At 74.7% G+C, this 57,671-nt stretch carries 48 protein-coding genes and 1 tRNA gene (2 of these 49 cut by a window edge); 22 read left to right on the top strand and 27 right to left on the bottom strand.

Annotated elements, in window-relative coordinates; genetic code table 11:
* Positions 1-197, top strand: partial view of a GDSL-type esterase/lipase family protein gene (locus IFT45_RS02075; RefSeq protein ID WP_192126429.1) — the end only. The gene continues 1,024 nt to the left of window position 1, outside the view; only the last 197 of its 1,221 coding nucleotides appear in the window; the start codon falls outside the window, past its left edge; its stop codon occupies positions 195-197.
* Here the strand turns inward: IFT45_RS02075 and tatA are convergent.
* On the bottom strand, positions 194-430 hold the full coding sequence (gene tatA, locus IFT45_RS02080; protein ID WP_192046216.1) for a twin-arginine translocase TatA/TatE family subunit: 237 nt from the start codon (positions 428-430) through the stop codon (positions 194-196). The genes IFT45_RS02075 and tatA overlap by 4 nt on opposite strands.
* 243 nt (positions 431-673) lie before the next feature.
* On the opposite strand from tatA, the gene IFT45_RS02085 reads away from it, so the two are divergent.
* On the top strand, positions 674-3,283 hold the full coding sequence (locus tag IFT45_RS02085) for a LuxR family transcriptional regulator (protein WP_192126431.1): 2,610 nt from the start codon (positions 674-676) through the stop codon (positions 3,281-3,283).
* On the opposite strand, the gene IFT45_RS02090 is transcribed toward IFT45_RS02085, so the two are convergent.
* Complete coding sequence (locus IFT45_RS02090; protein ID WP_192126433.1) at positions 3,280-3,672, bottom strand: PqqD family protein; 393 nt, start codon at positions 3,670-3,672, stop codon at positions 3,280-3,282. The two genes, IFT45_RS02085 and IFT45_RS02090, sit on opposite strands and share 4 nt — an antisense overlap.
* 129 nt (positions 3,673-3,801) lie before the next feature.
* Between IFT45_RS02090 and IFT45_RS02095 the strand changes: the two genes are divergently transcribed.
* From IFT45_RS02095 to IFT45_RS02125, 7 genes are all read left to right on the top strand, one after another.
* Positions 3,802-4,494 carry a hypothetical protein gene (locus tag IFT45_RS02095; RefSeq protein ID WP_192126435.1) on the top strand — a complete coding sequence of 231 codons (693 nt, stop codon included), beginning with the start codon at positions 3,802-3,804 and terminating at the stop codon, positions 4,492-4,494.
* On the top strand, positions 4,491-5,708 hold the full coding sequence (locus IFT45_RS17670; RefSeq protein WP_192126437.1) for an LCP family protein: 1,218 nt from the start codon (positions 4,491-4,493) through the stop codon (positions 5,706-5,708). Before IFT45_RS02095 ends, IFT45_RS17670 begins: the two co-directional genes overlap by 4 nt.
* A complete protein-coding gene (locus tag IFT45_RS02105; protein ID WP_192126439.1) occupies positions 5,705-7,288 on the top strand; it encodes a sugar transferase in 1,584 nt (527 codons plus the stop codon). The genes IFT45_RS17670 and IFT45_RS02105 overlap by 4 nt, the downstream gene beginning before the upstream one ends.
* Entirely contained in the window at positions 7,288-8,082 is a 795-nt protein-coding gene (locus IFT45_RS02110) for a WecB/TagA/CpsF family glycosyltransferase (protein ID WP_192126441.1), read from the top strand. The genes IFT45_RS02105 and IFT45_RS02110 overlap by 1 nt, the downstream gene beginning before the upstream one ends.
* Positions 8,079-9,152: a glycosyltransferase family A protein gene (locus IFT45_RS02115; RefSeq protein ID WP_185233594.1), complete on the top strand. Its 1,074-nt coding sequence runs from the start codon at positions 8,079-8,081 to the stop codon at positions 9,150-9,152. Before IFT45_RS02110 ends, IFT45_RS02115 begins: the two co-directional genes overlap by 4 nt.
* Before the next feature lie 196 nt (positions 9,153-9,348).
* The gene (locus IFT45_RS17675; RefSeq protein ID WP_192126443.1) at positions 9,349-11,109 is read left to right on the top strand and encodes a polysaccharide biosynthesis tyrosine autokinase; all 1,761 of its coding nucleotides are present in this window, start codon (positions 9,349-9,351) and stop codon (positions 11,107-11,109) included.
* The gene (locus tag IFT45_RS02125) at positions 11,106-11,996 is read left to right on the top strand and encodes a nucleotidyltransferase family protein (protein WP_192126445.1); all 891 of its coding nucleotides are present in this window, start codon (positions 11,106-11,108) and stop codon (positions 11,994-11,996) included. Before IFT45_RS17675 ends, IFT45_RS02125 begins: the two co-directional genes overlap by 4 nt.
* Before the next feature lie 85 nt (positions 11,997-12,081).
* On the opposite strand, the gene IFT45_RS02130 is transcribed toward IFT45_RS02125, so the two are convergent.
* Positions 12,082-13,410, bottom strand: a complete 1,329-nt coding sequence (locus IFT45_RS02130; RefSeq protein WP_192126447.1) for an O-antigen ligase — start codon at positions 13,408-13,410, stop codon at positions 12,082-12,084.
* A 230-nt stretch (positions 13,411-13,640) separates the two neighbouring features.
* Between IFT45_RS02130 and IFT45_RS17680 the strand changes: the two genes are divergently transcribed.
* Genes IFT45_RS17680 through IFT45_RS02150 form a run of 4 tightly spaced genes read left to right on the top strand, consistent with a single transcriptional unit; the run spans position 13,641 to position 20,489 of the window.
* A complete protein-coding gene (locus tag IFT45_RS17680; RefSeq protein ID WP_192126449.1) occupies positions 13,641-15,812 on the top strand; it encodes an acyltransferase family protein in 2,172 nt (723 codons plus the stop codon).
* The gene (locus IFT45_RS02140) at positions 15,809-18,097 is read left to right on the top strand and encodes an acyltransferase family protein (protein WP_192126451.1); all 2,289 of its coding nucleotides are present in this window, start codon (positions 15,809-15,811) and stop codon (positions 18,095-18,097) included. The genes IFT45_RS17680 and IFT45_RS02140 overlap by 4 nt, the downstream gene beginning before the upstream one ends.
* Positions 18,094-19,254 (top strand): glycosyltransferase, encoded by a 1,161-nt coding sequence (locus IFT45_RS16700; protein WP_197982108.1) that lies wholly within the window; start codon positions 18,094-18,096, stop codon positions 19,252-19,254. Before IFT45_RS02140 ends, IFT45_RS16700 begins: the two co-directional genes overlap by 4 nt.
* A complete protein-coding gene (locus IFT45_RS02150) occupies positions 19,251-20,489 on the top strand; it encodes a hypothetical protein (protein WP_192126453.1) in 1,239 nt (412 codons plus the stop codon). Before IFT45_RS16700 ends, IFT45_RS02150 begins: the two co-directional genes overlap by 4 nt.
* A 91-nt stretch (positions 20,490-20,580) precedes the next feature.
* Here IFT45_RS02150 and IFT45_RS02155 read toward each other — a convergent pair whose 3' ends face one another.
* From IFT45_RS02155 to IFT45_RS02165, 3 genes are all read right to left on the bottom strand, one after another.
* A complete protein-coding gene (locus IFT45_RS02155) occupies positions 20,581-23,040 on the bottom strand; it encodes a polysaccharide biosynthesis C-terminal domain-containing protein (protein ID WP_192126455.1) in 2,460 nt (819 codons plus the stop codon).
* 230 nt (positions 23,041-23,270) lie between these two features.
* Positions 23,271-24,932: a hypothetical protein gene (locus IFT45_RS02160; protein WP_192126457.1), complete on the bottom strand. Its 1,662-nt coding sequence runs from the start codon at positions 24,930-24,932 to the stop codon at positions 23,271-23,273.
* A gap of 204 nt (positions 24,933-25,136) precedes the next feature.
* A complete protein-coding gene (locus IFT45_RS02165) occupies positions 25,137-26,186 on the bottom strand; it encodes a LacI family DNA-binding transcriptional regulator (protein WP_185233606.1) in 1,050 nt (349 codons plus the stop codon).
* A gap of 76 nt (positions 26,187-26,262) precedes the next feature.
* Between IFT45_RS02165 and IFT45_RS02170 the strand changes: the two genes are divergently transcribed.
* The 7 genes from IFT45_RS02170 (at position 26,263) to IFT45_RS16890 (ending at position 34,346) form a co-directional block, all read left to right on the top strand.
* A complete protein-coding gene (locus IFT45_RS02170) occupies positions 26,263-27,210 on the top strand; it encodes a carbohydrate ABC transporter permease (RefSeq protein ID WP_192126459.1) in 948 nt (315 codons plus the stop codon).
* Positions 27,211-27,212: 2 nt separating this feature from the next.
* On the top strand, positions 27,213-28,160 hold the full coding sequence (locus IFT45_RS02175) for a carbohydrate ABC transporter permease (RefSeq protein WP_056056922.1): 948 nt from the start codon (positions 27,213-27,215) through the stop codon (positions 28,158-28,160).
* A gap of 109 nt (positions 28,161-28,269) precedes the next feature.
* A complete protein-coding gene (locus IFT45_RS02180; RefSeq protein ID WP_192126461.1) occupies positions 28,270-29,625 on the top strand; it encodes an ABC transporter substrate-binding protein in 1,356 nt (451 codons plus the stop codon).
* 110 nt (positions 29,626-29,735) lie between these two features.
* The gene (locus IFT45_RS02185; RefSeq protein ID WP_192126463.1) at positions 29,736-31,646 is read left to right on the top strand and encodes a beta-galactosidase family protein; all 1,911 of its coding nucleotides are present in this window, start codon (positions 29,736-29,738) and stop codon (positions 31,644-31,646) included.
* A gap of 86 nt (positions 31,647-31,732) precedes the next feature.
* On the top strand, positions 31,733-32,611 hold the full coding sequence (locus IFT45_RS02190; RefSeq protein ID WP_192126465.1) for a helix-turn-helix transcriptional regulator: 879 nt from the start codon (positions 31,733-31,735) through the stop codon (positions 32,609-32,611).
* On the top strand, positions 32,608-33,837 hold the full coding sequence (locus IFT45_RS02195) for an MFS transporter (protein WP_371810851.1): 1,230 nt from the start codon (positions 32,608-32,610) through the stop codon (positions 33,835-33,837). The genes IFT45_RS02190 and IFT45_RS02195 overlap by 4 nt, the downstream gene beginning before the upstream one ends.
* A complete protein-coding gene (locus IFT45_RS16890) occupies positions 33,834-34,346 on the top strand; it encodes a GNAT family N-acetyltransferase (protein ID WP_197982109.1) in 513 nt (170 codons plus the stop codon). The genes IFT45_RS02195 and IFT45_RS16890 overlap by 4 nt, the downstream gene beginning before the upstream one ends.
* 90 nt (positions 34,347-34,436) lie before the next feature.
* Here IFT45_RS16890 and IFT45_RS02205 read toward each other — a convergent pair whose 3' ends face one another.
* The 4 genes from IFT45_RS02205 to IFT45_RS02220 form a co-directional block, all read right to left on the bottom strand.
* Positions 34,437-34,940, bottom strand: coding sequence for a pyridoxamine 5'-phosphate oxidase family protein (locus IFT45_RS02205; protein ID WP_192126467.1), 504 nt, complete (start codon positions 34,938-34,940; stop codon positions 34,437-34,439).
* Positions 34,941-35,032: 92 nt separating this feature from the next.
* Complete coding sequence (locus IFT45_RS02210; RefSeq protein WP_192126469.1) at positions 35,033-35,974, bottom strand: MetQ/NlpA family ABC transporter substrate-binding protein; 942 nt, start codon at positions 35,972-35,974, stop codon at positions 35,033-35,035.
* Between the two features lie 166 nt (positions 35,975-36,140).
* Positions 36,141-36,923 (bottom strand): methionine ABC transporter permease, encoded by a 783-nt coding sequence (locus IFT45_RS02215; RefSeq protein ID WP_192126471.1) that lies wholly within the window; start codon positions 36,921-36,923, stop codon positions 36,141-36,143.
* Entirely contained in the window at positions 36,920-37,975 is a 1,056-nt protein-coding gene (locus tag IFT45_RS02220) for a methionine ABC transporter ATP-binding protein (protein WP_192126473.1), read from the bottom strand. The genes IFT45_RS02215 and IFT45_RS02220 overlap by 4 nt, the downstream gene beginning before the upstream one ends.
* A gap of 255 nt (positions 37,976-38,230) precedes the next feature.
* Between IFT45_RS02220 and IFT45_RS02225 the strand changes: the two genes are divergently transcribed.
* A complete protein-coding gene (locus tag IFT45_RS02225; RefSeq protein ID WP_192046236.1) occupies positions 38,231-39,049 on the top strand; it encodes a GntR family transcriptional regulator in 819 nt (272 codons plus the stop codon).
* A gap of 39 nt (positions 39,050-39,088) precedes the next feature.
* On the opposite strand, the gene IFT45_RS02230 is transcribed toward IFT45_RS02225, so the two are convergent.
* The 17 genes from IFT45_RS02230 to IFT45_RS02310 all read right to left on the bottom strand — a co-directional run bounded on the left by IFT45_RS02230 (position 39,089) and on the right by IFT45_RS02310 (position 56,787).
* Entirely contained in the window at positions 39,089-39,715 is a 627-nt protein-coding gene (locus IFT45_RS02230) for a hypothetical protein (protein WP_192126475.1), read from the bottom strand.
* A gap of 417 nt (positions 39,716-40,132) precedes the next feature.
* On the bottom strand, positions 40,133-40,972 hold the full coding sequence (locus IFT45_RS02235) for an alpha/beta fold hydrolase (RefSeq protein WP_192126477.1): 840 nt from the start codon (positions 40,970-40,972) through the stop codon (positions 40,133-40,135).
* A 42-nt stretch (positions 40,973-41,014) separates the two neighbouring features.
* Positions 41,015-41,434: a tautomerase family protein gene (locus IFT45_RS02240; protein ID WP_192126480.1), complete on the bottom strand. Its 420-nt coding sequence runs from the start codon at positions 41,432-41,434 to the stop codon at positions 41,015-41,017.
* Between the two features lie 126 nt (positions 41,435-41,560).
* A complete protein-coding gene (locus IFT45_RS02245; RefSeq protein WP_192126482.1) occupies positions 41,561-42,709 on the bottom strand; it encodes a transaldolase family protein in 1,149 nt (382 codons plus the stop codon).
* A gap of 59 nt (positions 42,710-42,768) precedes the next feature.
* Positions 42,769-43,638, bottom strand: coding sequence for a TIM barrel protein (locus IFT45_RS02250; RefSeq protein WP_192126762.1), 870 nt, complete (start codon positions 43,636-43,638; stop codon positions 42,769-42,771).
* A 6-nt stretch (positions 43,639-43,644) separates the two neighbouring features.
* On the bottom strand, positions 43,645-44,706 hold the full coding sequence (locus IFT45_RS02255) for a Gfo/Idh/MocA family protein (protein ID WP_192126484.1): 1,062 nt from the start codon (positions 44,704-44,706) through the stop codon (positions 43,645-43,647).
* A gap of 33 nt (positions 44,707-44,739) precedes the next feature.
* Positions 44,740-45,708 (bottom strand): sugar phosphate isomerase/epimerase, encoded by a 969-nt coding sequence (locus tag IFT45_RS02260; protein WP_185233629.1) that lies wholly within the window; start codon positions 45,706-45,708, stop codon positions 44,740-44,742.
* A gap of 47 nt (positions 45,709-45,755) precedes the next feature.
* A complete protein-coding gene (gene iolD / locus IFT45_RS02265) occupies positions 45,756-47,654 on the bottom strand; it encodes a 3D-(3,5/4)-trihydroxycyclohexane-1,2-dione acylhydrolase (decyclizing) (protein ID WP_192126486.1) in 1,899 nt (632 codons plus the stop codon).
* Positions 47,651-48,577, bottom strand: coding sequence for a 5-deoxy-glucuronate isomerase (iolB, locus tag IFT45_RS02270; protein ID WP_192046373.1), 927 nt, complete (start codon positions 48,575-48,577; stop codon positions 47,651-47,653). The genes iolD and iolB overlap by 4 nt, the downstream gene beginning before the upstream one ends.
* A 12-nt stretch (positions 48,578-48,589) precedes the next feature.
* A complete protein-coding gene (locus IFT45_RS02275) occupies positions 48,590-50,131 on the bottom strand; it encodes a CoA-acylating methylmalonate-semialdehyde dehydrogenase (protein WP_192126487.1) in 1,542 nt (513 codons plus the stop codon).
* 35 nt (positions 50,132-50,166) lie between these two features.
* Positions 50,167-51,096: a deoxyribose-phosphate aldolase gene (locus IFT45_RS02280; protein ID WP_192126489.1), complete on the bottom strand. Its 930-nt coding sequence runs from the start codon at positions 51,094-51,096 to the stop codon at positions 50,167-50,169.
* The gene (iolC, locus tag IFT45_RS02285) at positions 51,089-52,057 is read right to left on the bottom strand and encodes a 5-dehydro-2-deoxygluconokinase (protein WP_371810853.1); all 969 of its coding nucleotides are present in this window, start codon (positions 52,055-52,057) and stop codon (positions 51,089-51,091) included. Before iolC ends, IFT45_RS02280 begins: the two co-directional genes overlap by 8 nt.
* Entirely contained in the window at positions 52,054-53,499 is a 1,446-nt protein-coding gene (locus IFT45_RS02290) for a sugar porter family MFS transporter (RefSeq protein ID WP_192126491.1), read from the bottom strand. The genes iolC and IFT45_RS02290 overlap by 4 nt, the downstream gene beginning before the upstream one ends.
* A gap of 457 nt (positions 53,500-53,956) precedes the next feature.
* Positions 53,957-54,031, bottom strand: a tRNA-Arg gene (locus tag IFT45_RS02295).
* Positions 54,032-54,065: 34 nt separating this feature from the next.
* On the bottom strand, positions 54,066-54,560 hold the full coding sequence (locus IFT45_RS02300) for an HNH endonuclease (protein ID WP_056056958.1): 495 nt from the start codon (positions 54,558-54,560) through the stop codon (positions 54,066-54,068).
* Between the two features lie 320 nt (positions 54,561-54,880).
* Positions 54,881-55,837 carry a C40 family peptidase gene (locus tag IFT45_RS02305; RefSeq protein ID WP_192126493.1) on the bottom strand — a complete coding sequence of 319 codons (957 nt, stop codon included), beginning with the start codon at positions 55,835-55,837 and terminating at the stop codon, positions 54,881-54,883.
* A 257-nt stretch (positions 55,838-56,094) separates the two neighbouring features.
* Positions 56,095-56,787: a metal-dependent transcriptional regulator gene (locus tag IFT45_RS02310; RefSeq protein WP_056056961.1), complete on the bottom strand. Its 693-nt coding sequence runs from the start codon at positions 56,785-56,787 to the stop codon at positions 56,095-56,097.
* 86 nt (positions 56,788-56,873) lie between these two features.
* Between IFT45_RS02310 and serC the strand changes: the two genes are divergently transcribed.
* Positions 56,874-57,671: the 5' portion of a phosphoserine transaminase gene (serC, locus tag IFT45_RS02315; RefSeq protein ID WP_056056963.1), read on the top strand. 315 nt of this gene lie beyond the right edge of the window; 798 of the gene's 1,113 nt are visible here — the first part of the coding sequence; the start codon lies at positions 56,874-56,876; its stop codon lies off the right edge, out of view.

Genomic DNA, 57,671 nt, shown 5'->3' on the forward strand with positions numbered 1-57,671 from the left:
GGCAGACGACCCTGACGGTGCCCCGCAACGACATCCGGTTCTACGCCGGCTACCCGGTGCACACCGCGGAGGGCATCCGCATCGGGGCGCTCTGCGTCTTCGACCCGGAGCCCCGCGACGTGCGGGGCCTGCCGCTCGACGCCCTCCGCGAGCTGGCCCTCGACATCGAGCGGGAGCTCTGGCGCCGAGCCGCCTAGCGCGCCGGGTCGGCCGGGGCCGGCGCCGTGGTCGCGGGGGCGGCGGTCGCGGCCACCGTCGGGGCGGCCGCCGACGCCGCGTCGGCCTCGGCGCCCTTCTCGGTCTCCTTCTTGAAGATGCTGATCGACTGGCCGAGGCCCTTCGCGAGGGCGGGGAGCTTCGTCGAGCCGAAGAGCAGCAGGACGATGCCGAGGATGATCAGCAGGTGCATTCCGCCGAGGTTGGCGAGCATGGGGACTCCTTGGGTCGTGGGGCGCCCCGGAGGTCCCGGGTCGTGCCGCACCGTAGGCCGTGCCGGACGGTCGCCCGACGAGCCGGCCCCGTCGCCCTCGCCGAGGCGCCGCGCGATGCCACCCCCGCCTCCACCCCGCCGGTCACCCGGTCTCACGTCGGTGAGGAGGAGATCTCACCTCCGGCGTGATGAGTGTGATATTTTGTGTTCCTGCACTGGATATCTTCTACAGGAGAGGCCCCCATGTCACCCACGTCCACGCTCGCCGAGCACCGCTCCCCCGACCAGGGCCTCCGCGGTCGCCCCCGCACCCGCCGCCACGTGCTGCGCCGCGACGGCGTCTCGGAGGCCCTCAGCCGTGCGGCGGAGGCCTCGGTCGTCGTGGTGCGGGGGCCCGCCGGCGTCGGCAAGACGACCGCGGTCGCGGCCTGGCTCGACGAGGCGCCGGTCAGGGGCGCCTGGTGGACGGTCCGGGGCGACCAGGCCGTCGCCGACGTCTGGGCCGGCGTGGCCCGCCTGCTCGACCCGGCCGCCGGCGACCTGGGCGGCGCCCCCCTGGCCGCGCTCGACGAGGCGCTCGGCGGCACCGCCGGGCCGGTGACGGTCGTGCTCGACGACGTCGACCGCCTCGACGACCCGCGGCTCGCGGCCGACGTCGAGCGCCTCGTGCTGCGCCACGACCACCTCCACGTCGTGCTGGTCGGCCGGGTGCGGACGACCTTCGAGCGCGCCGCCGGCGCCGACCTCGACGTCGAGCTCGTCGCCCCCGACGTCTTCGAGCTCGACCGGGGCGAGGTCGCGGCGATGCTCACCGCCCGCGGGGTCTGCTTCGACGACGCCGCGCTCTCGCTCGTCGACGACGCGCTCGGCGGCTGGGCCGTCGCCGTGCAGCGCCTGGCCCACGAGCTGGCCCTGCAGCCGCGGCGCCTCTGGCGACGTCGGGACCTCGCCCCGCTGGTGGCCCGGCTCGAGGGCGAGCTGACCCGCGACGTGTCGACGGAGGCGGAGTCGCTGGTCGGGGCCGACGCGCTCCGCGCCGCCGCCGAGCTCCCCTTCCTCTCGCCCGAGCTGCTCGAGGCCGTCACCGGCGACCACGACGCCGCGGCCGAGCTGCTCGACGTCGTCGAGCGGTCGGGCGTCGGCGGGTGGACGGTCGTCGGCAGCACGCGGCACCTCGTGCTGGTGCCGGTCGTCCGTCGGGTCCTGCTCGAGCGCCGGGTCGACGAGGCCCAGCGGCAGGAGGCCCGGCGCGTGCAGGTGGCCGGCGCCCGCCAGCTGCTCGACGACGGCGACGCCCGGGAGGCCCTGGGGCTCGCGGCCGCGGCCCACGACTGGCCCCTGCTCGGCGAGGTGCTCGAGCGGCACCACGCCGAGCTGACCCGCGACCACGCCGACGAGGTCCTGGCCGTGCTCGAGACCGTGCCGGAGGCGTCGCTGCGCGCCGACCCGTGGCTGCTCTGTCTGCTCGGCAAGCTCTCGGCGTTCCGCGGTCGCAGCTGGCTGGCCGCCGCGGGCACCCTCGCCGCCGCCGACACGGCCGCGCGCGAGCTGCAGAAGGACGCGGGCCCCACCGGCGCCCTCCGGCTCGCCGCGGTGCGCATCGCGGCGCTGCGGCGGGCGGGCAGCGTCGGGAGGGCCGCGGCCCTCGCCCGACGCACCCGCGAGTCGATGGCCCAGCTCCGGGTGCCCCGCACCCCCGAGCTCGCGCGCCGACTGGCCGACGCCCACCTGCAGATCGGCCTCTCGCTCTTCCACGAGGGCGCGTACGACGAGGCGCTGCTCGAGTTCGGCGCGGTCGGCCGCCTCGACGAGGCGACCGACCCGGTGCGCCTGCGGGCCCTCGGCACCGCAGCCCTCGTCCACGCCCTCGACGGCCGGCTGGGCGAGGCGCGGGCGCTCGTCGTCGCGGCGGAGGGCGACGAGCGCTGGTCGGACTGGCGGCACACGGTCTGGGCGCTGCCCGCCCACCTCGCGGCCGGCGTCGCCGCGCTCGACGCGGGCGACGACCGGGAGGCCCGGCGCCGCATCCGCACGGCGGCGAGCATGCCGGCCTCGGTGGAGGAGTGGCCCGTCGTCGCCTGGCTGACGGCCCTGCGGCACCTGGCCCACGGCGACGGGGCCACGGGCTTCAGCGTCGTCCGCGACGCGGAGGCCGCGCACCCGCAGGGCGTCGCGAGCAACCACCTGCACGGGCTCCTGACCGCCCTGAAGTCCGACTTCCTCCTGCTCTCGAAGCAGGCGCGCTCGGCCCTCGGCGCCCTGCGGCCCTTCGTCGACGGCCGCGAGTCGGTCGCCGGGGCGCACGCCCGCGCGCTGCTCTTCGCGGGCGCGGCGGCCGACGCCCGGGTCGTGGCCGACCGCATGGTCTGGCGGGGCCGGCTCGCGCCCCGCCCGCAGCTCGAGCTGCAGCTCGTCCGGGCGGTCGCCAGCGGCCGGGTCGGCGACCTCGACGTCGCGCGGACGGCGCTCGAGCAGGCCGTCTCGGTGTCGGCCCGCCACGACCTCCGCCTGCCGTGGTGGCTCGTCCCCGCCGAGGAGCTCCGCTCCCTCGCCCGGCAGACGGGCGTCGACCTCGACCCCGTGCTCGCCGACGCTCCCCGCATCTACTCGAGCGGCCTCACCGTGCCGAAGCTCACGCGACGCGAGGCCGTCGTGCTCGCGCAGCTGCGCGGCGCCGGCTCCGTCGAGGACATCGCCCGCACCCTCGGGGTCTCCCACAACACCGTCAAGAGCCAGGTGCGGAGCCTCTACCGCAAGCTCGGCGTGAGCACCCGGCCGGCGGCCCTGCGCGTCGCCTACGAGTGGCGGCTCCTGGCCCCCGTGAGCCGCGAGCAGGCGGCCACCGCCTCCTAGGCCGGCTCCGCCCGCTCGACCAGCCCCTCGGCCAGCAGCTGGTCGACGAAGGCCGCGACCTGCTCACGCACCGCCGCGGGGTCGGCCCCGGGGTGGTCGGCGAGCGACGCGTCGACGAGGTCGTCGACCGCGGCGACGCCGTCGAGCCGCGCCCAGAGCTCCGCCGCCGTGCCCTCGAGCCGGCGGAGCGCGCTGCGGTCGAGCTGGGCCACGACGAGCGCGTCGCCGTCACGGGCGACCGCCACGCGCGGTGACACGCGGACGACGAGGCGGCCGTCGACCGTGGGGGCTCCGCGGCGGGCGCGGCCGCCGGGGGCTCCGGGGCCGCCGGCGGCCGGGGCGACGCGCCCCTCGCCGGGCCCTCGGCCGGTCCCCTCGCCGTCGGTCATCCGGCCATCCTCCCACGGCGGACCGGCCGCGGCACCCGGGGTGTCATGCGACATGTCACCCCGGTGAAGGGCGGGGTGACATCTCGGGGGCCGCGGCCCGTCGCGACGCCCGACCCGCGCCTCCCGGGGGTGACGGCGCTGCCTACGGTGCACGCCTCTGACACCGACCCCGAGGAGCTGATCACGGTGCCACGCCCCGAGACCCGACCCGCCGCCCACCGCCTGCCCTGGGCCACCGCGACCGAGCCCGCCGAGCCCGCCCGGGCGGACGGCCCCTTCGAGATCGTCGTCGTCTGCCGGGCCAACGAGGCCCGGTCGCCGTTGATCGAGAGACTGCTCGGCGCGGAGCTCGAGCGCCTCGCCCCCGGCGACTTCCGGGTCACGAGCTGCGGCACCCGGGCCCGGGTCGGCGCCGGCGCCGCGCACGGCACCCTCGAGCTGCTCCGGTCGCACGGCATCGACGCGGCCGACCACCGTGCCCGGCAGCTGACCCCGGCCGAGCTCGGCGACGTCGACCTCGTCGTCACGGCGGAGCGGAGCCACTCCGACCGCGTGCTCGACCTCGCGCCCGGACTGCTCAAGCGCACCTTCACCTTCCTCGAGCTGGCCGGCCTCGCCGTGCACGCCGAGACCGGGGCACTCGAGGGCCGGGCGTTCGTCGAGCGGGCCGCCGCCCTCCGCGCCGGCCTCGCCGACGTCGACGGCCACCGCGCCGACCTCGACGACCCGGTCTCCACGGTGCCGGGGGCCTTCGAGCTGCTCGACCTGCGCACGCAGGACGCGGTGTTCGTCATCGCCCGGGCCCTCGCGGGTGCGTCGTGACCGGCACCGTGCCGCCCCGCGACGAGGCCGCCCCGGTGACCGACGGCCTGGCGCTCGTCTTCCCGGAGAACGCCGGGGAGCCCGTGTCGCTGCCGTCCCGGCGGCGGCGCAGCCACCAGCCGCACGCGTCGTCCTCCCGCCCGGGGACCCGCGGCTCCGGAGGCTCCCGCAGCACCGCGGGCTCCCGGGCCGAGGCTCGGCCCGGCCGACGGTCTCCCCGGAGCCCACGTCGCCGACGCGCCCTCCGCCGCCTGTCCGCCGCGCTCGTCGTCCTCGTCGGGCTGCCGCTGCTGGCCGGCGCCCTCGTGCAGCTCGGCTGGCGGTCGGGCGTGACCACCTTCGAGGCCGACCCCTTCCCGTCCGGCAGCCGACCCGCGCCTCCGGCCGACGGGGCCCTCAACGTGCTGCTCATCGGCTCCGACAGCCGCGACGGCGACCTCGACCCGGTCGACGAGGCCGGGCCCACGGGCCAGCGCTCCGACACGATGATGCTCGTCAACGTCTCCGGCGACCGCCGCGAGGTGACCGTGGTCTCGATCATGCGCGACCTCTGGGTCGACGTGCCGGGCCACGGCGAGGCGAAGGTCAACGCGGCCTACGCCTGGGGCGGCGCGCCGCTGCTCGTGCAGACGGTCGAGCAGCTGCTCGACACCCGCGTGGCCCACGTGGCCCTGGTCGACTTCGAGGGCTTCGCGTCGATGTCGACGGCGCTCGGCGGCGTCGAGGTCGACTCCCCCGTCGCGTTCAGCAGCCGCAACGTGCCGGGCCACGACTTCGCCGCCGGTCCGAACGTCGTCGCCGGCGAGCGGGCCCTGGCCTTCGTCCGCGAGCGGTACGCGTTCGCCGACGCCGACCACCAGCGCGTGCGCAACCAGCAGGCGTTCCTCCGCGGCGTCGTCGACGGGCTGCTCCGCGACGGCCTCGCCGACCCCGGTCGCCTGGCCTCGTTCGTCAGCACGACGACCCGCTGGGTGACGGTCGACGCGGGGCTCGGCCCCGCCGAGACCACCCGCCTCGGCTACGAGCTGCGCGGCGTCCGGGCCGACGACGTCGCCTTCTTCACCCTCCCCACCGCCGGCGGCGGCGTGCGGGGCGGCGGCCAGTCCGTCGTCCTGCCCGACGAGGCGGCGACGACCGCCGTCTCCGCCGCCATCGCCGACGACGACCTGCGCCGCTGGAGCGACGCGGCAGACCTCACCCCGGAGCGACCATGACCAGCACCCTCCCGGGCCCGACCACCACGGGCCCCGCCACGACCGACCCGGCCGCCACGGGCCGGGCCCGACCCGCCGAGCGACCGGCCGTCCGCCCCGCCAGCCGGCCCGCCGAGCGCCCCGACGACCGCACCCCGCCCCGGGGGCCGGCACCGCGACTCCCCCGACGTGCGCTGCCCGTCGTCCCGATGGCCGTCACGGAGGCGGCCGCCCTGCTCGTCGCGACGTCCGCCGCGCAGCTCGCCTGGTTCGGGCGCGGCCCCCAGGGGCTCGCGATCGGCGACGGCGGCGTGGGCTACGGCACCGTCTCGGTCGCGCTCACGGCGGCCTGGACGCTGCTCCTCCTCGTCGCCCGGGCCGACGTCCGGCCCGACGACCTCTTCGCGAGCGGCGCCGCGGCGTTCCGCGACCTGCTGCGCGCGACGGTGGTCGTCGCGGTCGGCGTGAGCCTCTTCTCCGCCGCGACGCAGACGCAGATCTCCCGCGGGTGGCTGCTCGTCGCCGTGCCCGCCGGGCTGGCCGTGCTGCTGCTGAACCGGCTCGCGTGGCGGGCGCACGTCCGGTCGCTGCGGGCCGCTCGGCGCCTCGGCACGCGCACCGTGGTCGTCGGCACGGCCGCCGGCGTGGCCGGCCTCCGCCACGTGCTCGCCCGTGACTCGTCGTCGGGGCTGGACGTGGTCGCGGAGGTCGTCCTGGACGACCTCGACGACGCCCCGGTGGCCCACGTCGCCCGCACCGCCGAGCTCGTCTCGCTCGTCGAGCGACGGCTGGCCGCCAAGGGAGCCGAGGGCGTCGTCGTCGTCGGCAGCGGGCTCGTCGGCGACGAGTTCGTGCGCCGCGTCTCGTGGGCCCTCGAGGGCACCGACGTGCAGCTGATCGTGTCGCCGCAGGTCGGCCCGGTGTCGAGCCGGCGCCTGCAGCCCGTCGCCGTCGGCGGGCACCAGCTCATCCGCGTCGACCGGGTCCAGCTCGGCGGGCGCCAGTCGGTGCTCAAGCGCCTGATGGACGTCGCGCTCTCCGCCGTGGGCCTCGTGGCCCTCGCGCCGCTCCTCGCCGGGGTGGCCGCGGCGATCCGCCTGACCTCGCCCGGCTCCGCGGTGTTCCGCCAGACCCGCGTCGGCGTCGACGGCGCCGAGTTCACCCTCTACAAGTTCCGCAGCATGGTGACCGGGGCCGACGCCCTCGTCACGGCCCTCGTCTCCGACGACGACGACGCCCGCGGCCCGCTCTTCAAGATGCGCGACGACCCCCGGGTCACGCGGGTCGGCCGCGTCATCCGCCGGTTCTCGGTCGACGAGCTGCCGCAGCTGGTCAACGTGCTGCGGGGCGACATGAGCCTCGTGGGACCCCGCCCGCCGCTGCCGCGCGAGGTCGCGGCCTACGACCGCACGGCCCACCGTCGCCTGCTCACCCGCCCCGGCCTGACCGGAGCGTGGCAGGTCAGCGGCCGCGCCGACCTCGACTGGGAGGAGGGGCTCGTCATCGACCTCCTCTACGTCGAGAACTGGACCCTCTCGGGCGACCTCGCCATCCTCGGCCGCACCGTCGGCGCCGTCCTCCGAGCACGGGGGGCCTACTGATGTCGCTCCTCACCGCGCCCCTGCTGCGCGTCGGCGCCCGGGGCACGCACCTCGACGGGCAGCCGCTCTTCCGGGGCGGCCCCGACGAGCTCCTCGACGAGATGGAGGCGCTGGTCGCCTCGGGCGGCCGCCACCTGGTCATGACCCCGAACGTCGACCAGGTGCTGGCCCTCCGCACCGACCCGCGCACCGCCGCCGCGCACCGTGCCGCCTCCCTGCGGATCGCCGACGGCGCCCCCCTCGTCGGCCTCGCCCGTCTGCTCGGCGACCAGCGCATCCAGCGGCTCACGGGCGCCGACCTCCTCGGCGACGTCGTCGCCCGGGCGGCGCGGAACGGCTGGCGCGTCGCGATCGTCGGGGGCGCCGAGGGCGTCAGCGACGACGCATCGGCCAGGCTGAGGGCGTCGTCGCCGGGCGTCCGGCTCGTCACCGTGCCCTTCCCGTTCGTGCGCTCGGTCGACGACGCCGGGTGCCGAGCCGTCGCCGACGCGCTGCGCGTCGAGCGGCCCGACGTCGTCTTCGTCTGCCTCGGCTCGCCGAAGCAGGAGGCCTGGTTCCTCGAGTGGCGCGACCGCCTCCCCCCGGGCGTCTACGTCGGCGCCGGCGCCGCCGTGGAGTTCGCGGCGGGCACCCGGGCGCGTGCCCCGCGCCTCGTGCAGCGCCTCGGCGGCGAGTGGCTCTGGCGGCTCGCCCAGGAGCCGCGCCGCCTGGCGCACCGCTACCTCGTGCGCGGCCCGGCCTTCGTCGGCGTCGTGCTGGGCTCGCTCCTCGCGGCCCGCGGGCGGCGCTCGTGAGCGCGCCCCGGGTCACCGTCGTCTCGGCCGTGCACCGGCCGGGCGCCCACCTGCCCGCCTTCCTCGCCCGGCTCGACGGCTGCCTCGCCGAGGGCGCGCAGGTCGTCGTCGTCGACGACGCCTCCGGCGACGGCACCGGGGAGGCGCTGGTCACGTGGGCCGCGTCGCGCCCGTCCGCCGTCGTGGTCGTCGCCGACGAGAACGCGGGCGTCGCCCGCAGCCGGAACCGGGCGCTCCGTCACGCCGTCGGCGACTTCGTGTGGTTCGTCGACCACGACGACGAGTGGGAGGACGACGCGCTCGCCGTCCTCACCGCCGCCACGGGCGACGACGACGGCGACCCCGTCGACGTCGTCTGGTGCCGGGCCGACCACCGACGGGCGGCCGGGGTGCCCGGCAAGGTCGTCGACGGCCTCGTGGAGCGCCGGACGGTGACCGGCGACGTCGCCCTCGCGCTCCTCCTCGACCGACAGGTCGACGGGTTCCTCTGGTCGAAGCTGCTGCGGCGCCGGCTGCTCGGCGACGCGCCCTTCCCCGAGCTGACGTCGCAGAGCGACGTCGCGGGGGCGGCGGCGGTGCTGGCCCGCGCCTCCCGGGTGCGGTTCGTGCCCGAGGTGCTCTACCACTGGACCCACCGCCCGGGGTCGATCACGCGGGTCTCGACGCCGCGTCTCGCCAACCTCGAGCGGGCCCACGACCTCGTGCTCGCGGCGGCCGGGGCGCGGGGCGGCGCGGCCGCCGACGAGCGCGTGCGCCAGCGCTTCACCACGACCTTCCTCTGCCTGGCGCTCGTCGCCCTGCCCGTGCGCCTCGGCGCCCCCGCGGCGGTGCGGCGGGACGGGCTCCGACGGGCCCGGCGGGCCCTCGGCGGCGTCGACCTCGGCGCCGTGCGACGACGCGACCCCCTGGCCTGGGGCGTGCTCCGGGGCGCCCTCGTGGCACCCGCCGCGACGACCGCGGCGCTCCGCGTGCTGTACGCCGCGCACGACGCGAGGGGCCGGGCCCGGCTCCGCTCCGGGCTCCGGCGCGGGCCCGCCGCGCCGGCACGCCGCGCGGTCCACCCGGGGTGAGACCCGGGGTGAAAGCCCCGTCGGCCCCGGGGCCCGTCTGCCCCGTGCCCCCGGGGATCGGCGCGCGGCCAGCCCCCGGAGCCCCTCGCCACGCGCGGTAGGAACGACCCGGCGCCCGCCTCCGGACGCCCTCCGGCCGCCGGCCGGCACCCGCCCCGCGACACCAGCAGCACCGCCACCGCGACAGGAGAAGCCCGTGGACCGACCCGACACCGAGCCCCGCCCCAGGACCCTCGACCTGCAGGACTACCTGCGCATCGTGCGGTCGTACTGGCTGGGCGCCTTCCTCATCGTGCTGCTCGGCGTGACCGCCGGCGCCGGCTGGACCCTCACCCAGACCCGCGTGTACGAGTCGAGCGCGTCCGGCGTCGTGCAGGTCGCCGCCGGCGGCGACGCCAACCTCGCCTTCGCCGCCGACCAGCTGGCGAAGTCGCAGGCGCAGTCGTACGTCGAGCTCGGCGGCTCGCTCGCGGTGGCCGAGTCGGCCGCGGCGGCGCTCGGCGGAGCGGCGTCGCCGGCGTCGCTGCTCGGGCGCGTGACCACGTCGCTGCCCGAGGACACGGCGATCATCACCGTGACCTCTCGCGGCTCGTCCCCGGCCGACGCCGCGGCGCTGACCGACGCCTGGCTCGCCGCGATGGGCGAGCAGATCGCCGCGATGCAGGAGGAGAGCACCGACACGGGCGGCTCGGCCACGTCGTTCGTCGCGCTCTCGTCGGCGTCGGTGCCGACGTCGCCCGCGTCGCCGAACGTGGAGGTGGCCCTCCTGCTCGGCGGGCTCTCCGGCCTCCTGCTCGCCGGCGTCTACCTGCTCGTCCGCAACACGCTCGACCGCCGGATCCGCTCCGCGGCCGAGGTGGAGTCGCGGTTCGGCGTGGGCGTGATCGGCACCATCCCGCAGAACGACGCGCTGGCCGAGCACGGCGGCCTCGTCGCGGCGCTGCCGAACGCCACCGCCGACGACCGCCACGTGAACTTCGCCATGTCGGAGGCGCTGCGCGAGCTCCGCACCAACCTCGCCTACGTCAAGGTCGACGCGCAGCCGCGGGTGATCGTGATGACCAGCCCGCAGCCGGGCGACGGCAAGTCGACGCTGGCGGCCAACCTCGCGGAGTCGCTCGCCGTGTCGTCCGACCAGCGGGTCGTCGTCATCGACTGCGACCTGCGCCGGCCGACCCTCTCGAAGGTGCTCGGCGTCTCCGAGGGCGCGGGCCTCACCGACGTGCTCTCCGGCCGGGCGCAGCTGCACCAGGTCATGCAGCAGACGGAGGCCGCGTCGAACCTCTGGGTCGTCGGCGCGGGGCGCATCCCCCCGAACCCGAGCGAGCTGCTCGGGTCGCAGACCTTCCAGGACCTCGTCTCGACCCTCGCCGAGCACGCGACCGTCATCCTCGACGCTCCCCCGGTGCTCGCCGTCACCGACGCCGTCGTGCTGGCCGCCAAGGCCGACGGCGTGCTGATGACCGCCTCCGCCGCGCGCACCACCTTCGACCAGCTCGACCGGGCGCTCCAGCTCGTCACGCGGGGCGGCGGCGACGTGCTCGGCGTGGTGCTGAACCGCGTGCCCACCAAGGGCCGCGACGCCCGCGAGTACGGCTACTTCGGCGGCAGCTACTACTACTACGAGGGCGACGTCGGGACGGGCGGGGCCGTCGGGGCCGGCGCGGGCTCCGGCACGGCGCCCGCCTCCCGCGAGGCCGTGACGGCCCCCGCGCCCGTGGTCGCCCCGACGCCTCCTGCGGCCCCGGCCCCGGCCCCGGTCCCGGCCCCGGCTGGTGCCGCGGCGGCTGCTGCTGCCGCTGCTGCTCCTGGTGGGGAGCCGGCTCCTGCCCGGGTCCCCGCTTCACCCGCCTCGCCCGCGGCGCCCACGTCCCCGGCGGTGCCCGCCTCCCCCGTCGAGGCCCCGGGCGGGGCGCTCACCCGTCGCGAGATCCGCGAGCGCGAGCGCACGCGGTGACCGGGCCGGCCGTCGTCGTGGCCGCCGCCCCCGTCGTCGAGCTGGCCCACGCCCTCGTCGCCGACGTGGCCGGCGGCGTCGGCCTGCGGGCCCTCGTCGTCAAGGGCGACGGGGCCGCCCACCACGGCCTCCGGCCGCCCCGCGTCAGCGCTGACGTCGACGTCCTGCTCCGCGGCCGGGACGACGCCGCCCGGTTCGGGGCGGAGCTGGCACGACGGGGCTGGCGCACCCGCCCCGCCGACGCCGACCTCACGGCCTTCCCCCGCCACTCCGACACCTGGTTCCACCCGGGCTGGAGCTGCGACCTCGACGTGCACCACCGCTTCCCGGGGCTCGACGACGACCCCGGGGCGGCGTTCGACGCCCTCTGGGCCCGCCGCGTGGTGCTCGACCGGGCCGGCCGCGACGTCGCGGTGCCCGGCCGGGTCGACACCCTCCTCGTGCTGGCCCTGCACTGCCTCCGCAGCCCCTGGGTCGAGCGCCACGCCGACGAGCACGACCGCCTGGTCGAGCACGCGCGGGCGCTCCCCGTCGCGGAGCTCGTCGACGCCGCGCGTCGCCTGCGCGCCCTCGCGCCGCTGCGCCCCTTCGTCGAGGAGGCCGCGGGTCCGCTCGACCTCGCCTGGGGCGCCCCGTCCGCGGAGTGGCGGCTGCGCACCCGGTCGGCCTCGCCCCTGACGCGTCGGCTCGTGGCCTTCCGCGACGCCGGCGCCCGCGAGCGGCTGCACGCCGTGCGCCTCGCGCTGCTGCCGCCGCGGGCGACCCTCGTGAAGGACGGCCTCGGCGCCGACCTCCGGGGCGTCGACCTGCTGCGCGCCTACGTCGTGCGCTGGGCGCGGGGCCTGCGCGGGCTGCCCACGGCCTGGCGCGACGCGCGGCACGGCTGAGGCCCCGCCGCCGACCGGCGACCGCCTCGGACGCCGCGACCGCCGATCCCCTCAGGGGGCGCGACCGCGCCGAGCGGCGACCGCCTCAGGCGACGAGCGCCGGGCGGCGGTCCTCCCGGGCCGAGCCGCCGTCCGCGGCGGCCGCCGCCTCGAGGTCCCGGGCCGCCCGGCCCTGCTGCTCCGCCCGGTCCGACGCGGCCAGCGCCGCGGCGCCCGGCAGGGCGAAGAAAAGCGACATCAGCACGCCGACCCCGAGCCAGACGACGAGGTCGAAGGAGGCGCCCATGCCGAGGAAGAGCACGACCACGGCACGGGTCAGGCGGTCGCCGCGGGCGAAGGTCACCACGGCGACGAGCAGGAACACCGACAGCCCCAGCACCCCCGTGGTGCCGAGCAGGTACACGTAGAAGTTGTCGACGACCTCGAGCCCGAAGGTCAGTCGGATGTGCCCGTCACGGAACAGCCCGACCTCGCTGCCGAAGCCGGTGCCCCAGAGCGACTCCGCGAGCGGCCGGGCCAGCAGGGCGGGCACCGCCTGCACCGACTCGAGGCGGTGCACCCACGAGCCCGAGGCGAGCAGGTCGTCGACGATCTCGGAGAGGCCGAGGTCGAGCAGCAGCACCCCGCTGCCGACCACCGCCGCGATCGCGACGTTGCGCAGCCAGGCGGCGAGCCTCGACCGGAGGAGGAGGTGCACGCCGACGGCCACGACGAGGCAGGCCGCGATGCTCCTCGTGCCCGAGAGCAGCACGCCGCCCGCGCACACGGCGAGCAGGGCCCACCGGGCCCGGCGGGAGAGCTGCCACGGGTCGGCCCAGACGAGGAGGACGGCGAGCCCCTCGAGCAGGCCGAGGATGATCGGGTGGCCGAGGGTGCCCTGCACGCGGTCGACGGCGTCGCCGAGGAAGGGGTTGAGGCGCGTGCCGCCGCGGAGGCCCCACAGCAGCGGCTCGCCGACCGCCAGCTCGGCCAGGGCGATGCCGACCTGCACCACCGCGACCGCGACCACGGCGCCGAGCACGAGGTGCACCTCCCGACGGGTGAGCTGGCCGGCGACGAGCGCGACGACGACGGCGAGCCCGAAGTACGCGACGAGGCGGGGCACCGAGTACGTCCCCGCGACGAGCGCGCCCACGGCGAGCCAGGCCCAGAGACCGGAGACGAGCAGGAAGGGCACGCCGCCGACGCGCCGCTCGAGGCCGCCGCGCGCCAGGGCCACGAGGAGGAGCACGGCCGAGAAGACGAAGCCGGCCACCCACGCGGCGGGCGGTGCGCTGTTGTTGCCGACGGCCACGACGACGGCGACGGTCACGGCGAGGGCCGCCGCGCGGACGCACCAGGCGGGCACGACGAGGAGGAAGACGGCGAGCACCAGCAGGCCGGCGCTCGCGAGCAGGAGGAGGGTCATCAGCATGGGGCGGTCTCCGTTCGGGAGGGGCCATCGCACCACGTCGCCCGACCGCCGCCGGGCCCTCCGCCCGCCTCCGCGGGGCCGGGCGGCGCCCCTTCCACCCCGCGCTTCGCCCGGGGTGAGTCCCGGGATGAAGCGCCGCGCCCCCGCCCCCGTCAGAGCCCGGGGCGACGGGCGGAGGCGGTCGTCACGCCCCGCAGGATCACCGGGTGTCGATCACCCGAGGAGGACCCGTGACCCGCTCTGCCGCCCACCCGCCGACCCCGCACCGTCTCGACGTGCAGGGCCTCCGGGCCCTCGCCGTCGTCGCCGTCGTCGTCGCCCACGCCACCGACCGGCCGAGCGGCGGGTTCACCGGCGTCGACGTCTTCTTCGTGGTGAGCGGCTTCCTGATCACCGAGCTCCTCGTCCGCGAGCGGGCACGGACGGGGACGATCTCGCTCTCGATGTTCTACCGCCGCCGGGCACGGCGCATCCTGCCCGCCGCCCTCGTCGTGCTGGCCGCGACCGTCGCCGCGACGTTCGCCCTGTACGGCTCGGGCCGCGGCGGCGTCGTCCTCCGCGACGCCGCCGCCTCGCTCGGCTTCGTCGCCAACTGGCGGTTCGCCGCCACCGGCACCGACTACTTCACGGCCGACGGCCCCGTCTCGCCGCTCCAGCACTTCTGGTCGCTGGCGGTCGAGGAGCAGTTCTACGTCGTCTGGCCCCTGCTCGTGATCGGCGCCGTCGCGCTCGCGACGCGTCGTCGGCGCGGCGAGCTGGGCCTGCGGGCGCGCCTGTACGCCGGAGCGGCGATCGCGGTCGTGGGGGGCGCCTCCTTCGCGGTGGCCCTCGTGCAGTCGGCGTCGTCGCCGACCGTCGCCTACTTCTCGACCGCCACCCGGGCCTGGGAGCTCGCCCTCGGCGCCGGCCTCGCCCTCGCCGCGCCCGCCGTCGGCCGTCACCTGCCGGGCTGGTCGCGCCCCGCCCTGGGCTGGGCCGGAGTCGCGGTGATCGTCGTCGGCTTCGCCACGGTCAGCGAGTCGGCCGGCTTCCCCGCCCCGGGCGCGCTGGTGCCGACCCTGGGCACGCTGCTCGTGCTCGCCGCCGGCATCGACCACCCGCAGCGCTCGCTGGTCGTGCTGACGAACCCGGTCTCGCGCGCGGTCGGCGACGCGTCGTACTCGATCTACCTCTGGCACTTCCCCGTCGTCGTGCTGCTCGCGCCCTACCTGCGATTCCTGCTGGGAGACGCCGCTCCCGAAGCGCTCGTGACGACGCTCGTGCTCCTCGTCACCGCCGTGCTCTCGGCCGTGTCGCACCGTCTCGTCGAGCAGCCCGTGCTGCGCAGCTCGTGGCTGCTGCCCTCGACGGACCGCCGCCGGGGCGGTCGTCGCGCCGCCGCCTCCCGGCGCTCCCGGCCGCTCGTCGTGGCCGTGGCCGCGACGGTCGCCGTGCTCGCGGTCACGGGCACGGCGATCGCGTCGTCGGGCGGTGCGCCGGCCGACTCCGCCGCGCCGACCGCGGCCGTCGTGCCCGCCCCGCCCGAGGGCGAGGGGGGCGGCGCCCCGGAGGCCGGTGCCGCCCAGGCGCAGCTGACGGCCGAGATCTCCGCCGCGCTCGACGCCGAGAGCTGGCCCGAGGCGGTCGCCCCCGCCGCGGAGAGCGGCCGCGAGGGAGCCGCCCCGGGCAACGCGGGGCGCTGCGGGTCGGTGACGCTGCTGCCCGCCGCGGAGTGCACCTTCGGCGACCCCGACGCTCCCCGTCGGGCCGTGCTCGTCGGCGACTCGATCGCCCAGGCGTACGTGCCCGCCCTCGCCGAGATCGTCGGCACTGGGGAGTGGTCGCTGCGCATCGTGTCGATGTACGCCTGCCCGTTCGTCGACCTCGAGCTCTCCGACGACGCCGCCCGCGCGGCGGCCTGCCGCGACCGCCGCGAGACCGAGTACCGCGTGGTCGAGGAGACCCGGCCCGACGTCGTCTTCGTCGGCAACACCTTCACCCGCGAGGTCGACGCCGCCACCGGCCGCCAGGCCACCCTCGACGCCTGGTCGGGCGCGTTCCGGTCGATGCTCGAGCGCCTCGGGGCCAGCGCCGGCCAGACCGTCGTCCTGTCGCCTCCCCCCGCCGGCTCCGACGTGCGGGAGTGCTTCAGCCAGTTCGCCGGGCCCGAGGCCTGCGTGAGCCGTGTCTCCGCGTCGAGCTGGCCCTCCATGGCCCAGGACCAGGTCGCGACCGCCGAGGCGGTCGGCGCCGTCTTCGTCGACGTGCGCCCGTGGTTCTGCGACGCGCAGGGCTCGTGCCCCGCCTTCGCCGGGGACACCCTGACGAAGAAGGACGCCCTGCACCCGACGAGCGACTGGATGCGCAAGATCACCCCGGTCGTGCGGGAGGCGCTGGTCGCCGAGGGGGTCGTCGGCCTGTGAGCCTCCTCGCCGCCGCCCCCGCCGCGCCCGCCGCCCCGCGCCCCGCACGCCCCGCCCCGCACCTCGCGCTCCGCTTCCGCCCCGACGTCGAGGGGCTCCGGGCGCTCGCCGTGCTGCTGGTGCTCGCCGACCACCTCGTCGGCGCCCCCTCCGGCGGGTTCGTCGGCGTGGACGTCTTCTTCGTCCTCTCCGGCTTCCTCATCACCGGGCTCCTGCTGCGGGAGGCCGAGACCACCGGGCGCGTCGACCTGCTGGCCTTCTACCTGCGGCGCACCCGCCGCATCGTGCCGGCCGCGCTGCTCGTCGTGGTCGTCACCGTCGTCGCGTCGGCCCTCGTCCTGCACCGCGTCGGCGCCCTCCGCGTGCTCGGCGACGGGGTCGCGTCCGTGCTCATGGTGCAGAACTGGCACCTGGTGCGACGCGGGGTGAGCTACTTCGGCGGCGACGGCACCGGCTCGCCCCTGCTGCACTACTGGTCGCTCGCCGTCGAGGAGCAGTTCTACGTGCTCTGGCCCTGGCTGTTCGTGGTCTGGGCCTGGTCACGTCGGCGCTCGCGACGGCGCACCGCGGCCGGGTCGACGACGCCCCGCCCGGGCACCGGGCGCAGCGTGCTGCTGGTGGTCGTGCTCGCGGCGACCGCCGCCTCGTTCGGGGCCTCCGTCGCGGAGACCGAGCTGCGCCAGGGCTGGGCCTACTTCTCGTTCCAGTCGCGCGCCTGGGAGCTGGGCGTGGGGGCGGCCGTCGCCGTGGCGGCCCCCGCCCTCGCCCGGGCGGGCCGGGCAGGGCGCACCGTGCTCTGGTCGGGCGGCCTGCTCGCGATCCTCGCGTCGGCCGTGCTCGTCGGCCCCGAGCACGCCTTCCCCGGCGTCGCCGCGCTGCCGGTCGTGCTCGGCACCGCCGCCCTGCTCGCGTCGGGAGGTGCCTCCGGCGGGCGGCGCCTCGCCCCCGTCGTGCTGCTCGACAACCCGCCGATGCGCTGGCTCGGCCGCGTCTCGTACTCCCTCTACCTCTGGCACCTGCCCGTGTTCGTCCTGCTCTCGGCCGTGTGGCCCGACCGCGGCCTCGCCGTCGCGGGGCTCGCGGCCACGGTGTCCGTCGGCCTCGCCGCCCTCACCCACCGGTTCGTCGAGCAGCCCCTCCGCCACGGCGCCGTCGGTCTGCGTGGCCGCTCGGCCGACCCCCGGGCGGAGTCGCGGGCCGAGTCGCGCGCGGAGGCCCGGACGGAGGCGCGGCCCCGGTCGCACGGCCTCCTGGCCGGGACGACGGTGGCGGTGGCGGTGCTCGGCCTCTCCGCCGTGCAGCTCGTCGGCCCGGCGACGTTCCCGCTGCCCGCGCGGGCTCCCGCGGAGCGTGCCGCCGCCGCGCCGTTCCCCGACGAGGCCGCCCTGCGCGCCGCCGTGCAGGAGGCGGCGGACGCGGAAGGCTGGCCGGCCCTCTCGCCGTCGCCGGACGACGTGTCGCTGGCCGACGGCGCGGCCGCCTCGGCCGGCCCCGGCTGCCTCGTCGACCCGGTGGGCGCCTCCCCCCGGTCCGTGGCGGAGGCCGCGGCGGCCTGCACCGCGGGCCCCGAGCACGCCGAGCGCACCGCCGTCGTGCTCGGCGACTCCATCGCGACCAGCTGGCTGCCGGGGATCACCGGCGCGCTGGTGCCGGAGGGCTGGCGGGTGGTCGGCCAGGGCCTGCAGAGCTGCCCCGCCGTCGACGTGCGCACGACCGACCGGCTCGAGCGCGCCTCCTTCGCCGACGACTGCGCGGCCGCCCGCGACGCCGCCGTGGAGCGCGTGGTCACCGAGGCCCCCGACCTCGTCGTGCTGTCGAGCTCCCTCGGCGCGTACCAGCGGCTGACCGGGCGGGGCGACGAGGCCGACGCGGCGGGAGCCTGGCGGGAGGGCACGGCCCGCACCGTGGCCGAGCTCGCGGCGGCCGGCGCGACCGTCGTCGTGCTCAGCTCGCCGCCCGAGTCCGCGCCCGCCGCGGAGTGCGCCGTGCGCCCCCGGGGGCCCGCGACGTGCCTGAGCACGCCCTCCCGCGCGTGGGTCGACAAGACGGCCGCGGAGCAGGAGGCCGTGGCCGGCCTCGCCGACGGCTCGACGCCCGGGGCGCCGCTGCGCGCCCGGTTCGTCGACACGGCGCCCTGGACGTGCACGGACGAGCTGCGCTGCCCGGCCTTCGTCGGCGACGGCCTGGTCAAGGTCGACGCCGGGCACCTCGCCGAGCGGTGGTCGGCCTCGCTGGCGCTCGTCCTCCGGGCGGCCCTGCTCGACGGGGCGGGGGACGCCCGGTGAGCGGGCTGACGACGGGGCCCGACGCGGTCGGCCCGGCCGGCGACGAGGGCCCCGGGGCGCCGCTCCGCGTGGTCCACGTGCTCGACTCGTTCACAGCCGGCGGCGCCCAGGCGGTCGCCGTGCAGCTGAGCGCCTGGCTCGCCGCACGCGGCGCCGAGGCGCACCTGCTCGGCGTCGACGGCCCGCTGGCCGCGGACGCCCTGCGGGCCCTCGGGCCCGCGCGCGTGCACGTCCGCCCCGGGACGGTCGCCGTCGGGGGCTCCGTCGGGCGTTTCGTCGCGGGCCTGCGCGCACTCGACCGGGCCTGCCGCGAGGTCCGCCCCCACGTCCTCCACGCGCACCAGCGCCGCGAGGCCCTGCAGTGCCTCCTCGTCGGCGCGCGGCACGGCGTGCCCGTCGTCGAGCACGCCCACACCTACCTGCCCCGCGCCGGCCTCCGGGCGTTGTCGTTCCGGAGCGCCGCCGTGTTCGCGGTCAGCGACCACGTCGGGGCGATGATCGCCGACCGGTTCGGTCGTCGGGACGGCGTCCTCGTCGTCGGCAACGCACCGGCCCGGACGACAGACCGGCCCGTGCTGCCCGTCCCGCCGCCGGGCGGCCGCCCCCTGCGGATCGTCGGCCTGGGCCGGCTCGTGGAGCAGAAGGACCCGCTCCGCTTCGTCCGCGTGGTGGCGGCGGCGGCCCGGGTCGTCGACGTCGAGGCGGTGTGGCACGGCGACGGTCCCCTGCTCGACGAGGCCCGGGCGCTCGCCTCCCGCCTCGGGGCGCCCGTCGTCTTCGCCGGCCACGCCGACGACGTGCCGGCGAGGATCGACGCGGCCGACGCCCTCCTCATGACCTCGGCCTGGGAGGGGCTCCCCCTCGTGGTGCTCGAGGCCTTCGCCCGGCACCGGCCGGTCGTCGCGACGGCGGCCTCGGGCGCGCCCGGCGCGCTGGGCGACGGCCGCGCGGTGGTCGTGCCCGACGACGCCGACGACGAGACCGCGGCCCGCCTGCTGACCACCGCCCTCGCCGACCGGACGAGGACGACCGAGCAGGTCTCCCTCGCCGCCGGGTGGCTGGCCCGCCGGGCCACCCCCGACGCCGTCTTCGGCCCCGTGCTGCGGACCTACGATGAACTGCGGCGCCGCGCCGCACCGAGAGGGCGACGACCGTGAGCCACCAGACCGACCCCGCCCTCCTCGACGCCCTCGACGCCCTGACCGTCACCGCGATCGGCTGCCGGGTGGTGGTCGGGCTCGTGGGCCTCGACGCCGGGCAGCGCGCCGACCTCGCGACGTCGTGGGCGTGGTGCGAGCCCGTCCTCGAGCGTCGACCCCGCTCGGAGTGCGACGCCGTGGCCGTGCTGCGCGGCGACGGCGACGCCCCGGCGGGCGCCGACTCCGACGCACACGCCGACGCGCCCACCCTCGTCGTGGCCGACGCGCTCGACCAGCTCACGGAGACCGTCACGACCGTGGTCACGCAGCTCGCCATCGACCAGCGCCGCGACGACCTCCTCCTGCTGCACGCGGGCGGCGTCGCCGACCCCGTCACGGGCGCCGTCGTCGCGTACGTGGCCCCGTCCGGGCACGGCAAGACGACGGCCTCCCGCGCCCTCGGCCGCACCCTCGGCTACGTGACCGACGAGACCGTCGCCGTCGGCGACGACGGCCTCGTGGTGCGCTACCCCAAGCCCCTCTCGGTGCGGGGCCCGGCCGCGCCGGGGGCGTCTCGGCCCAAGGCGCAGGTCTCGCCCGACGCGGCGGGGCTCCGACGGGCCCCCGACGGGCCCCTGACGCTCGCTCGCGTGGTGCTGCTCGACCGTGACCCCGCCGCGACCGAGGTGACGGTCGGCCCGATCGGCCTCGCCGAGGCCGCCGCCCGGCTCTTCCCGCAGATCAGCTACCTCGGCGCCCGCGCCCGCCCGCTGCGCCGGCTGCAGGCCCTGCTCGAGCGCACCGGCGGCCTGCTCGTCGTGCGCTACGCCGAGGCAACGACCCTCGAACCGGCCGTGCGCGAGCTGCTCGCCGTGTCGGCACCGGCCGCGACGCCGGGGGGCGAGGGCCCCGGGGAGGCGACGGTCGGGCTCGACGCGCACCGCGCCTCCCCGGGGGCGCCGGGCCCGACGCACGGCGGGGGCGTCCTCGTCGCGACGGCGGTGGACGACTGGGTGGCGGACGCCGGCTCCGTCGTGGTGCTGCACCGCGACTCCCTGCGGACCCTCTCGGGCATCGGCGTCGCCGTGTGGCACGCGGCCCGGGCCGGCCGCACGCTCGACGAGTCCGTGGCCGCCGTCGTGCGCGAGCACGGCCTGCCGGGCGACGGGCCCGAGGCGGTCGCCCGGGCCCGCGAGCTCGTGCTGGCCGCCGTCGCCGAGCTCGTCGCCGCCGGCCTCGTGCGTCAGCGCTGACCGGGCGGCCGCGACCGCGGCCCCGTCAGCGTCAGCGTCAGCGTCAGCGTCAGCGTCAGCGTCAGCGGCCCCGTCAGCGTCAGCGTCAGTGTCAGCGGCGAGCGCCGCGGCGACGCCCGACGGCCGCCGTCACGGCCGCGGCGAGCGCGTCGTCGAGCCCCCGGAACTCGGCGCGCACGTAGGCGTCCAGTCGTGCACGGGCCCCGCCGACCGCGCCCGGGCGCCGGTCGGCCAGACCCTCGACCACCCGCGCCAGCGCCTCCGGATCGGCGGCGGGCACGGTCACCAGCTGTCCGCCGACGAGGTCGCGGAGCTCGTCGAGCGCCGCGCTCTCGCGCGTGACGACGACGCGCCCGGCCGCGAGCCCCTGCCAGACCTTGTTCGCGATGACCGAGCCCGCCTTCTCCGAGTCGCCGAACAGGCCGAGCACGACGTCGTGCCCGGCGATCAGCTCGCCCAGGCGCTCCGGGCTCGTGGCCGGCAGGAAGGCGACCCGGTCGTCGACGCCGAGCTCCGCCGCGAGGGCCGCGGCGTCGGCCTCGCCCCCGGCCCGGTCGGCGCTGCCGACGACGGTCAGGGCGACGTCGGCCCGTCGGGTCGCCGCGACCCCGCGGACGATCGTGGGCACGCCGTGCAGGGGCAGGAACGACCCGTAGAAGAGCAGGCGGAGGCGCGGGTCGGGCGTCAGGGGCCGCTCGCGCGCCCAGGTCGGCGCTCCCACCGGCAGCGACAGGACGGTCGCGCGCGGGTGCCGCCGGCCGAGGTGCTCGGCCCGCACCCGCGTGTCGACGAGCGCGACGTCGGCGGCGCGGACGGCGACCCGGTCGACGAGCGCCCAGAGCAACGCGCGCGGAGACCACGGGGCCCGGAAGCCCTGGTCGCCCACGAGGGTCTCGTGCTTGCCGATGAACACGTCGACGACCAGGGGCAGGCGGCGCACCCGGGCGACGGCCCACGCCGCGGCGACGAAGTCGAGCGACATCTCGGAGACGAGCACGACGTCCGCCGCCCGCGAGCGCACGACGAGCGCCCGGAGGTCGACGAGGTGGCGTCGGGGGCCGCGCGCCCGCTCGTGGAGGTCGACGCGGTGGCCGCGGGCCTCGAGGTGCTCGCGCACCCGCACGTTGCGGGGGTAGCCCGGGTCGTGGACGCGCCACTGGAGCACCCGGAGCCCGGCTCCGGTCGCCGCGCCGTGCGCGTCGCCGCCCGCCCCCGCGGCGCCGAGGGCGCGCGCTGCCGAGCGTCCGCGCCGCTCCGCGACGGCCCGCCCGAGCGACCGCAGCTGCACGACGAGCACGGCCGCCTCGGCGACCACCTCGCCCGCGAGGGCACCGACGACGCCGCCCTGGTGGCCCAGCAGCAGGATGAGCGGAACGCCGACGAGCGCCCCGACGAGCGCGCTCCGCGCGAGCCCCCGCACCTCTCCCACCACGACGAGCGCGATGCCGCCGACCGCCCGCGACAGGCTCACGACCACGACGAGGGTCGCGCTGATCGCGGCCTCGCGGTGGCCGAGCGTCGCGACGCCGGAGAACACGACGGCCGACAGCCACGGGCCGGCCACGGTCAGCACGACGCCCGCCGCGGCCCCGACCAGGCCGTTCACGACGATCGCGACGCGGGCACGGTCGAGCCGGTGCTCGACGCCGGCCGGGGCCCCGACCCAGCCCTGGAGCGCGTTCGGCACGGCCTGCAGGCCGGAGAGGAGCATGCGCTGCAGCCGCTCCGCCGCGGCGAAGACGGCGGTCACCGAGGTGCCCGCCACCGCGCCGACGAGCACCACCGGGAGGGCGATGTAGGCGGCGCTCAGCGCGCGCCCGGTGAGCGCGTGGCGTTGCCCGGCGAGGGCGCCGAGCACGCGCCGGGGCGTCAGCCCGGCCGCGTGACGGGGCCGCACCCCGACGACCGCGAGCCCGACGACCGGGCAGACGACCGAGGGCAGCAGGCACGCGGCGACGAACCACCAGAGCGAGCCGCCGAGCGACACGGCCAGGGCCGCGACCACCATCGCGGCGATGCGCGGCCCCGCCTCGACGGCGAGCACGAGCGACGGGCGCCCCGTGCCGATGAAGAGCCAGGTGGCGTTGAGGCTGCTGAGGGCGCCGCCCGCCGCGATCAGCAGCGCCTCGACGGGGTGGCGGGGCACGAGCAGGGCGACGGCGAGGGCGACCACCGCGAGCGTCGGCACCGCCGCGACGAGCTTGGTCGCCGTCACGAGCGCGAGGAGGCGACGGCGCGCCTCCGGGCCCTGTCGCGCCGCCCGCTGGGTGCCGGTGAGGCCCCAGCCGAGCTCGACGACGACGGCCGCGGCGGCGCCGAGCGACTGGGCCACCGCGACGCTGACCCACGCCCCCTGCCCGAAGGCGGCCGTGATCGCGGGGAGGACGAGCAGGGGCGCGACGGCGGTGAGCAGCGGCAGGGCGACGAAGCCGCCGAGCCGGGCCGCGGCGGACGAGACCGGGCCGCGCGCCCCTCCGCGCCCGGGAGCGGGCGGGTGAGGTGCAGGAGGCGCGGCGGGCGCGGGACGGTCGGCGGCGGTCGGGTCGGGCATCGGGGCACCTCGGTCGGGGACGGTCCTCGGCGGGACGGGACGGAGCAGGACTCCCAGGGTGCGACTCCCCCGTCGCGCGCCCGGGGGGCTCGGGCCTGGCCCCGCGGCCCCGGCCCCGCGACCTCACCCCGGCCTTCACCCCGGGACGCCGCGAGCCCCCCACCCGGGTCGGGCAGGGGGCTCAGGTCGCGCCGAGGCCGCGGTGGCGGCGGGTCGGCGGGGAGGGCGGCCTACGCGGGCACGGTGCCCGCGAACAGGTGCGTGCTGCCGTCGGGGGCGCCGCCGATGGCCGTGGCCGGCACGACGGTCGGGTTCGCCCCGCTGCCGAGCTGCCACGCGCCGCGGTTGTCGGTCGCGACGTACGAGTGGCCCCAGACCTCACCGGTCGCGGTCACCATCGTGTAGGCGATCTGCGGGTCCTCGCCGGCGCGGTGGGCGCTGGCCGCCGAGATGCCGACGACGGCGCCCGTCGCGCCCTCGGCCTTGCGCGCGATCGGGTCGAAGCCGTCGCCGTACGACCAGGCACGCCAGAGCTGGCCGCCCTTGGCGTAGTAGTGCACGCTGCCCGTCGCGTTGCCGCCGATCGCCGTCGCGGGCCGCACGGCGCCGTCCACGCCCGTGTCCTGGAGCTCCCAGGGCACCTCGTTCGCGAGGGTGCTCGCCGAGGCCCACAGCTGGCCGGTGCTGGTGATCGCCGTGGCCGCGAGCTGGCCGGCCATCTCCGGGTGGTAGGCGTTGACCGCGTCGATCTGCACGACGGCGCCGTCGACGCCCTCGAGCTGGCGCTCGGGCGAAGCCGCGGACGCCCCGGTGTTCGTGACGAGCCAGAGCTGGCCGTCCTTCACGTAGCGGTGCTGGCTCGTGCCGCCGGGGCCGCCGACCGTGGTGGCCGGGCGGACCGACGACGAGGCGCCGGTGTCGACGAGCCGCTCGCTCGTGCCGGTGTTGAACGACGCGCGCGCCCAGACCTGCCCGGTGCTCGTGACGGCCGTGAAGGCCAGGGTGGTCGTCGCCCCCGAGAAGTGGCCGTTCGCGGCGGAGACCTGGGTCACCGAGCCGGTCGCGCCGGTGAGGAGGCGGTTCGGCCCCGCGCCGGTGCCGGCACCGCCGTACCACCACAGCTGGCCGTCCTTCACGTAGAGGTGGTAGCTCCAGCTGCCCGTGTTGCCGATGGCCGTGGCGCCCTCGACCGCGGGGTCGGCCCCGGTGTCGACGAGGCCCCAGCCGGCGGCGGCGCCCCGGGTCGCGCCCAGCGCCCAGACCTCGCCGGTCGTGGTGACCGCCGTGTAGGCGACCTGGCCCGGCTGGCCGGGCAGGGTCACGGTCGCGGCGGAGACGTGCGCGATGTTCCCCGTCGCGTCGGGGATCTGTCGGGCGGCCGGCTGGTCGCCCGTGCCCGCCGTGACGGGGACGAGGAAGAGGCCCTCCTGCACGACCGTGACGGTGGCGGTGACGGGCGCGACGCCGGCGACCGTGGCCGTGAGGGTGACGACGCCTCCCTCGGCGGCGCTCGCGACGAGGCCGGTGGCGACCGCGACTCCCGCGGCGTTCGTCACCGTCGTCCAGGTGGTCGAGCCGCCGAACGAGGCGGGGCCGGTGACGGTGAAGGTGACGGTCTCGTTCGCGAGCGGGACCCCGTTCTGCGAGAGCACGAGCACGCTGGCGTCCGACAGGTCGGAGCCGAGCGCCCGCGGCAGCTCGTTCGAGAAGCCGATGGTGGCGCGGGCGTTCGACGACGCCGCGTGGGCGGGGGTCGCGAGGGCGATGCTCACGACGGGCACGGCCCAGGCCGCGGCGGTGACGACGGAGCGGCGCGAGGGCCCGGCGTGCCCCTCGACGACGGACGGCGGGGCGGCCGGGTTCACGGGCAGGGAGCGATGACGATCGGTCACGGTGGGGGTCCTCTTCGTAAGGGGGGGTCGACGACGACCAGACGTCTCCCGTCTGGCTCGTGTCGGCACCCTGACCCCTCCGCCGGGGTCCGTCACCGCGACTCCCGCGCCCCCGCGCCGTCGGCGCACCGACATTTCACCCGCTCCGTCACCTGGCGGCGACGCGGGGCCGGGCGGAGTCGCGGGGCCGAGAGCAGGGCGCGGTCAGGCGCGCGGCGGCCCCGCGCTCTCGCGGACGACGAGGTGGGTCGGCACGATGCGGTCGGCCGACGGCTCCTGCCCCTCGAGCATCTCGAGCAGCACGTGCATCGACCGCAGCCCGATCTCGCCGAAGTTCTGGTGCACGGTCGTCAGCGGCGGCCAGAACGAGCCGGACTCCTCCGTGTCGTCGAACCCGACCACGCTGACGTCGCCGGGGATGGAGCGGCCGAGCTCGTGCAGCGCGTGCATCACGCCGAGCGCCATCTGGTCGTTCGCCGCCACGACGCCCGTGACGTCGTCGCGACGACCGATCTCGAGCCCGATGCGGTAGCCGGAGGCGGTGGTCCAGTCCCCGCCGAGGGGCGCCTCCGGCTCGAGCCCGGCGTCGCGCATCGTGTCGAGCCACGAGGTCGCGCGGCGCGTGGCCGAGTACGAGGTGGCGGGCCCGGCCACGTGCACGACGCGGGTGTGGCCGAGGTCGAGCAGGTGCTGCGTGGCCAGGCGCATGCCCTGCTCCTGGTCGGTGTCGACGACGACGTAGGGGTCGACCGCGTCGGAGTCGATGATGACGACGGGCAGGCCGACCGGGACGATGAGGTCGGCGCGGTCGAGCATCTGCGCCTCGATGATGATGACGACCCCGTCGACCGCCTCCTCCTGCAGGCGGCTGAACGCGCCCGCCACCTCGCCCTCGGTGGGGTGCGCGACCGGCATCAGGGTGATCGTGTAGCCCGCGCCCGAGGCGGCCGTGACGATGGCGTCGAGGGTCTTCATGTTGCCGAGGGTCGAGAGCGTGAACATGATCACGCCGATGCTGCGGAAGCGCCCGGTCTTCAGCGCCCGGGCGGCGCTGTTCGGCCGGTAGCCGAGCTCGGCCATCGCGTCGAGCACCCGCTGACGCGTGCCCGCCTCGACGTTGGCGGCGCCGTTCGAGACCCTCGAGACCGTCTGCGACGACACGCCGGCGCGCGCCGCGACGTCCGCCATCGAGACGGTGCGCGTGCGGGAGGGGCGCCGGCTGCTCGACTTGACGATCGGCGTCGAAGGTGTCATGGTTGCGAGCATCCCAGATGTTTACGCAAACACCCAATCAGTGGCTGCGAGACGAACCCCGACGAAGTGGATGGACATGACGACGTTGTCGACACCGGCAGCCCGGCCGAGGGCCGAGGCAGCCCCGAGCTCCGTGGGCGGCGGCGCCCCGATCCGTCGCGACAAGCGTCGCTGGACGGGCTGGGGCTTCGTCCTCCCCTTCCTCGCCGTCTTCCTCGTGGTGCTCGTCGCCCCGGTCGTCTACGCGATCTACCTCAGCCTGTTCCAGGAGAAGATGATCGGCGGCAACGCCTTCGTCGGCATCGCGAACTACGCGCAGGCGCTCAGCGACCCGAACTTCTGGGACGCCCTCGGCCGCGTCGCGCTCTTCCTCGTCGTGCAGGTGCCGATCATGCTGATCATCGCCCTGGTCGCCGCGCTGGCCCTCGACTCGGCCCGGCTGCACCTCACGTCGTTCTTCCGCATCGCGATCTTCCTGCCCTACGCCGTCCCCGCCGTGGTCGCCGCCCTCATGTGGGGCTTCATCTACGGCAACCGCTTCGGGCTCGTCGGCAACCTCGAGGACGTCACGGGGTGGGCGCTCCCCGACCTGCTCTCGCAGGGCTGGATCCTCGCGTCGATCGGCAACATCGTCACGTGGGAGTTCGTCGGCTACAACATGCTGCTGTTCTACGCCGCCCTCCGCGTCATCTCGCCCGACCTCTACGAGGCCGCCGAGCTCGACGGCGCCGGCCCGCTCCGCATCGTGAAGGACATCAAGCTGCCCGCCATCCGCGGGGCCATCGTGATCGGCATCATCTTCTCGATCATCGGCAGCTTCCAGCTCTTCAACGAGCCGAACATCCTGCAGACGCTCGCGCCGAACTCGATCAGCACGTACTTCACCCCGAACATGTACGCCTACAACCTCTCGTTCGCAGGCCAGCAGTTCAACTACTCCGCCGCGATCGCGATCATCATGGGCGTCCTGACGATGGTCGTCGCCTACGTGGTCCAGCTCGTCGGCTCGCGGAAGGACGCCTGACCATGTCGACCCTCACCGGTTCCCCCCTCGCGGCGCCCGACGCCGGCACCCCGACCGTCACCCCGACGCGCGAGACGCGCGACCGCAAGCGCCGCGCCGGCGCCCCGCGCGACAAGCGCAGCGTGCTGCTCACGCTCGTCATGGCGCTGCTGCTCATCTACTCGGTGCTGCCCCTCTTCTGGCTCCTGGTCAACTCGACCAAGACGCAGGAGGCCCTCTTCAGCTCGTTCGGGCTCTGGTTCAGCGGCGACTTCGCCCTCTTCGACAACATCGCGGGCGTCTTCACCTACGGTGACGGCGAGTTCATCCGCTGGCTCGGCAACACGCTCCTCTACGTCGTCGTCGGCGCCGGCGGCGCCACGCTGCTCGCCACCCTGGCCGGCTACGGGCTGGCCAAGTTCGACTTCCCCGGCAAGAAGGCGGTCTTCGCCGTCGTGCTCGGCGCCGTGGCCATCCCCGGCACGGCCTTGGCCGTCCCGACCTTCCTGATGTTCAGCCAGATGGGCCTGACGAACACCCCGTGGGCGATCATCCTGCCCTCCCTGATCAGCCCCTTCGGCCTGTACCTGATCTGGACGTACGCGGTCGACTCCGTGCCGAACGAGATCCTCGAGGCCGCCCGGATGGACGGCTCCAGCGAGGTGCGCACCTTCTTCACGATCAGCCTGCGCCTCCTCAGCCCCGGCCTCATCACGGTGCTGCTGTTCTCGATCGTCGCGACCTGGAACAACTACTTCCTGCCGCTGATCATGCTGAGCGACTCGCGCTGGTACCCGCTGACGGTCGGCCTCAACCAGTGGAACGCCCAGTCGACCACCGTCGGCGGCGACCCGATCTACAACCTCGTCATCACGGGCTCGTTCCTCGCGATCATCCCGATCGTGGTCGCGTTCCTCTTCCTCCAGCGCTACTGGCAGTCCGGCCTGTCGGCCGGCGGCGTCAAGGCCTGACGCCGTCGCGACCCGCGCCTCCCTCGTCCTCCCCCCTGCACCACCACCCGCACCATCACCCGCACCATCACCACGGCACCACCTCCACGATGAAGTGAAAGGCACCACAATGTCCCGTTCCCTCCCCCGCTCCGCCAAGCGCGCCATCGCGCTGGGCCTGGGCGTCGTCCTCGCCGGCTCGCTCGCGGCCTGCTCCTCCGGCTCCGGCGGCGGCTCGAGCCCCGACACGGCGTCGGCCGACGAGCTCGCCGCGGCCCTGACGGAGAAGTCGACGATCACCGTCTGGGCCTGGGCCCCGGCCGTCGAGCCCATCGCCGAGGCCTTCGAGGCCAAGTACCCCGACATCACCGTCGACGTGCAGAACGTCGGCACCGGCGCCGACCAGTACACCAAGCTGCAGAACGCCATCAAGGCCGGCAAGGGCGCGCCCGACGTGGCCCAGGTCGAGTACTTCGCGATCCCGCAGTTCTCGCTCAGCGACTCGCTGGCCGACCTGAGCGGGTTCGGCTACGACGACCTCGAGGACGACTTCACCGCCTCCACCTGGAACTCCGTCACCGACGGCGACGCCGTCTACGCGCTCCCCCAGGACTCCGGCCCCATGGCGATGTTCTACCGCCAGGACGTCTTCGACAAGTACGGCATCTCCGTGCCGACGACGTGGGACGAGTACGTCGCGGCCGCCGAGACCATGCACTCGGCCGACCCGAACCAGTTCATCACCAGCGACACCGGCGACGCCGGCTTCACCACGAGCATGATCTGGCAGGCCGGCGGTCAGCCGTACAAGGTGGACGGCGAGACGGTCTCGATCGACCTGCAGGACGAGGGCGCGAAGAAGTGGACCTCGACCTGGAACACGCTGGTCGAGAACGGCTCGCTCGCGCAGACCCCCGGCTGGACGGACGAGTGGTTCCGTGGCCTCAGCGACGGCTCGATCGCCACGCTGCTGACGGGCGCCTGGATGCCCGGCAACCTCGAGGCGCAGGCCGCCGAGGGCTCCGGCCAGTGGCGCGTCGCCCCCATGCCCCAGTACACCGAGGGCGACACCGCGACCGCCGAGAACGGCGGATCGTCCATCGCCGTGATGGAGCAGTCGTCGAACAAGCTCGTCGCGGCGGAGTTCACCAAGTTCGCGACCGCGGAGGAGGAGGGCAAGCAGATCTCGTTCGACGCCGGCGGGTTCCCCTCGACCACGTCCGACCTGAACGACCCGGCCTTCCTGGCCGAGGCCCCCGAGTACTTCGGCGGCCAGAAGATCAACGAGGTCCTGTCGCAGGCCGCCGCCGACGTGGTGCCCGACTGGCAGTACCTGCCCTTCCAGGTCTACGCGAACAGCATCTACAGCGACAGCGCGTCGTCGGCCTACTCGAACGGCACCTCGCTCGACCCCGTCCTCGAGGCGTGGGGCAAGGCGTCCGCCGACTACGGCACGCAGCAGGGCTTCGACGTCACCACGAAGTAACGCCCGCGCTCCCGGGCACCGGGCGGGGAGGCACGACGCAGGTCGCGCCTCCCCGCCGTGCGTCCGCCGCACCTCCCCCCGCACTCCCCGCCACCGACAGGACACGCCACATGTCGAGCCCCGTGCCCGCCTCCGCCGCCACCAGCCGCCGCTTCGTCGTCGGCCCCGAGCACTTCGAGCTCGACGGCGCCCCGCACCGCGTCCTCGCCGGCGCGCTGCACTACTTCCGCGTCCACCCCGACCAGTGGGCCGACCGCATCCACAAGGCGCGGCTGATGGGGCTCAACACCATCGAGACGTACGTCGCCTGGAACGCCCACTCCCCCCAGCGCGGCGAGTTCGACGCGACCGGCGGCCTCGACCTCGGCCGGTTCCTCGACCTGGTGGCCGCCGAGGGCATGCACGCGATCGTGCGCCCCGGCCCCTACATCTGCGCGGAGTGGGACGGCGGCGGGCTGCCCGGCTGGCTCTTCGACGACCCCGCGGTCGGCGTCCGCCGCAGCGAGCCCCTCTACCTGGCCGCCGTCGACGAGTTCCTCGCCCGCGTCTACGAGATCGTCGTGCCGCGGCAGATCGACGCCGGCGGCCCCGTCGTGCTCGTGCAGATCGAGAACGAGTACGGCGCGTACGGCGACGACGCGGAGTACCTGCGCCACCTCGTCGACCTGACCCGCGCCTCCGGCGTGACCGTGCCGCTGACCACGGTCGACCAGCCCACCGACGAGATGCTCTCGCGCGGCAGCCTGCCCGACCTGCACCGCACGGGCTCCTTCGGCTCGCGCGCCGACGAGCGCCTCGCGACCCTGCGTCGCCACCAGCCGACCGGCCCGCTGATGTGCTCCGAGTTCTGGGACGGCTGGTTCGACCACTGGGGCGAGCACCACCACACGACCCCCGTCGCCGAGGCGTCGGGCGAGCTCGACGCGCTGCTCGCGGCCGGAGCCTCGGTGAACATCTACATGTTCCACGGCGGCACCAACTTCGGCTTCACCAACGGCGCGAACCACAAGGGCACGTACCAGTCGCACGTCACCTCGTACGACTACGACGCCCCCCTCGACGAGGCGGGCTTCCCCACCGACAAGTTCTTCGCCTTCCGCGACGTCATCGCCCGCTGGGCGCCGGTGCCCGACGAGCTGCCCGCGCGCCGCACGCCGGCGCCCGTGCTGCGGACCGACTTCGACGCCGTCGTGCCGCTCGACCAGCTGGTCGGCGACGCGGGCGACGCTGACGACCGCGGGCAGGCCGGGGCGGCCGGGCAGGAGTCGCGGGTCGACACGCGCGCGTCGGTCGCGACCGCGACCCGTCGCCGTGCCGCCGTGGCCCCCGCCGCCGGGCAGTGGCACCGCACCGCGGCCGTGCCCACCATGGACGAGCTGAGCGCCTTCCGCGGGTTCTCGCTGCACCGCGTGGCGCTGCCGACCGGCGACGGCCCCCGGGCGCTCTCGTTCGCCGGCGTGCGCGACCGCGCCGTCGTCTCGGTCGACGGCCGCCGCGTCGGCGTGCTGCAGCGCGACCAGCACGAGCGCTCGATCGTCGTGCCGCCCGGCGCGCGGCTCGAGGTGCTCGTCGAGGACCAGGGCCGCGTCAACTACGGCCGCCACATCGGCGAGGCGAAGGGCCTCGTCGGCCCCGCCCTGCTCGACGGCACAGAGCTGCTCGAGTGGGAGTCGCTGCCGCTCGACCTCGACGCGATGGTGGCGAGAGTCACCCGCCGGGCCGACCGCGCCGCGGGCTCGGTGCGGTTCCTCGACGGGCCCGTGTTCGCGCATGCGACCGTCACCGTCGACGAGCCCGCCGACCTCTACCTCGACACGCGCTCGTGGGGCAAGGGCGTGGCCTTCGTGAACGGCTTCGCGCTCGGTCGGTACTGGACGCGCGGCCCCCAGCACACGCTCTACGTGCCCGGCGAGCAGCTGCGGGCCGGCGACAACGACCTCGTCGTCTTCGAGACCGGCGCCGCGGCTCGGCCCGAGGTGTCGTTCGTGGCCGAGCCCGACCTGGGGCACCTGGAGTCGTAGCGGGGGCCTGGCCACGAGGTCGAGCCTCCGAGGCGGGCCCTCGCAGGGCCTGCCTCCGCCGGCGGGCCGGCCGTATCGTCGTCGGCATGGACCCCCGAGCTGACGTGCGCGACTTCCTCTCCAGCCGCCGGGCGCGCATCACCCCCGAGCAGGCCGGCCTCGGTCGCGGCGGTGGTCGCCGGCGCGTGCCGGGGCTGCGCCGCGACGAGGTCGCGACGCTCGCCGGGGTGAGCGTCGACTACTACACGCGCCTCGAGCGGGGCGACCTCGGCGGCGTCTCCGACAGCGTCCTCGACGCCATCGCCGGGGCCCTCGAGCTGACCCGCGCCGAGCACGACCACCTGTACGACCTGGCCCGGTCGTTCGCGCCCACCCGCCGTCGCGGCCCCGTCGTCGAGGCACGCGGGGCCGCGTTGCAGGCGCCGGTGCAGCACCTCCTCGACGCGGTCACCGCGGCGCCCGCGTTCGTCACCAACACGCGCATGGACATGGTGGCCGCCAACGCCCTCGGCGTCGCCCTCTACTCCGAGATGTACCGCGGCGACGAGCGGCCTGCGAACCACTCGCGCTTCATCTTCCTCGACCCGCGGGCGCGGGAGTTCTACCCCGACTGGGAGCGCGCGGCCGCCGTCAACGTGGCCATCCTGCGCCGTGACGCCGGCCGCGACCCCCGAGACCGGGGCCTCGCCGAGCTGGTCGGCGAGCTCTCGGTGCGCAGCGACGAGTTCCGCGCGCGCTGGGCCGCCCACGAGGTGCGCCGACACTACTCGGGAGCCAAGTCGTTCCGTCACCCCGTCGTGGGTCTGCTCGAGCTCGACTACCTGGTCATGGAGCTGCAGGACGCCCCGGGTCACTCGATGACCGTCTACCCGGCGGCGCCGGGCAGCCCGTCGGCCGAGGGGCTCGCGCTCCTGGCCTCGTGGGCAGCCACCGAGGGCGTCGACGCCGTGCCGGAGCGCTCGTGAGCGCGACCCCCGCGACGGCCCCGGTCGACCCTCGGCCGCCGCAGGGCGAGGTGACGCGCCTGCCGGTCGTCGCCCTCGTGCTGCTCGCCGCCATCGGCTTCGTGCTGGTCGCGATGGAGACCATGCCGGCCGGGCTGCTGCCGCAGATCGCCGCGGGCCTCGACACCGGCGAGGGCACGGTCGGGCTCCTGATCAGCGCGTACGCCCTCGGCACCGTCGTCGTGACCGTGCCGGCCATCACGCTGACCCGCGGCCTCCGCCGCAAGCCCCTGCTGCTCGGCGCGGTCGCGGGGCTCGTCGTCGCCAACGCCGTGACGGCGGGCTCGACCGAGGTGGCCCTGTCGCTGGCCTCCCGCTTCGTCGCCGGGGCTTTCTCCGGCGTCATCTGGGGCATGCTCGCGGCGTACGGCCGCCGGATCAGCCCGCCGTCGCGGGCGGGGCTGTCGCTCGCGATCGTCTCCACCGGCGCCCCGCTCGGCTTCGCGTTCGGCACGCCGCTCGGCTCGTGGATCGGCAGCACGCTCGACTGGCGCTGGTCGTTCGGCGGGCTGTCGCTCGTGGCCACGGTGGTCGCGGTGCTCATCGCCCTCGTGGTGCCCGCCGCCACGGCGCCCGCGGCGACCGGCGACGCGGCGGCCCGCCGCCTCCCCCTGCTCCGCGTGGCACGGCTGCCCGGCATCGCGGTGATCCTCGCGGTGATCGCCACCTGGATGCTCGGGCACAACACGATCTACACCTACGTCGCCCCGTACCTGCGGTCGACGAGCGCGGACCTCTCGGTCGAGCTCCTCCTGCTGCTCTACGGCGTCGCGTCGATCGGGGGCGTCGTGCTGACGGGGGCCCTGCTCGACCGCCACCCGCGGCCCCTGCTGCGCGGCAGCCTCGCCGTCTTCGTGCTGGCCGGGGTCGTGCTGCTCGTCGGCCGCGACGTCACCGCCGCGGTCGTCGTCGCAGCCGTCCTCTGGGGCCTCACCTTCGGCGGCGCCTCGGCGCAGCTGCAGGCCGCCCTGACGACGGCGGGAGGCGCGGAGCAGGACGTCGCGAACTCGTTCCTGCCCGTGGCGTTCAACGTCGCGATCTTCGCGGCCGGCATCGTCGGAGCGGTGCTGCTCCAGCACGCCGACGGGCTCGTGCTGCCCGTCGTCATGATCGTCGGGGGCTCGGCGGCGTTCGTGCTCACGCTGTGGGGGCGGCGCACCGCCTTCCCCGCCAGACTGGTCGGGTGAGCACACCGCACGACCTCGCCATCGTCGCCCGCCCGTACGACCACCCCGACGTGCAGCAGCTCGTCGAGGGCCTCCAGCAGCTCTACGTCGAGATCTACGGCGGCCGCGACGAGAGCCCGATCGACGCCGCGGAGTTCGAGCCGCCGCGCGGGGCGTTCGCGGTGGCGTACCTGTCGGAGGGCCCGCAGCCGGCGGGCTCGGACCGCGAGGGCTCGCGGGAGGGGCAGCCCGTCGGCATGGGAGCCTGGCGACTGCTGCCCGACGGGCGCGGCGAGCTCAAGCGGCTGTTCGTGCGGCCCGGGCACCGCGGCCGGGGAGTCTCGCGACGACTGCTGGGCTGGCTCGAGGAGTCGGCCCGCGACTCCGGCGTGACCTGGATGGTGCTCGAGACCAACACGGCGCACCCCGAGGCGATCCGGCTCTACCGCTCGGCCGGGTACGAGCCGGTGCCCGACTACGGCCACTACGCCGACGAGCCGGAGACGGTGTCGCTCGGCCGGGAGCTCTGACACCGGCTCGTCGACGGACGTTGGAGGGCCCGGCACCGCTCGGGTGCCGGGCCCTCCGGCGGCGCGGCGTCGCCGTCGCCGCGGTCGCCGCTACAGCTCGATCTTCTCGTTCTCGCCCTCGAGGGCCTCGCCGGTCACCTTCGACTTGACGAAGGAGAGCACCGAGGCGACCTTGCCGCCGGGGGTGTCCCAGTACTCGGCGCTGTCGGCGCTGAACTTCACCAGGCCGACGTTGGGGTCGGCGGGCCCGTCGGGGAACCACGCCTCGACGCGGCTGTTCCACAGCTCCTCGAGCTTCGCGTGGTCGTCGACCACCGCGGCGGTGCCGGCGAGCGACACCCAGGAGTCGTTCGAGCTCAGCGTCACGCCGACCGTCCGCTCGCGCCCCAGGTGGTGCACGGCCGAGGAGTCCTGCCCGACGATGAACCACAGGTCGCCGTCGAACTCGGCCTCCTGCACGGTCATCGGGTGGCCGACGAGGGCGCCCTCCTCGTCGATGGTCGTGAGCATCGCGAAGTCGAAGCCGCGGAGCAGCCCCGCGAGCTTGGCGACGTCGTCGTCGTGGGTGCTGGTGGTGCCGGTGGTGTCGGTCATGGTGTGCTCCTTCGCGCAGGGCCGGGTGCGGTGGGCGCCCGGGGTCGCCCCCACTCTGCTCTCCCCCGGGCAGCGCGCGCCCAGCCTTCGGGCTACTCCGCGTCGAGGGGCAGCAGGATGCCCGCGACCCGCGGGTCGGTCGCGAGGAACTCCTGCACGGCGGGGTCGCGGAACGCCTCGACGAGCTTGCGCACCGCCGCCTCGTCGGCGAAGTCGCTGCCGATCGTGAGCTGGCCGGCGAACTCGTCGGGGGCGGCGGGGGCGAAGATCTGCTGCTCGATCGGGATGCCGGCCGCCAGGTAGTACTCGGTGTAGCCGACGGCGGCGTCGAGGTCGGGCAGCGCCCGCGACTGGGCCGCGAAGTCGAGCAGGGTGAAGCGGAGGCCCTTGGGGTTCGACGCGATGTCGTCCTGGGTGGCGTGGCCCACGTCGACGCCGTCCTTCAGCGTGATCAGGCCGGCGCGCTCCAGCACCGACAGCCCCTGCGCCTCGTTGGCCGGGTCGGAGTAGAGCGAGATCGTCGCCCCGTCGGGGATCTGGCTGACGTCGGTGTACTTCGACGACCAGAGGCCGAAGCCCCAGCGGAAGACCGGCGTCGCCGCCTCCTCCCGGAAGTCGGGGTTGGCCGCGAGCACCTGGTCGAGCCAGAGGGAGTGCTGGTAGACGGTGCCGGCGATCTCGCCCTCGCTGACCGCGCGGTTGATCGTGTTGCTGTCGCTCAGCCCCTCGAACTCGACCGAGATGCCGTACTTCGGGGCCACCTCGTCGGCGACGAACTGGACGAGCGCCTGCTCCGAGGCGTTGCCCTCGGCGGTCGCGACCGTCAGGGTCGCGCCCGCCTCGGCCACGGCCGGCACGTCGGGGCGGACGAGCGGCACCACGACGGCGACCGCGACGGCGACGACGACCGCCGCCCCGCCCGCGATCCAGGGCCAGCGACGACGACGCTTCAGCTCGAAGCCGTGGTCGTGGGCGGAGGCCGCGGGGGCGGCCGTGCGGGCGGGGTCGGCGGCGGCGGGCGTGTTCTCGGGCATGATCAGGGTCCTTCGGAGCGGGCAGCCGGGGCTGCGGAGGGCGTGGCGGCACACCGGCGACCACGGCGGGGCCGGGTCCGGTGAGGAGGAGAGGAGCAGACGAGGAGACGAGAGGAGTCGGGGCCGACGGGCAGGAGGCGCGGTGCGCCAGGGGCCCCGGCCGACGTCACACGGCGGTGACGGCCGTGACGGCGACGGGCGTCGGCCCGTCGGAGCGGCGACGCCACCAGCGTCGGCGCGGCACCGGCTCCGGGCTGGTGGCTCGGACGGCGGCGTCGCCGATCAGCTGCACCGCGGCGACGGTGGCCACGAGGAGGACGATCGTGACGATCATCACCGTGTGGTCGAAGCGCTGGTAGCCGTAGGTGACGGCGACGTAGCCGATGCCGCCCGCGCCGATGGTGCCGGCGATCGCCGAGTACTCGATCATGGCGATCGTGTTGATCGTGAGGCCGCCGATCAGGCTCGGCAGCGCCTCCGAGAGCTGGGCGGTGCGGACGATCTGCAGAGGGGAGGCCCCGCTCGCCGTCGCGACGCGCACCCGGTCGGAGGGGACGCTGCGGAGCGAGTTCTCGACGATCCTCGTGAAGAAGGCGACGCCAGCGATCGACATCGGGACGACCGCCGCGGCGATGCCGATGTTCGTGCCCGTGACGAAGCGGGTGAACGGCACGATCGACGCCATCAGGATGAGGAAGGGCAGGGAGCGGCCGATGCTCACGACCCCGCTGAGCACGGTGTGCACCGCGGGGGCGGGGGCGAGGCCGGCCGGGCCGAGGTTGTGCACGAGCGCGCCGAGGGGCACGCCCAGCACGACGACGATCGCCATCACGATGCCGACCATGAGGAGGGTGTCGCCGAGCGCGGGCAGCACGAGCGCCGGGATCTCGGCGAGGGGCACCGAGTTGTCGTAGGCCGCGGGCGCCCCGGCGGCGAGCAGGGCGCTCATCGGACCAGCTCCGAACCGGCCACGCCGGCCACGACGCCCACGACGTCCAGGGTCTGAGCAGGGGCGGCGCCCTGCCCGGCGCGGCGGGCCGCGAGCCCGAGCGCCGCGGCGACCCCGGGGAGGCGGTCGGCGACCGCCTCGGGGACGGCCACGGTGGCGTGGCCGACGGTGGCGCCTCCCAGGCTCTCGACCGAGGCGCCGAGCAGGGCCACCGGGGCGCCGAGCGCCTCGCCGAGCCGGGAGGGCCAGTCGGCCGGCACGTCAGCCGAGACGTAGTCGAGCCGCCACGGCCCCGCGCCGTGCGGGGCCTCGGCCGCCTGCCGGGCGGGGCGGAGCGCCGTGCCGAGCGGCGACGCGGGGTCGCGCAGCAGGTCGAGCAGCCGCCCCCGCTCGACGACGCGGCCGTGGTCGAGACGGGCGACGCTGTCGGCGATCTGCAGCACGGTGTCCATCTCGTGGGTGACGAAGAGGATCGACAGGCCGAGGTCGTCGCGCAGCTCGCGCAGCAGGCCCACGATCGACGCCGTCGAGGCGGGGTCGAGGCCGGAGGTGGCCTCGTCGGCCAGCAGCACGCTGGGCCGGAGCGCGAGCGCCCGGGCGATGCCGACGCGCTGACGCTGCCCGCCCGACAGCTCGTGCGGCCGGGCGTCGGCCCGGTGCCCGAGGCCGACCCGGTCGAGCAGCTCGGCGACCCGGCGACGCGCCTCGGCGCGCGTGACGCCGAGGTACTCGAGCGGCAGCGCGACGTTCTGGGCCGCCGTGCGACGACCGAAGAGCCCGTCCGACTGGAAGACCGTGCCGATGCGGCGGCGGGCGACCCGCAGGTCGCGCTCGCCGAGGGCCGTGAGGTCGTCGCCGTTGACGACGACCCGGCCCGAGGTGGGGCGCTGCAGCAGCGTGACGCACTCCGCCAACGTGCTCTTGCCCGCTCCGCTCGGGCCGACGACGGCCGCGATCTCGCCGGCGCCGACGGAGAAGTCGACGTGGTCGAGCACGGTGGTGCGCGTCGTGCCGGTCACGTGGACCTTGGTCAGCGCCTCGAGGCTGATCATGGTGTCCTCCTGGGTCGGTGTGGCGGGGGGCTCCCGCCGGGTGCCGCCGAGCATAGGGAGGCGCGGGTCGGCCCGCGAGGGATCATCACGTCATGTGTCCCCCCGTGACCCCGTGCGTCGTCGCGCGTCCCCGTGCGTCGTCACGGGCCCGCGCCGACCGATCGCGCCCCCGGCGGGGCGGGTCTGCCCCGCCGGGCGGGCACCGACGCGTAGGGTTGTCCGCACATGGAGGTCCGACGACCCGGAGGGGGCACGATGACCGACGCCGCGACGACGCCCGGAACGACGCCCGGGGCGGCCGAGCCGACCGCCGCGTCCGGTCCCCTCGGAGAGCTGCCCGCGGACCTCTTCGCCGACCTGGACCGCGGGGGCCCGGTGCCGCTCTGGTACCAGATCTCCGTCCGCCTCGAGTCCGCCGTCCTCAGCGGCCAGCTGCCGCCCGGCTCACGCCTCGAGAACGAGGTCGGTCTGGGCGAGCGCCTGGGGCTCTCGCGCCCGACGATCCGGCGCGCCATCCAGGAGCTCGTCGACAAGGGGCTGGTCGTGCGGCGCCGCGGCATCGGCACCCAGGTCGTGCACGGACCGGTGATGCGCGACGTGCAGCTGACGAGCCTCTACGAGGACCTGGCCGCGAGCGGGCAGACGCCGTCGACGCGGCTGCTGGGCCACGAGGTCGTGCCCGCCGACGTCAAGGTCGCGACGGCGCTCGGCCTGCCCCCGGGGACGGCCGTCGACCACATCCGGCGCCTCCGGCTCGCCGACGACGTGCCGGTCGCGGTGCTCGAGAACTACCTCCCGCGCGACCTCGCCGAGTTCGCCTCCGACGACCTGGCCGCCCACGGGCTGTACCAGCTGCTGCGGGCCCGCGGGGTGACCATGCGGGTGGCGAAGCAGCGGATCGGCGCCCGTGCAGCCACCCGCGGCGAGGCTGAGCTGCTCGAGATCGAGCCCGCCGGGCCGCTGCTCACCATGACCCGGACGGCCTACGACGCTTCCGGGCGAGCGGTCGAGGTCGGGTACCACTGCTACCGACCCGACCTCTACTCGTTCTCGGTCACCCTGGTCGACAAGTAGGCGCGACCGACGCCACGAGTCCACCGGAGCCTGCTCCGGTCAGCCGACCCGCGCCTCCGGGCCCCGCCGCAGGCCGACGAGCAGCCAGGCGACCGCGACGAAGGCCGCCGAGAGGACGGCGAGGATCTGCCCTCCCCAGGCGATCAGGACGCTGGCCTCGCCCAGCCACACGGGCGACGTGAAGAAGAGCTGCCGCACCACGGCGAGGGCGGCCCAGACGAGCAGCGACCACCCGGCGAGCGCCGGCACGACGCGCACCCGCACGACGACGACGGCGGCGAGCACGAGCGCGACCAGGCCGATGAACTCCACGGCGCTGGAGAGCACGGCGACCTGCCAGCCGAGCAGCGAGCGCGCCGGCAGCACCGCGGTCAGGGCCGGCACCACGACGAGGGCCACGGCGGCGATGCGCAGGCCGAGCCGGCCCGGGCGGCTGGGGCCCGCGATGCCCGGCTGGGACCGGCTGCCGCTCACCAGCCAGAGCGCGACCGACACGACGAGGGCGGCGGCGAAGAGCAGCACCGGCAGCACGGTGACGAAGACGAACGCCGACGACGCGGCAGCGACGACGACGAGCCGCAGGAGGAAGAGGAGCGCCGCTCCGCCGAAGAGGGAGCCGGCGACGACCAGACGGGTGGACAGGGCCGGGGGCGTGGCGTCGGTCATCCCCCGACCGTACCGGCGCCCCGGGGGGCGCGGACGCCGCGTCGAGGCATTCCTGTGAGCGAGCGGCGGACGGGAGCGTAGTGTCGAGCGCTGTCCCCCGGAGGCACCTAGCCCTCGATGTACCCCGATCGATGTGCCCCACCGTCGGCTCGCTCCGACGGCGGACGGACGCCCCTCTCGGCCCGAACCGCGAGGGGCGTCACACCCTCTTCATGTCGAGGCATCGTCGCGCCTGTTCGCGCTCACAGCCTGTACTGTCTCTCTCATCGGGCGGCTCAGCCGTTCGCACGAGGTCGTGGGATTCGGGTCCCTGGCCTCGCGGTGGGGTCGCCGCGGAGGGGTCCGCGATGCCGGCCCCACCTCAGTTCCCTCTCCGCCCCTGGCTCGGGGCCGCCGTCAGGCCGCGGGCCTCGTCGTTCAGTCCGCCCGCACGGCGTCCAGCACGGCCTCCGCGACGACGCGCGGCGCGACCTCGGGCAGCCAGTGCCCCTCGTCGAGCTCGACGAAGCGGTACGGCCCCGACACGTGACGCTCCGTGAGCTCGGCGGCGCGGCGCCCGAGCGCGGTGTCGTGGCGACCCCACAGGTACCGGGTGGGGACGGTGACGCGACCGGTCGCCAGCGACGGCCTCGCGCCTCCGCCCGGCAGCCAGAGGGCACGGTACCAGGCGATCGCCCCGGTGAGGGCCCGGGAGTCGCGCATCGCGTCTGCGTACTCCTCCGCCCGCTCGGCGGGCAGCCCCATGCCCTGCAGCACGGGCGCCAGCCGGCGGCGGAGCAGTACCTCGGGCAGCCACGGCAGCTGGAAGGCCCCCATGTACCAGGAGCGCAGCGCCTGCGACGACGACGTCAGCGAGGCGGCCAGGGCGGCGGGGTGCGGCGTCGACAGCACCGTGAGGCTGGCGACCCGGTCGGGGTGCTCGGCGGCGAGCTTCCACGCGACGGCCCCGCCCCAGTCGTGCCCGACGACGTGGGCACGGTCGACGCCGGCCTCGTCGAGCAGGGCCACGACGTCGGCGACCAGCTCCGTCGACCGGTAGGCGCGCCTCCCCCGCGGTCGCGCGCCCGGCGAGTAGCCGCGCTGCAGCGGCACGAGGCAGCGCAGCCCCGCCGCCTCGAGCCGGGGCACGACGTCGCGCCAGCTGGCCCGGGTGGCGGGGAAGCCGTGCAGCAGCACGACCACCTCGCCCTCCGCGGGGCCGGAGTCGGTGGTCTCGAACACGAGGCCGTCACGCTCGTAGCGGGTCAGGCGGTCCATCGGCTCAGCCTAGGCAGCGAGGGGCGAGCGCGCGCGCCCGCGTCACCCGACCGCGGGCGCCGCGGCGGGGACCTTCAGCTCGCCGTTCATGTACTGCGCGACGCCGAAGCCGAACGACCAGTCCTGGGGGCCGTTCTCGACGTACCCGATGAAGACGTCCTCGCCGGCGACGCCCAGGTCGTGGAGCCCCGCGGCGATGCGGGCGTAGAGGGCCTGCTTCGTCTCGTCGCTCCGCCCCCTCTGCGTGAAGATCTGGATCATGACGACCCCGTCGGTCCGCTCGAAGCCCAGCCCGGCGTCCTCGGCGACGATGCGGCCCGTGGGCAGCTCGGTGACGACCTGGAACCGGTCGCGGACGGGGATGCCGTAGACCTCGACGATCGAGGCGTGGATCGAGTCGGCGATGGCGGTGACCTGTTCCGGCGAACGGCCGACCATGAGGTCGATGCGGACGAGGGGCATGAGGTGGGTCCTTCTGTCAGAGGGTTATGTTCTTACATACTAACAAGCGAAGGTCCGGTGTGCCACGTCCAGCCGGGGGGGGAGGCGCGGTGTCCGTGACGGACACCGCGCCTCCCCCGCCGTGCCTCAGACGGCAGGGACGATGACGTCGCGCACCAGGGCGTCGAGCTGCGCATCGGCCTCGAGGAACTGCCGCAGGGTGACCACGCACGCTCCGAAGCGCTCGAACTCGTCGATCGTCATGCCGTCGACGTCGTAGGCCCGGTGCCACTCCTCGGGGAGCTTCTCGCGCAGCGCGTCGAGGACGTCCTGGTCGACGGGCACGTCGATGCGGTGCTCGGCAGGCACCGAGTTCGCGTTGATGTCGACCTGCCACTGGAACGGAGGCGAGACGACGAGGTCTCCCCCGACGAGCTCGCTCCACTGCAGGTGGTTGCGGAACGCGGCCGAGAGGATCCGCGACCGGTAGCCGCGCGCCACGAACTCGTGGTGGGCCTTCTTGAGCGCCGCGACGCCGGCCCACTCGAGGTGGCCGGGCTCGATCAGCACGTGGTCGCGCTTCGCCACGGCCTTGAGCCAGTCGTCCAGGCGACCGCCCATGATGGTCACGACCGAGCCGAACTCGTGGTCCACGAGCCCGTCGGCCGTGCGGCGGTCGAGGCCGCGCTCGATCGCGGCGCCGACGGCGAGCGCCTGAGCCACCGTGAACGAGACCGTCGCGTTGATGCTCACGCCGCGGTACGTGGCCTCCTCCATCGCCTGGATGCCGACCTCGGTCGCCGGGATCTTCACGATGATGTTCTCCGCGAGCCCGGAGAAGTGCACGGCCTGCTCGACGAGCGCCGCGGCGTCCCGGTGGAGGCGGGGGTCGGTCTGCATCGACAGCCGACCGTCCCGACCGCCCGATGCCCGGAAGGCGGGCTCGAGCAGCTTCGCCGCCTGGACGCTCAGTTCCTCGACGGCGAGCCAGCCCAGCTCGGACTCGCCGGCGGTCGGGTGCTCGTCGGCCATCTCGCGCAGACGAGGGCCCCAGGTGTCGATGTTGTTCTTGATCACCGTGTAGGCGATCACCGGGTTGCAGGTCGCACCGACGGCGCCGAACGCGATCGAGGCAGCCAGTTCGGCGGGGTCCGCCGAGTCGTTCCAGAGGCTGGTGGGGGTGTCCTGTGCGGCGCGGAGCAGGCTCGGCCGGTCGTCGGACGACGGCGCGGCGATGCCGGTGTCGGTGGCGGAGCTGGTGCCGGTGGCGGAGCTGGTGTCGGTGGTGGCGCTCATGGCTCTCCTCGGAGGTCGTCGAGCCCCCGTCGTGGCGGCTCTCTTCTGTGCTGCGGGGCTCAGGCGGCGGCGATGCGGGAGCGGATCTGCTCGAGCTGGTACCGGCTGACCTCGTCGACCGACTCGTCCTCGGCGAAGACGCTCGACACGGCGATCGTGTCCGAGCGGTCGAGGAAGCCGATCTCGGACAGGCCGCCGAAGAAGCCGTCCCAGTCGACGTCGCCGTCGCCGATCTTGAGGTGCTGGTGCACCCGGGCCGCGGTGCCGGGCGGGTTGCTGATGTAGCGCAGGCCGTGCGAGCGGTTGTGGTCGAACGTGTCGGCGATGTGCACCAGACCCAGCGACTGCCCGGCCGCCGCCATGATCCCGGCCATGTCGCCGCCGTAGTGGAACGTGTGGCAGGCCACGTAGGCGAGACCGACGCTCCGCGAGTTCAGTCCGCGGATGACCCGCAGCGCCTCGAGGCCGTCCTCGACGAAGTCGTCGGGATGGGGGTCGATGAACACCTGGATCCCCTCGCGCTCGATGATCGGCAGGAGCTCCTCCATCGACCAGTAGAACTGTCGCTCGGACTCTTCCTGCCGCTCGGGGCGCCCGCTGAACTCGGTGTTGATGACGCCGACGCCGAGACGAGCCGTGATCTCGATGACCCGCTTCCACTGCTTGACGGCCGCGCGTCGCGACTCCTCGTCCGGGCCGGACCAGCGCAGCACCGGCAGCACGGACGCGATCTGCACCCCTGCTTCCCTGCAGGCAGCCGCGAAGGCGTCGACGAGGTCGTCGTCGGCCTTCGGGTGCCGGAAGAACGGGATGAAGTCCGCGTGCGGGGTCAGCTGGAGGTGGTCGTAGCCGAGCTCGGCGACCTTGCGGGGCAGCTCCAGCAGCGAGTGGGTGTGGTGCAGCGGCGTCGGGTCGAGGGCGATCTTCACCATGCTCTACGCCCCCGCGAGGACGGAGGAGGCGGGCGAGACCTCGTAGAAGGCCGGCTTGTCGAGCGCGTACTGCACCGGCACCTTCTCACCCGACGCCTGCGCGACGACGCCCGCGTCGGCGACGACGCTCGCGAGGTAGCCGTCCCACGCCGAGGGGCCGTCGATGGTGCCGGCGTGCGCGGCGTCGACCCAGCGCTGGACCTCGACGTCGTACGCCGCGCCGAAGCGCTCCTTGAACGACGGCGTGATGCCCTGGCCGGTGCTGCCCGCCGCGGCCACCTCGATGCCCTGAGGGCGTCCGATGGACGCCACGCCGCTCTCGAACACGGCGTCCGTCGTCACCTGGTAGCCGAACTGCACGTTCACGTTGATCTCGACGATCGCCAGCACGCCCGAGGCGGTCTCGAGGAGCACGAACTGCGGGTCGCGCAGCCCGTCGGGGGCGAGGGAGTTGCGGCGGGGCTTCTTGACCTCGATCGAGACGATCGGCTCGCCCACGACGAACGGCACGACGTCGATCTCGTGGATGACCGAGTCGGTGATGAGGGCCGACTCGGAGAAGTTGGGAGGCGTCGACGGGTTCCGGTGGGCGCAGTGCAGGGCGAGCAGCGCGCCGTGGGCCCCCGACGCGACGAGCTCGCGCAGCTCGAGGTAGCCGGCGTCGAAGCGACGCATGAAGCCCACCTGGATGTGCGGACGGTCGAGCCGCTGCTCGGCCTCGATGATGCGGAGGCTCGACTCGACCGTGTCGGAGAGGGGCTTCTCGCTGAGGATCGCGAGTCCGGCCTCCAGGGCCGGGAGGATGACGGGCTCGTGCAGGAACCCCGGGGTCGCGATGATGACCGCGTCGAGGCGCGTGGCGGCGAGTGCCTCCTCGAACGACGCGAAGGTCTCGGCGCCGGGAGCGAGCTCCGCGGCTGCCGTGACGCGGGCGACGTCGGGGTCGACGACGGCGACGACCTCCGCTCCGCTGATGCGCTGCGTGATGCGCGACACGTGGTCGGCGCCCATCATGCCCGCGCCGACGACGGCGACGCGGAGGTTTCCGGTGCTGGGGATGCTCATGGGTGTTCTCCTTCGAACGGCGTGACGGGACGACTAGTGGGTACGGACGCGACGCGAGCAGCTGAAGATGTGCTCCCGGGTCCGGGTGGCGATGCCGAGCGGCAGGTCGATCGACTCGACCGGGAACATGTCCTGTTCGACGATGGCGAAGATGTCGGGGTCGATGTCGCTGACCGCCTCGATGATCGGCGCCAGGTCGGGCACCCCCTTGGGGGGCTCGACCATCACGCCCATCGCGACGGCGTCGCCGAAGGGCACGTCGTTCTTCAGGACCGTGAAGCGGAGGTCGGAGTCGACCTGCTTGAGGTGCAGGTAGCCGATCCGGTCGGGATGGGTCTCGACGAGGCGGACGGCGTCGCCGCCGTAGTACGCGAAGTGGCCGGTGTCGAGGCAGAGGTTCGTGTAGCGGGCGTCGGTCTCGGCCAGGAACCGCTCGGTCTCCTGGTGGGTGCCCACGTGGCTGTCGGCGTGGGTGTGGAACTGCTGCTTCACCCCGAACTCCTCGAGCAGTGCCTTGCCGAGCTTGTCGTGGCCGGAGCCGAGCGCCGTCCACTGGTCGTCGGTGAGGGTGCGCGCCTCCAGGACCTCGCTGGTGGCGTCGCTGCGCCAGAGGTCGGGGATGACGACGAGGTGCTCGGCGCCGAGCGCCGAGGCGAGCCCCGCGACGGCGAGGGCCTGGTCCCAGGCGCGCTGCCACTGGTCGTCGCCCTTGTGGAAGCCGGTGAAGACCGTCCCGGCCGAGAGCTTGAGGCCGCGCTGGCCGAGTTCGTCCTCGAGCTGGTGGGGGTCGGTGGGGAGGTAGCCGTACGGGCCGAGCTCGATCCACCGGTAGCCGGCCTGCTGCACCTCGTCGAGGAACCGCGGCCACGGGATCTGGCTGGGGTGCTCCGGGAACCACACCCCCCACGAGTCGGGGGCTGTGCCGATGCGCAGCCCCCGGTCGGTCGTCGCGGAGGGGGTCTCGACGGGTGTGGCGTCGGGATCGGTGACGGTGTCGGTCATGGCGGCGGTGCCTTTCGTGAGCGTGTCGTGAGGTCGAGGGGAGGGAGTCAGCCGAGGAGCGGACGCTGGGCCGACCGGTGCTCGCGGTAGTCCGCGAGGGCCGCCTCGGTGGCGTCGAGGGTGGAGACCTGGGCGACGGGGACGTCCCACCAGCCCTCGCCGTCGGGGGCGTAGACGAGGGGGTCGCTGTTGATGTGGATGAGGGTGGTCGTGGGCGACGCCTTGGCCGTGGCCAGCGCGGCGGTCAGGTCGGCGACGGCGTTCTCGGTGGGCTGCACCTCGATGACGTCGACCCCGTAGCTGCGGGCGTTCATCGCCAGGTCGACCGGGAGGACCTCGCTGCCCTGGAAGTCGAGGGAGTCGGGGTCGAGCCTGCGGTACAGGGTGCCGAAGCGGTCGGCGCCGACCGTCTCGGACAGGTGGCCGATCGAGGCGTAGCCGTGGTTCTGGATGAGCACGACGATGATCTTGACGCCCTCGGCGACGGCGGTGACGAGCTCGGTGTGGAGCATGAGGTAGGAGCCGTCGCCGACCATGACGATGACGTCGCGATCAGGGGCGCCGCGCTTGACGCCGAGGCCGCCGGCGATCTCGTAGCCCATGCACGAGAACGCGTACTCGACGTGGTAGCCGAGCGGGTCGCGGACGCGCCAGAGCTTGTGCAGGTCGCCGGGGAGCGACCCCGCCGCCTGGACGACGACGTCGGTGGGGTCGCTGGCGGCCTGGACCGCGCCGATGATCTCGGGCTGGCCGGGCAGTGCGAGACCGGACGGCAGGAACGCCTCGTCGACCAGGTCGTCCCACGCGGCCTTCTCGGCGGCGACGCGCGTCGCGTGCTCGGCGGGGACCGTGTGCTCCGCGAGGGCTGCGCCGAGGGCGTCGATCGCCTCGCGGGCGTCGGCCACGACGGGCAGCTGGGAGCCGTGTTTGTAGGCGTCGAAGGAGGCGATGTTGACGTTCACGAACTGCACGCCCGCCTCCTGGAAGGCAGTGCGGGAGGCGGTGGTGAAGTCGCTGTAGCGCGTGCCGATGCCGATGACGACGTCCGCCTCGGCCGCGATGCGGTTCGCGGCGGTCGTGCCGGTGGCGCCGATGCCGCCGAGGTACTGGGGGTGGTCCCAGGCGAGCGCGCCTCCCCCGGCCTGCGTGGTCCCGACGGGGATCCCCGTCGACCGGGCGAGGGCGTCGAGCTGCTGCTCGGCGCCGGAGTAGAGCACTCCCCCGCCGGCGACGATGACGGGGCGCTTCGCGGACCGGACGGCGGCGACGGCTCGCTCGAGCGGCCCGCGCTCGGGGACGGGGCGACGGACGTGCCACTCCCGCGGCTGCAGGAACTCCTCGGGGACGTCGAGCCACTCGGCCTGGACGTCCTCCGGGAGGGCGATCGTGACGGCCCCGGTCTCGGCAGGGTCGGTCAGCACCCTCACGGCGGCGAGGGCGATCGAGAAGAGCTGCTCCGGCCGGTCGACACGGTCGAAGAAGCGCGACAGTGGCCGGAACGCGTCGGTCACCTGCAGGGAGGTGTCGTGCGGCATCTCGATCTGCTGCAGCACGGGGTCGCTGACCCGTGTCGCGAAGGTGTCGCTCGGCAGCAGCAGCGCGGGGAGGCGGTTGGTCGTCGCCAGGGCCGCTGCGGTGAGCATGTTGGCGGCGCCGGGGCCGACGGAGGCGGTGCTCGCGTAGGTGGCGCGCCTCCGGTGCATCCGGGCGTAGCCGACGGCCTCGTGGACCATGGCCTGCTCGTTGCGAGCCTGCAGGTACGGCATCAGGCCGGGGCGGTCGACGTGGTACTGCTTCAGGGCCTGGCCGACGCCGGCGACGTTGCCGTGGCCGAAGATGCCGAACATGCCGGGGATCGTGCGTTCCCGCACGTCGCCGTCGACGGTCCACTGGGCGGCCAGGAACTCGACCAGTGCCTGGCCGACGGTGAGTCGCTTCGTCGTCACGGACGGGGTCCTTTCGGTGCTGCTGAGGGGAGGTAGGGAAGGCGCGGGTCCGGGTCCTGCGACTCCCACTGGCTGCGGACCCAGCCGTGGGCGGGGTCGTCGGTGATGAGCCACGCACGCTCGGGGTCGGGGCCGGCCATGACGTTGAGGTAGTACAGGTCGTACCCGGGGGCGGCGACGGCCGGGCCGTGGTAGCCGAAGGGCACGAGGGCGACGTCGCCGGTGCGGACGAGCTGGTCCACCTGGATCTGCCCGGCAGGCGAGCCGTAGGTGGCGAACATGCCGAACGGGTCGGCCTGGCCGGGGGCGTCGAGGCCACGGCTGACGGCGGACTCGAAGTAGTAGATCTCCTCGAGCCGGGACTCCGTCCCGGGCACCGACTCGTCGTGCTTGTGCGGCGGGTACGACGACCAGTTCTCGGCCGGGGTCACCACCTCGCAGACGATCAACTTCTGGGCGTGCAGGCCCGCCGGTGTCCCGAAGTTGTGCACCTGTCGGGTGGAGCGGCCCGCGCCCCTGATCTCGACGGGGATGTCGGCGGCACGCAGCACCTGCACGTCGAGCACCTGGTCGGCGGGCGCCTCGGCGACCGCGACGCGACCCGATCCGGTGAGGCGCGCCTCCGTGCCGACCCCGAGGTAGACGACGTCGGCCGGCCCCTCGAAGACGGAGGGCCGCCCGGCGAGCTCGACCGTCCCCGAGCCGCCTCGCTCGTCGCTCCACTCGACGACGACGTCGCCGGTCAGCGGCACGACCATGCGCTCCACCTGCCGTGGGGCCAGCCGCAGCTCGGCACCGTCGGCGAGCTCCCCGACGCGCAGGCCGGTGTGCTGCCAGCCGTCGAGCTCGCCGTCGACCACGGTCTGCCAGTCGTCGTGGGCCAGGTCGCCGCGGGGGAAGAACCAGCGCGTCTCGTCGTCCATGTCGTCCACCGGTCAGTTCTGGGGGAACCCGAGGTCGACGCCGCCGTGGCTCGGGTCGAGCCAGCGCGACGTGATCGCCTTCTCGCGGGTGAAGAACTCGAAGCCCTGCATCCCGTAGGCCTTGTCCGAGCCGAAGATGCTGTCCTTGAAGCCGCCGAACGAGTAGTAGGCGACGGGCACGGGGATGGGCACGTTGATGCCGATCATCCCGACCTCGATCTCGGCCTGGAAGCGCCGCGCCGCGCCTCCGTCGTTGGTGAAGATCGCGGTGCCGTTGCCGTACGCGCCGGCGTTGATGAGCGCGACGCCCTCCTCGTAGGAGGCGACCCTCACGACGGAGAGGACGGGCCCGAAGATCTCCTCCGTGTAGACGCGGCTGGTCAGGGGCACCTGGTCGATCAGGGTGGGGCCGAGCCAGAAGCCGTCGGCCTCGCCGTCGACCTCGACTCCGCGGCCGTCGACGACGACGACGGCGCCGTCCTCGAGGGCGACGTCGATGTAGCTCGCGACCTTGTCGCGGTGCTGCTCGGTGACCAGGGGGCCCATGTCGCAGCTCCGTCGGCCGTCGCCGACCGTGAGGCCGGCCATGCGCTCGGTGATCTTCTCGATCAGCTCGTCGGCGACGGGCTCCACCGCGACGACGACGCTGATCGCCATGCAGCGCTCGCCCGCCGACCCGAAGCCGGCGTTGATCGCGCTGTCGGCGACGAGGTCGAGGTCGGCGTCGGGCAGCACCAGCATGTGGTTCTTCGCGCCGCCGAGCGCCTGGACGCGCTTGCCGTGCTGGGCGGCGGTCTCGTAGATGTACTGCGCGATCGGGGTGGACCCGACGAACGAGATGCTCTTGACCTCGGGGTGGGTGAGCAGTCCGTCGACGGCTTCCTTGTCGCCGTGGAGGACGTTGAACACGCCCTCGGGCAGACCGGCCTCGGCGAAGAGGCGGGCGAGGAACATCGCGCTGGACGGGTCCTTCTCGCTGGGCTTGAGGACGACGGTGTTCCCGACGGCGATCGCGATGGGGAAGAACCACATCGGCACCATCGCGGGGAAGTTGAACGGGCTGATGATCCCGACGACGCCGAGGGGCGCCTTCGTCGAGTAGACGTCGACCCCGGTCGAGACCTGCTGGGAGAACTCGCCCTTGATCAGGTGCGGGAACCCCGTCGCCAGCTCGACGACCTCGAGTCCGCGCGTGATCTCGCCGAGGGCGTCGCTGAGCACCTTGCCGTGCTCGGACGTGAGGATCTCGGCGAGCTCGCCCTTGCGCTCGTTGAGCAGCTCACGGAAGCGGAACATGATCTGCTGCCGCTTCGTGATCGACAGATCGCGCCAGGCGGGGAAGGCCCGGGCGGCGGAGGCGACGGCAGCGTCGATCTCGGACTGGTCGGCGAGCGAGACGTCCTTCGTGACGACGCCGAGGGCGGGGTCGTAGACGGGGGCGGTGCGGCCGCTCGTGCCGGGCACCTCGGCGTTGTCGATCCAGTGCGCGACGAGGGGGCGGCCGTCGGCGGCGACGGCGCCGGCGGCGGACGTGGTGCTGGTGGTGGTGGTCATGGTGGTTCCGTTCCGGATCTCGAGAGGAGGCGCGGTCAGCGTCGGGCGGGCTCGGCCGTGTGCACGAGGCCGGCGGCCACGTCGACGGCCGCGGCGACGTCGCCGTCGCCGGGGTAGAGCAGGGTGCGTCCGACGACGAGGCCGCGGACCCCGGGGAGGGCGAGGGCGTCGCCCCAGCGGGCGTAGGTCTCGTCGGGGTGGCCGGTGGGGTCGCCCCCGAGCAGGAGGGTCGGCAGCGTCGTCGACGCCATCACCCGCTCCATCTCGTCGACGACGGGCAGCTTCAGCCAGCTGTAGGCCGACGACTCCCCCAGGCCGGACGCGACGGCGACGGACTTGATGACGGCGTCGGCGGTGAGGTCGTTGACGACCCGTCCGTCGCGCCGGTCGCTCATGAAGGGCTCGAGCATGATCGGGAGGCGCAGCGCCGCGGACTCCGTGACGGCGCGGGCGGTCGCCTCGAGCGTCGCCGCGGTGCCCGGGTCGCCGAGGCCGATGCGCACGAGCAGCTTCGCGAAGTCGAGTCCCGCGGCCGCGATCGACGCCGCCGAGTAGGCGGTGAAGCGGTCGTCGAGCTCGAACGAGGCGCCCTGCAGGCCGCCCCGGTTCATGCTGCCGACGACGACCTTGCCGTCCAGTGCACCGAGCAGGGCGAGGTCCTCGACGATGTCCGGCGTGCCGAGGACTCCGTCCACGCCCGGTCGACCGAGGGCCACGACGAGGCGGCGGAGGAGGTCGTACCGGTCGGCCATCGCGGTCGCGTCGGCCCGGACGCCCAGGGCGCCCCGTGCCGGGTGGTCGGCCGCGACGATGAAGAGCTTGCCGTCACGCTCGAGCGGCCGGCGGCGCGTGCGCGAGGCGAGGACCTCGCCGAGACGCTCCGGCTCGGTCGCCCGGATCTCCCGGAGACGGTCGAACTGCGGGGCGGTGACCGCCTCGTCGACGCTGGTGGTCTGCTCAGGCACGGTGCGCCTCCTCGAGGACGGCCTCGACCTCCGCGGTCGTCGGCATGGCGGTGGAGCACTCGAAGCGGGTGGCGACGATGCCGCCGGCCGCGTTCGCGAAGCGGAGGGTGCGGTCGAGCGACCAGCCCTCGAGCAGGCCGTGGCAGAGGGCGCCGCCGAAGCCGTCGCCGGAGCCGAGGCCGTTGATGACGTCGACGAGGTGGGCGGGCACCTCGACGCGCTCGTCGCGGGTCTTGGCCAGCACGCCCTTCGGCCCCTGCTTCACGACGGCGAGCTCGACGCCCCGCTCGAGGAGCGCGTCGGCGGCCCGGTCGGGATCGGTCTCACCGACGGCGACCTCGCACTCCTCGCGGTTGCCGACGGCGACCGTGACGTGCTCGAGGGCGCGCTCGACCTCGCGGTGGGCGGCGTCGGGGCTGCTCCAGAACATCGGCCGGTAGTCGAGGTCGAGGATCGTCAGCGGCCGACGCGCCCGGGTCTGCCAGGCGATGTGGTGCGCCTGGCGGCTCGGTTCCTCGCTGAGGCCGGTGACGGTCGTCCAGAAGACCCCTGCCTGCTCGATGGCGGCGAGGTCCAGCGTGCCCGCGCTGATCATCAGGTCAGGGGCCTTCGGCTGGCGGTAGAAGTAGAGCGGGAAGTCGTCGGGCGGGAAGATCTCGCAGAACGTCACGGGCGTGGCCAGGCCCTCGACCGTGGAGATCAGTCGGGTCGAGACGCCGAGCCTCTCCAGCTCCTGGACCGCGTAGCGGCCGAACGGGTCGTTGCCCGTCCGCGTCAGGACCGCTGCTCGGCGGCCGTACCGTGCGGCCGCGATGGCCACGTTGGTGGCGCTGCCCCCGACGGACTTGCTGAACGTCTCGACCTGCTCGAGGGGAACGCCGGACTGCTGCGGGTAGATGTCGACGCCGATGCGGCCCATGGTGAGGACGTCGAGCGGGCTCGTGCTGTTCTCGGTGGTCACTTGGCGTCCTTCACGACGTAGATGGCTCCGGTGCTGAAGTCCTCCTCGAGCTGCTCGAGCGAGCGTCCGTTCGTCTCGGGCACCCGGGTGGCGGCGAAGACGAGGGAGGCGGCGTTCAGCACCGCGAAGATGAAGAAGGTCGTCGAAATGCCGATGCCCGCCACGAGGATGGGGAACAGCAGGCTGACGGCGAAGTTGGTCAGCCAGAGGATGAGCACGGTCAGGCCCATCCCGACGCCGCGCAGCTTCAGCGGGAAGATCTCGGAGAGCATCAGCCAGACCAGCGGCCCGATGGTGCCCTGCATGGTGCCGACGAAGCAGATGACGAAGATCAGCACGACGATCGCGCGGCCGAGGCCCTCGGGGATGAGGAGCGACGACAGGCCGATCAGCAGGTGGAAGACGGTCACGCCGGCGAAGCCGAACATGAGCATGTTGCGTCGGCCGACCTTGTTGATCACGCGCAGGGCGACGAGCATCGCGACGACCGCGATGACGCCGGCCCCGACGTTGGCGATGAGGGCACCGCTCTGGGAGAAGCCGGACTGCTGGAGCACCTGGGTGCCGTAGTACATGATCGAGTTGATGCCGGTGAGCTGCTGGGCGACGGCCAGCCCGATCCCGATGAACAGGATCTTGCGGAGCCAGGGCTCCGCCACGAGGTCGGCGAGACGGGCGCTCTTGGCCTCCTTCTCCTCCGCGGCGAGGAGGCGGACCTCGGCCATCTCGGCGACGGCCCGGTCGTCGGCACGGATCTGCTTGAGCACGGCGAGCGCATCGTCGTCACGGCCCTTGGCGATCAGCCAGCGCGGGCTCTCGGGGACCCGGAACATGCCGATGAAGAGGGCGATGGCGGGCAGGACGGCGACGGAGAGCATGTACCGCCACACGTTGTCGTGCTCGCCCCAGACGCTGCCGATGACGGCGTTGATGGTGAAGGCGGCCAGCTGGCCCGAGACGATCATGAGTTCGTTGCGGCTGACGAGCCCGCCGCGCTGCTCGGTCGGCGCGAGCTCGGCGAGGAAGACCGGGACGGTGACCGATGCCCCACCGACCGCGATGCCGAGGAAGAACCGTGCTCCCGTCAGGAACTCCCAGGTCGGGGCGAGCACGCAGGCCAGGGCGGCGAAGAAGAAGAGGATCGCGAGGGTGTTGATCGTGGGCTTGCGCCCGAACGCGTCGGAGACGCGGCCGATGAAGAACGCGCCGACCGCGGCGCCGACGAGGATGGCCGAGACCATGATCCCCTCGCTGGCGGGGGTCAGCCCGAGGCTCTCCTCCATCGAGTCGAGGGCGCCGTTGATGACGCCGGTGTCGTAGCCGAAGAGGAGACCGCCGAAGGTGGCGATGACCGCTACCGTCCCCAGTCTCTTCGTGTGCGGCCCTGAGACCAGGGCGGGGAGCGCCGTCCGAGGGCTGCTCCCTGACGTGTTGGTGACCACGAGTCCTCCGTTGGTAGTGGTTGCTCTCCCCAGCTTCGTCGCTGCGGGGCCGCCCTGGACCTCGACGACGTGATGAGACTACGCATGTCCGTATGTCCTGTCAATGTGCACGGAGGCGAGACGAGCGTCTCGGGCGGACACGTCCTGGAGAACCCGGGTCATGGCCAGTCTGGCGAGCAGCACCGACACTGGACAGGCGTCGGAGAGGCGGTCTGAGCGGGGCGCGCGGAGCTCGGTCGTCAGCCCGCGTGTCCCCTCGCCGCCACGAGGCTCGCGTGCTCACGGCCACGGTCGGCCGGACGAGCACCGGGACGGGGAGCGGTCCTGCCGAGCAGGTCACGTCCCTCTCGAGTCACGTGCCCCGGGAGGGCGACGCCCGGAGCGTTCTCCGCGAGACATCGTGGCCTCAGCGCGGGCGGGCCCCTCAGCGACCTCGTGACGAGGGCGGGAGTCGCGGTGGTGCCCCTGGAGGGACTCGAACCCCCAACCCTTTCCTTAGGACGGAACTGCTCTTCCATTGAGCTACAGAGGCTGACCCGGCGAGTCTACCGAACCCGCGCCCGCGCCTACGCGGCCGCGAGGAACGCGTCCCACTCCTCCTGCGGCCGCTCGACCCCGCGCACGACCCAGCCGACGCCGTGCGGCGCCTTCGGCTGCCAGCGCAGCGACCAGCCCATCTCGGCCGGCGTCCGGTCGCTCTTGACGTTGTTGCAGCGCAGGCAGCAGGCGACGAGGTTCTCCCAGCTGTCGGCGCCGCCGCGCGACCGCGGCTGCACGTGGTCGATGGTCGACGCCGTCGCGCCGCAGTAGGCGCAGCGGTGGGCGTCGCGCCGCAGCACTCCGCGCCGCGACACCGGCACCGACCGCGAGTGCGGGATCTTCACGTAGCGCGTCAGCACGATCACCGACGGGCGGTCGTAGGCGAAGCCGGTGCTGACCACGGGGTGCTCGGCGTCGGCCGCGAGCACCGTCGCCTTCTGGGTCATGACGAGCACGAGGGCTCGTCGGAACGAGACGACCGCGAGGGGCTCGTAACCGGCGTTGAGGACGAGAGTGCGCATGCTTTCCCTTTCGAAGCACCCTGGACGGCTTCCAGGGATTCGACTGCCCTCGGTGAGAGCTGGGCCAGCAGTCCGCAGACGAGAAGAGCACCGTCACGCGTGACGGTGCTCTGGTCATCGGGCGGGGTGTCGTATGTGCTCGCTCGACGACGCACCCATGGTGCGGGCGGCGGTCGAACGGCTCATGTGACGCTCCTGGTCTCAGCAGTGCTCCGAGAGCGCCAGGTTAACCCGCGAGAGCCGCCCTGCCTAGAGGCGGGGCGGCTCTTCACAGTCCGTTCACGAGCGCGGGAGGCGCGGTGCGGGAGGCGCGGGTCGGCTCAGACCCCGAAGCGCACGTAGTGCACGGCGCTCGTCCACAGCGGGCGGACGCTGACCGAGCCGCCGGGCTTCGGCGCGTCGAGGATCATCCCGTTGCCGGCGTAGAAGCCGTCGTGCGACCCGTCGTTGAAGATGACGACGTCGCCGGGCTGGGCCTCGGAGGCCGAGATCGGCGTGCCGAGCGCGCCCTGCGCGGTCACCGAGTGCGGCATCGAGATGCCGTACTGCGCGTAGACGAACATGACGAAGCCCGAGCAGTCGAAGCCGGCCGGGGTCGCGCCGCCGAAGACGTAGGGCGTGCCGACGTACTGCAGCGCCGTCTGGTAGACGTTCGCGAGGCTGAACGCGCCGGGGGTCGCGGTCGTTCCCGTGGCGGTCGAGCTCGCCGTGGCGGCCGTGCCCGAGCCGGAGAGGTACTCCGACGCGGTGGGGCCGGTGTAGCTGTCGTACGACGCGGCGAGCTGGGCCCGCTCGGCCTCGCGCTGCGAGGCGAGGGCCACCGCGGCGGCCGCGGCGTCGAGCGACTCCTGCGAGGTGGCGGTGTAGCCGTCGCGCGACGCGTCGGCGGCGGCGACCGTGGCGTCGACCGCGACGGTCTGGCCGTCGGCCTGGCGCGACGCCGACTCGGCGGCGGCCTCGCTCGAGCCGGTCGAGGCCGGCGCCGTCTGGGCGAAGGCCGGCAGGGCCATCGTGCCGAACAGGCCGGCGGTGAGGGTCATGACGGCGGCCGTGGCGACGGTCCGCTTGCCTCGCGACCGGCGGGTCGGTCGGGCGGCGGCGGCCTCGGCGGCCGCTGCCGCGAGGGCGGCGGCACGGACGGAGGAGCGCGTCGGGAGGTCGGCTCGGGTCGGGAGAGCGCTGCGGGGCGTGAGGTCGGTGCGGGTCTGGAGGTCGGTGCGGGGAGTGCGGAGGGCGTCGGGTGCGCCTCCGGGCTGGGTGGGCTCGGTGAGGGTCAAGAGGGCGGGTCTCCTGCGTCTCGACAACCCTAGGGAAGTTGCCCCATCCGTTCGTCAGTTCTCGACAAGCGACAGGAGACGGGTGCACGAGACGTCCTGCCACGGGCCTCCACGCCGGCTTCCTGGCGCGGGGACTCAGCGACCATACCTGAGGGAGGCGGTGAAATCATCCTCGAGGAGGACTTTTGTAACGAATCGGTAAAGGCCCGATGTGCCCGCCGTACGCCTCCTGGGAGCCGGCCGGGCGCCTCCCCCGGCTAGGCCGTGACGTAGATGTGCTGTGCGACCTCGGTCGGCAGCTCGAGGCCCTCGTCGTGGCCCTCGACGCGGACGAGCACGTAGGTGCCCGACTTGGTCACGGTCGCGACGCCGCCCGGGGTGACGCCCGCGTCGTGCAGCTGCTGCAGCAGCTCGGGCTCGAACTGCACCGGCTCGGCGAGGCGACGCACGGGTCGTGTGACGCCCTCAGGGTTCTCGGCGAGCACCGAGACGAGGTTGACGACGCCGTCGAGGAACCGCCCGGCCGGCGAGTCGCCGAGCTCGTCGAGCCCGGGGATGGGGTTGCCGTAGGGCGACTCGGTGGGGTGGTCGAGCATCTCGAGCAGACGGCGCTCGACCTGCTCGCTCATGACGTGCTCCCACCGGCAGGCCTCGTCGTGCACGTAGGCCCAGTCGAGCCCGATCACGTCGGCGAGCAGGCGCTCGGCCAGGCGGTGCTTGCGCATCACGTGGGTGGCCTTGCTGCGCCCCTCGGTCGTGAGCTCGAGGTGGCGGTCGCCGGAGACGACGACGAGCCCGTCGCGCTCCATGCGGGCGATGGTCTGCGAGACCGTCGGGCCGGAGTGGCCGAGTCGCTCGGAGATGCGCGCCCGGAGCGGCACGATGCCCTCTTCTTCGAGGTCGAGGATCGTGCGGAGGTACATCTCTGTGGTGTCGACGAGATCGGTCAACGGGGCCTCCCCAGGTGATGCGCGGACAACGTCGCAAGCTTACCCGGCCCGACGGGGAGCCTCGCGCGCCCCACTACGATCGACCCATGGCGGACATCTCCATTCCCACAGACCTGCTCCCCACCGACGGCCGCTTCGGCTGCGGCCCCTCGAAGATCCGCGGCGCTCAGCTCGAGCACCTCGTGACGGCCGGGGCCTCCCTGCTCGGCACGTCGCACCGCCAGGCCCCGGTCAAGCAGCTCGTGGGCCGCGTGCGCGCGGGCCTCGCCGAGCTCTTCGACCTGCCCGACGGCTACGAGGTCGTGCTCGGCAACGGCGGCTCGACCGCCTTCTGGGACGCCGCGGCGTTCGGCCTCGTCGAGCGCCGGGCCGAGAACCTCACATTCGGCGAGTTCGGCTCGAAGTTCGCCGCCGCGACGGCGACGCCGTGGCTCGAGGCCCCGCACGTCGTCCGCGCCGAGCCCGGCTCGCGCGCCGAGGTCGAGGTGCTCGAGGGGGTGGACGTCTACGCCTGGCCGCACAACGAGACGTCGACCGGCGTCATGGCGCCCGTCACCCGGGTCGCCGGCGACGCGGGGGCCCTCACCGTCGTCGACGCCACCAGCGCGGCCGGCGGCGTCGACTTCGACGCCTCGCAGGCCGACGTCTACTACTTCGCGCCGCAGAAGAACTTCGCCTCCGACGGCGGCCTCTGGCTGGCGCTCTTCTCGCCAGCGGCGATCGAGCGCGTCGAGCGCATCGCCGCGAGCGGCCGCTACGTGCCCGAGTTCCTCAGCCTGAAGAACGCGATCGACAACTCGCGCCTCGACCAGACCCTGAACACCCCCGCCCTCACGACCCTGCTGCTCCTGGAGGACCAGACCCGCTGGATCCTCGACAACGGC

Origin of the sequence: Frigoribacterium sp. CFBP 13707, from assembly GCF_014842245.1 — a bacterium.
Taxonomy (GTDB): Bacteria; Actinomycetota; Actinomycetes; order Actinomycetales; family Microbacteriaceae; genus Frigoribacterium; species Frigoribacterium endophyticum.

Coding starts and splice junctions, on each gene's coding strand:
- IFT45_RS02205 (WP_192126467.1), bottom strand. CDS start 34,940: ATGACCGACACCACCGGCACCACCAGCACCCACGACGACGACGTCGCC.
- IFT45_RS02105 (WP_192126439.1), top strand. CDS start 5,705: ATGACCAGCACCCTCCCGGGCCCGACCACCACGGGCCCCGCCACGACC.
- IFT45_RS02180 (WP_192126461.1), top strand. CDS start 28,270: ATGTCCCGTTCCCTCCCCCGCTCCGCCAAGCGCGCCATCGCGCTGGGC.
- IFT45_RS02300 (WP_056056958.1), bottom strand. CDS start 54,560: ATGCGCACTCTCGTCCTCAACGCCGGTTACGAGCCCCTCGCGGTCGTC.
- IFT45_RS02255 (WP_192126484.1), bottom strand. CDS start 44,706: ATGAGCATCCCCAGCACCGGAAACCTCCGCGTCGCCGTCGTCGGCGCG.
- IFT45_RS02175 (WP_056056922.1), top strand. CDS start 27,213: ATGTCGACCCTCACCGGTTCCCCCCTCGCGGCGCCCGACGCCGGCACC.
- tatA (WP_192046216.1), bottom strand. CDS start 430: ATGCTCGCCAACCTCGGCGGAATGCACCTGCTGATCATCCTCGGCATC.
- IFT45_RS02235 (WP_192126477.1), bottom strand. CDS start 40,972: ATGGACCGCCTGACCCGCTACGAGCGTGACGGCCTCGTGTTCGAGACC.
- IFT45_RS02275 (WP_192126487.1), bottom strand. CDS start 50,131: ATGACCACCACCACCAGCACCACGTCCGCCGCCGGCGCCGTCGCCGCC.
- IFT45_RS02190 (WP_192126465.1), top strand. CDS start 31,733: ATGGACCCCCGAGCTGACGTGCGCGACTTCCTCTCCAGCCGCCGGGCG.
- IFT45_RS02240 (WP_192126480.1), bottom strand. CDS start 41,434: ATGCCCCTCGTCCGCATCGACCTCATGGTCGGCCGTTCGCCGGAACAG.
- IFT45_RS02245 (WP_192126482.1), bottom strand. CDS start 42,709: ATGAGCGCCACCACCGACACCAGCTCCGCCACCGGCACCAGCTCCGCC.
- IFT45_RS02220 (WP_192126473.1), bottom strand. CDS start 37,975: ATGATCAGCCTCGAGGCGCTGACCAAGGTCCACGTGACCGGCACGACG.
- IFT45_RS02230 (WP_192126475.1), bottom strand. CDS start 39,715: ATGACCGACGCCACGCCCCCGGCCCTGTCCACCCGTCTGGTCGTCGCC.
- IFT45_RS02085 (WP_192126431.1), top strand. CDS start 674: ATGTCACCCACGTCCACGCTCGCCGAGCACCGCTCCCCCGACCAGGGC.
- IFT45_RS02260 (WP_185233629.1), bottom strand. CDS start 45,708: ATGACCGACACCGTCACCGATCCCGACGCCACACCCGTCGAGACCCCC.
- IFT45_RS02090 (WP_192126433.1), bottom strand. CDS start 3,672: ATGACCGACGGCGAGGGGACCGGCCGAGGGCCCGGCGAGGGGCGCGTC.
- IFT45_RS02165 (WP_185233606.1), bottom strand. CDS start 26,186: ATGACACCTTCGACGCCGATCGTCAAGTCGAGCAGCCGGCGCCCCTCC.
- iolB (WP_192046373.1), bottom strand. CDS start 48,577: ATGGACGACGAGACGCGCTGGTTCTTCCCCCGCGGCGACCTGGCCCAC.
- IFT45_RS02130 (WP_192126447.1), bottom strand. CDS start 13,410: ATGCTGATGACCCTCCTCCTGCTCGCGAGCGCCGGCCTGCTGGTGCTC.
- IFT45_RS02170 (WP_192126459.1), top strand. CDS start 26,263: ATGACGACGTTGTCGACACCGGCAGCCCGGCCGAGGGCCGAGGCAGCC.
- IFT45_RS02225 (WP_192046236.1), top strand. CDS start 38,231: ATGACCGACGCCGCGACGACGCCCGGAACGACGCCCGGGGCGGCCGAG.
- IFT45_RS02215 (WP_192126471.1), bottom strand. CDS start 36,923: ATGAGCGCCCTGCTCGCCGCCGGGGCGCCCGCGGCCTACGACAACTCG.
- IFT45_RS02210 (WP_192126469.1), bottom strand. CDS start 35,974: ATGCCCGAGAACACGCCCGCCGCCGCCGACCCCGCCCGCACGGCCGCC.
- IFT45_RS02155 (WP_192126455.1), bottom strand. CDS start 23,040: ATGCCCGACCCGACCGCCGCCGACCGTCCCGCGCCCGCCGCGCCTCCT.
- IFT45_RS02185 (WP_192126463.1), top strand. CDS start 29,736: ATGTCGAGCCCCGTGCCCGCCTCCGCCGCCACCAGCCGCCGCTTCGTC.
- IFT45_RS02110 (WP_192126441.1), top strand. CDS start 7,288: ATGTCGCTCCTCACCGCGCCCCTGCTGCGCGTCGGCGCCCGGGGCACG.